At 65.2% G+C, this 57,671-nt stretch carries 52 protein-coding genes and 1 pseudogene (2 of these 53 cut by a window edge); 36 read left to right on the top strand and 17 right to left on the bottom strand.

Features of this window, described 5'->3' with window-relative positions:
* The 3 genes from DIE03_RS06620 to DIE03_RS06610 form a co-directional block, all read right to left on the bottom strand.
* Positions 1-34, bottom strand: partial view of a hypothetical protein gene (locus DIE03_RS06620; RefSeq protein WP_124448642.1) — the start only. The gene continues 320 nt to the left of window position 1, outside the view; only the first 34 of its 354 coding nucleotides appear in the window; its start codon is at positions 32-34; the stop codon falls past the left edge of the window.
* A gap of 219 nt (positions 35-253) precedes the next feature.
* Entirely contained in the window at positions 254-1,153 is a 900-nt protein-coding gene (locus tag DIE03_RS06615) for a DMT family transporter (RefSeq protein ID WP_124448640.1), read from the bottom strand.
* A gap of 156 nt (positions 1,154-1,309) precedes the next feature.
* Entirely contained in the window at positions 1,310-2,041 is a 732-nt protein-coding gene (locus DIE03_RS06610; protein ID WP_124448638.1) for a transporter substrate-binding domain-containing protein, read from the bottom strand.
* A 536-nt stretch (positions 2,042-2,577) separates the two neighbouring features.
* Between DIE03_RS06610 and DIE03_RS38165 the strand changes: the two genes are divergently transcribed.
* From DIE03_RS38165 to DIE03_RS06585, 3 genes and pseudogenes are all read left to right on the top strand, one after another.
* A complete protein-coding gene (locus DIE03_RS38165) occupies positions 2,578-3,021 on the top strand; it encodes a hypothetical protein (protein WP_185658120.1) in 444 nt (147 codons plus the stop codon).
* Positions 2,925-3,182, top strand: a pseudogene (locus DIE03_RS06590) (hypothetical protein); the annotation flags it as partial. The gene DIE03_RS38165 and the pseudogene DIE03_RS06590, both read left to right, overlap by 97 nt.
* Positions 3,183-4,241: 1,059 nt before the next feature.
* The gene (locus tag DIE03_RS06585) at positions 4,242-5,312 is read left to right on the top strand and encodes a helix-turn-helix domain-containing protein (protein WP_124448636.1); all 1,071 of its coding nucleotides are present in this window, start codon (positions 4,242-4,244) and stop codon (positions 5,310-5,312) included.
* Positions 5,313-5,633: 321 nt separating this feature from the next.
* Here the strand turns inward: DIE03_RS06585 and DIE03_RS38160 are convergent, their stop codons facing one another.
* Entirely contained in the window at positions 5,634-5,798 is a 165-nt protein-coding gene (locus DIE03_RS38160) for a hypothetical protein (protein ID WP_185658119.1), read from the bottom strand.
* A 365-nt stretch (positions 5,799-6,163) separates the two neighbouring features.
* Between DIE03_RS38160 and DIE03_RS06580 the strand changes: the two genes are divergently transcribed.
* From DIE03_RS06580 to DIE03_RS06520, 13 genes are all read left to right on the top strand, one after another.
* A complete protein-coding gene (locus DIE03_RS06580) occupies positions 6,164-7,240 on the top strand; it encodes a sugar transferase (protein WP_124448634.1) in 1,077 nt (358 codons plus the stop codon).
* A 187-nt stretch (positions 7,241-7,427) separates the two neighbouring features.
* Complete coding sequence (locus tag DIE03_RS06575) at positions 7,428-8,603, top strand: polysaccharide biosynthesis/export family protein (RefSeq protein ID WP_124448864.1); 1,176 nt, start codon at positions 7,428-7,430, stop codon at positions 8,601-8,603.
* On the top strand, positions 8,600-9,034 hold the full coding sequence (locus DIE03_RS06570) for a low molecular weight protein-tyrosine-phosphatase (RefSeq protein WP_124448632.1): 435 nt from the start codon (positions 8,600-8,602) through the stop codon (positions 9,032-9,034). Before DIE03_RS06575 ends, DIE03_RS06570 begins: the two co-directional genes overlap by 4 nt.
* A gap of 52 nt (positions 9,035-9,086) precedes the next feature.
* Positions 9,087-11,324, top strand: coding sequence for a polysaccharide biosynthesis tyrosine autokinase (locus tag DIE03_RS06565; protein WP_124448630.1), 2,238 nt, complete (start codon positions 9,087-9,089; stop codon positions 11,322-11,324).
* A gap of 63 nt (positions 11,325-11,387) precedes the next feature.
* Entirely contained in the window at positions 11,388-12,620 is a 1,233-nt protein-coding gene (locus DIE03_RS06560) for an oligosaccharide flippase family protein (protein WP_124448628.1), read from the top strand.
* 28 nt (positions 12,621-12,648) lie between these two features.
* Positions 12,649-13,848 (top strand): capsular biosynthesis protein, encoded by a 1,200-nt coding sequence (locus DIE03_RS06555; protein WP_124448626.1) that lies wholly within the window; start codon positions 12,649-12,651, stop codon positions 13,846-13,848.
* A 1-nt stretch (position 13,849) separates the two neighbouring features.
* A complete protein-coding gene (locus DIE03_RS06550; protein ID WP_124448624.1) occupies positions 13,850-14,380 on the top strand; it encodes a serine O-acetyltransferase in 531 nt (176 codons plus the stop codon).
* On the top strand, positions 14,377-15,357 hold the full coding sequence (locus DIE03_RS06545) for a glycosyltransferase (RefSeq protein ID WP_124448622.1): 981 nt from the start codon (positions 14,377-14,379) through the stop codon (positions 15,355-15,357). The genes DIE03_RS06550 and DIE03_RS06545 overlap by 4 nt, the downstream gene beginning before the upstream one ends.
* A 54-nt stretch (positions 15,358-15,411) precedes the next feature.
* Positions 15,412-16,494 (top strand): glycosyltransferase, encoded by a 1,083-nt coding sequence (locus DIE03_RS06540; protein ID WP_124448620.1) that lies wholly within the window; start codon positions 15,412-15,414, stop codon positions 16,492-16,494.
* Positions 16,495-16,587: 93 nt separating this feature from the next.
* Positions 16,588-17,433, top strand: a complete 846-nt coding sequence (gene kdsA, locus DIE03_RS06535; protein WP_124448618.1) for a 3-deoxy-8-phosphooctulonate synthase — start codon at positions 16,588-16,590, stop codon at positions 17,431-17,433.
* An 8-nt stretch (positions 17,434-17,441) separates the two neighbouring features.
* A complete protein-coding gene (locus DIE03_RS06530; RefSeq protein WP_185658118.1) occupies positions 17,442-17,981 on the top strand; it encodes an HAD family hydrolase in 540 nt (179 codons plus the stop codon).
* Complete coding sequence (kdsB, locus tag DIE03_RS06525) at positions 17,965-18,789, top strand: 3-deoxy-manno-octulosonate cytidylyltransferase (protein WP_124448614.1); 825 nt, start codon at positions 17,965-17,967, stop codon at positions 18,787-18,789. Before DIE03_RS06530 ends, kdsB begins: the two co-directional genes overlap by 17 nt.
* Positions 18,767-19,702, top strand: coding sequence for an SIS domain-containing protein (locus tag DIE03_RS06520; protein ID WP_124448612.1), 936 nt, complete (start codon positions 18,767-18,769; stop codon positions 19,700-19,702). The genes kdsB and DIE03_RS06520 overlap by 23 nt, the downstream gene beginning before the upstream one ends.
* Before the next feature lie 52 nt (positions 19,703-19,754).
* Here DIE03_RS06520 and DIE03_RS06515 read toward each other — a convergent pair whose 3' ends face one another.
* The 4 genes from DIE03_RS06515 to galU form a co-directional block, all read right to left on the bottom strand.
* Positions 19,755-20,921, bottom strand: coding sequence for a sialidase family protein (locus DIE03_RS06515; protein WP_185658117.1), 1,167 nt, complete (start codon positions 20,919-20,921; stop codon positions 19,755-19,757).
* 32 nt (positions 20,922-20,953) lie between these two features.
* A complete protein-coding gene (locus DIE03_RS06510; protein ID WP_124448608.1) occupies positions 20,954-22,147 on the bottom strand; it encodes a hypothetical protein in 1,194 nt (397 codons plus the stop codon).
* A gap of 340 nt (positions 22,148-22,487) precedes the next feature.
* A complete protein-coding gene (locus tag DIE03_RS06505) occupies positions 22,488-23,123 on the bottom strand; it encodes a phosphatase PAP2 family protein (RefSeq protein ID WP_124448606.1) in 636 nt (211 codons plus the stop codon).
* 25 nt (positions 23,124-23,148) lie between these two features.
* A complete protein-coding gene (galU, locus tag DIE03_RS06500; RefSeq protein ID WP_124448604.1) occupies positions 23,149-24,033 on the bottom strand; it encodes a UTP--glucose-1-phosphate uridylyltransferase GalU in 885 nt (294 codons plus the stop codon).
* A gap of 364 nt (positions 24,034-24,397) precedes the next feature.
* On the opposite strand from galU, the gene DIE03_RS06495 reads away from it, so the two are divergent.
* The 8 genes from DIE03_RS06495 to DIE03_RS06460 all read left to right on the top strand — a co-directional run bounded on the left by DIE03_RS06495 (position 24,398) and on the right by DIE03_RS06460 (position 36,312).
* Positions 24,398-24,631 carry a flagellar transcriptional regulator FlhD gene (locus DIE03_RS06495; RefSeq protein WP_124448602.1) on the top strand — a complete coding sequence of 78 codons (234 nt, stop codon included), beginning with the start codon at positions 24,398-24,400 and terminating at the stop codon, positions 24,629-24,631.
* Between the two features lie 116 nt (positions 24,632-24,747).
* Positions 24,748-25,056 carry an H-NS family nucleoid-associated regulatory protein gene (locus tag DIE03_RS06490; protein WP_124448600.1) on the top strand — a complete coding sequence of 103 codons (309 nt, stop codon included), beginning with the start codon at positions 24,748-24,750 and terminating at the stop codon, positions 25,054-25,056.
* 435 nt (positions 25,057-25,491) lie between these two features.
* On the top strand, positions 25,492-25,947 hold the full coding sequence (bcsD, locus tag DIE03_RS06485) for a cellulose biosynthesis protein BcsD (RefSeq protein WP_124448862.1): 456 nt from the start codon (positions 25,492-25,494) through the stop codon (positions 25,945-25,947).
* A 45-nt stretch (positions 25,948-25,992) separates the two neighbouring features.
* A complete protein-coding gene (gene bcsP / locus DIE03_RS06480; RefSeq protein ID WP_124448598.1) occupies positions 25,993-26,418 on the top strand; it encodes a cellulose biosynthesis protein BcsP in 426 nt (141 codons plus the stop codon).
* The gene (bcsQ, locus tag DIE03_RS06475; RefSeq protein ID WP_124448860.1) at positions 26,415-27,191 is read left to right on the top strand and encodes a cellulose biosynthesis protein BcsQ; all 777 of its coding nucleotides are present in this window, start codon (positions 26,415-26,417) and stop codon (positions 27,189-27,191) included. Before bcsP ends, bcsQ begins: the two co-directional genes overlap by 4 nt.
* The gene (bcsA, locus tag DIE03_RS06470; RefSeq protein WP_124448596.1) at positions 27,188-29,365 is read left to right on the top strand and encodes a UDP-forming cellulose synthase catalytic subunit; all 2,178 of its coding nucleotides are present in this window, start codon (positions 27,188-27,190) and stop codon (positions 29,363-29,365) included. The genes bcsQ and bcsA overlap by 4 nt, the downstream gene beginning before the upstream one ends.
* A gap of 16 nt (positions 29,366-29,381) precedes the next feature.
* Entirely contained in the window at positions 29,382-31,865 is a 2,484-nt protein-coding gene (gene bcsB / locus DIE03_RS06465) for a cellulose biosynthesis cyclic di-GMP-binding regulatory protein BcsB (RefSeq protein ID WP_124448594.1), read from the top strand.
* A gap of 1 nt (position 31,866) precedes the next feature.
* Positions 31,867-36,312, top strand: coding sequence for a cellulose biosynthesis protein BcsC (locus tag DIE03_RS06460; protein WP_124448593.1), 4,446 nt, complete (start codon positions 31,867-31,869; stop codon positions 36,310-36,312).
* Positions 36,313-36,490: 178 nt separating this feature from the next.
* On the opposite strand, the gene DIE03_RS06455 is transcribed toward DIE03_RS06460, so the two are convergent.
* Complete coding sequence (locus tag DIE03_RS06455; protein WP_124448591.1) at positions 36,491-37,459, bottom strand: GlxA family transcriptional regulator; 969 nt, start codon at positions 37,457-37,459, stop codon at positions 36,491-36,493.
* Positions 37,460-38,188: 729 nt separating this feature from the next.
* Here DIE03_RS06455 and DIE03_RS06450 point away from each other — a divergent pair.
* Positions 38,189-39,379 (top strand): helix-turn-helix domain-containing protein, encoded by a 1,191-nt coding sequence (locus DIE03_RS06450; RefSeq protein WP_260434813.1) that lies wholly within the window; start codon positions 38,189-38,191, stop codon positions 39,377-39,379.
* A gap of 513 nt (positions 39,380-39,892) precedes the next feature.
* On the top strand, positions 39,893-40,222 hold the full coding sequence (locus DIE03_RS06440; RefSeq protein ID WP_124448589.1) for a cupin domain-containing protein: 330 nt from the start codon (positions 39,893-39,895) through the stop codon (positions 40,220-40,222).
* Positions 40,223-40,359: 137 nt separating this feature from the next.
* On the opposite strand, the gene DIE03_RS06435 is transcribed toward DIE03_RS06440, so the two are convergent.
* On the bottom strand, positions 40,360-40,659 hold the full coding sequence (locus tag DIE03_RS06435) for an H-NS family nucleoid-associated regulatory protein (RefSeq protein ID WP_124448856.1): 300 nt from the start codon (positions 40,657-40,659) through the stop codon (positions 40,360-40,362).
* A gap of 226 nt (positions 40,660-40,885) precedes the next feature.
* Between DIE03_RS06435 and DIE03_RS06430 the strand changes: the two genes are divergently transcribed.
* The gene (locus tag DIE03_RS06430) at positions 40,886-41,374 is read left to right on the top strand and encodes a RidA family protein (RefSeq protein WP_124448854.1); all 489 of its coding nucleotides are present in this window, start codon (positions 40,886-40,888) and stop codon (positions 41,372-41,374) included.
* A gap of 36 nt (positions 41,375-41,410) precedes the next feature.
* Here DIE03_RS06430 and DIE03_RS06425 read toward each other — a convergent pair whose 3' ends face one another.
* Both DIE03_RS06425 and DIE03_RS06420 read right to left on the bottom strand, forming a co-directional pair.
* Positions 41,411-42,403 (bottom strand): AraC family transcriptional regulator, encoded by a 993-nt coding sequence (locus DIE03_RS06425; protein ID WP_124448587.1) that lies wholly within the window; start codon positions 42,401-42,403, stop codon positions 41,411-41,413.
* On the bottom strand, positions 42,400-43,458 hold the full coding sequence (locus DIE03_RS06420) for an NAD-dependent epimerase/dehydratase family protein (protein ID WP_124448585.1): 1,059 nt from the start codon (positions 43,456-43,458) through the stop codon (positions 42,400-42,402). Before DIE03_RS06420 ends, DIE03_RS06425 begins: the two co-directional genes overlap by 4 nt.
* Before the next feature lie 203 nt (positions 43,459-43,661).
* Here DIE03_RS06420 and DIE03_RS38155 point away from each other — a divergent pair, with 203 nt between their 5' ends.
* The 3 genes from DIE03_RS38155 to DIE03_RS06405 all read left to right on the top strand — a co-directional run bounded on the left by DIE03_RS38155 (position 43,662) and on the right by DIE03_RS06405 (position 45,779).
* Positions 43,662-44,066 carry a hypothetical protein gene (locus DIE03_RS38155; protein WP_185658116.1) on the top strand — a complete coding sequence of 135 codons (405 nt, stop codon included), beginning with the start codon at positions 43,662-43,664 and terminating at the stop codon, positions 44,064-44,066.
* Positions 44,067-44,168: 102 nt separating this feature from the next.
* A complete protein-coding gene (locus tag DIE03_RS06410; RefSeq protein ID WP_124448583.1) occupies positions 44,169-45,221 on the top strand; it encodes an ankyrin repeat domain-containing protein in 1,053 nt (350 codons plus the stop codon).
* Between the two features lie 306 nt (positions 45,222-45,527).
* Positions 45,528-45,779: a hypothetical protein gene (locus DIE03_RS06405; protein ID WP_124448581.1), complete on the top strand. Its 252-nt coding sequence runs from the start codon at positions 45,528-45,530 to the stop codon at positions 45,777-45,779.
* A 73-nt stretch (positions 45,780-45,852) separates the two neighbouring features.
* On the opposite strand, the gene DIE03_RS06400 is transcribed toward DIE03_RS06405, so the two are convergent.
* On the bottom strand, positions 45,853-46,965 hold the full coding sequence (locus tag DIE03_RS06400; RefSeq protein ID WP_124448579.1) for a histidinol-phosphate transaminase: 1,113 nt from the start codon (positions 46,963-46,965) through the stop codon (positions 45,853-45,855).
* 429 nt (positions 46,966-47,394) lie between these two features.
* Here DIE03_RS06400 and DIE03_RS06395 point away from each other — a divergent pair, with 429 nt between their 5' ends.
* From DIE03_RS06395 to DIE03_RS06370, 6 genes are all read left to right on the top strand, one after another.
* Positions 47,395-48,486, top strand: coding sequence for a helix-turn-helix transcriptional regulator (locus DIE03_RS06395; RefSeq protein ID WP_124448577.1), 1,092 nt, complete (start codon positions 47,395-47,397; stop codon positions 48,484-48,486).
* A gap of 432 nt (positions 48,487-48,918) precedes the next feature.
* Positions 48,919-49,905: a TRAP transporter substrate-binding protein gene (locus DIE03_RS06390; RefSeq protein WP_124448575.1), complete on the top strand. Its 987-nt coding sequence runs from the start codon at positions 48,919-48,921 to the stop codon at positions 49,903-49,905.
* Positions 49,902-50,474: a TRAP transporter small permease gene (locus tag DIE03_RS06385; RefSeq protein ID WP_124448573.1), complete on the top strand. Its 573-nt coding sequence runs from the start codon at positions 49,902-49,904 to the stop codon at positions 50,472-50,474. The genes DIE03_RS06390 and DIE03_RS06385 overlap by 4 nt, the downstream gene beginning before the upstream one ends.
* A gap of 4 nt (positions 50,475-50,478) precedes the next feature.
* Entirely contained in the window at positions 50,479-51,831 is a 1,353-nt protein-coding gene (locus tag DIE03_RS06380) for a TRAP transporter large permease (RefSeq protein ID WP_059241306.1), read from the top strand.
* A gap of 6 nt (positions 51,832-51,837) precedes the next feature.
* Positions 51,838-51,963, top strand: coding sequence for a hypothetical protein (locus DIE03_RS06375; RefSeq protein WP_260434812.1), 126 nt, complete (start codon positions 51,838-51,840; stop codon positions 51,961-51,963).
* A gap of 175 nt (positions 51,964-52,138) precedes the next feature.
* Complete coding sequence (locus DIE03_RS06370) at positions 52,139-52,963, top strand: alpha/beta fold hydrolase (RefSeq protein WP_124448571.1); 825 nt, start codon at positions 52,139-52,141, stop codon at positions 52,961-52,963.
* 60 nt (positions 52,964-53,023) lie between these two features.
* Here DIE03_RS06370 and proP read toward each other — a convergent pair whose 3' ends face one another.
* From proP to DIE03_RS06345, 4 genes are all read right to left on the bottom strand, one after another.
* A complete protein-coding gene (gene proP, locus DIE03_RS06365; protein WP_124448569.1) occupies positions 53,024-54,493 on the bottom strand; it encodes a glycine betaine/L-proline transporter ProP in 1,470 nt (489 codons plus the stop codon).
* Between the two features lie 569 nt (positions 54,494-55,062).
* Positions 55,063-56,298: an acyltransferase gene (locus DIE03_RS06355; protein WP_124448568.1), complete on the bottom strand. Its 1,236-nt coding sequence runs from the start codon at positions 56,296-56,298 to the stop codon at positions 55,063-55,065.
* 66 nt (positions 56,299-56,364) lie between these two features.
* Positions 56,365-57,114 carry an SDR family NAD(P)-dependent oxidoreductase gene (locus DIE03_RS06350; protein ID WP_124448566.1) on the bottom strand — a complete coding sequence of 250 codons (750 nt, stop codon included), beginning with the start codon at positions 57,112-57,114 and terminating at the stop codon, positions 56,365-56,367.
* A gap of 82 nt (positions 57,115-57,196) precedes the next feature.
* Positions 57,197-57,671, bottom strand: the end of a protein-coding gene (locus DIE03_RS06345; RefSeq protein WP_124448564.1) for a GMC family oxidoreductase. 1,232 nt of this gene lie beyond the right edge of the window; only the last 475 of its 1,707 coding nucleotides appear in the window; the start codon falls outside the window, past its right edge — the gene reads right to left on this strand; its stop codon occupies positions 57,197-57,199.

The following is a 57,671-nucleotide window of genomic DNA, read 5'->3' as shown; positions in this document are numbered from 1 at the left end:
CGATCTCGGGCGGCAATATTTCCAGCTGGGACATTTGACACACTCAACAAGTTTCGAGATAGCAAGATTTTCAGCAGTCTTGCCTCGTATGTCGAGCGTCCGTTCCTGGCCGGATGCCGCCCGACGCGGTCGGCTGTAGCCGACCCACAGGGACCTTCCCCCTTCCTCGATTGCGGTCATTCGCGATCGACGCAGTCCTGTCGCCCATTCGTCAATTCATCTCAGCCAACGACTGCCCAGCCTGTTTGCCAGACTAGACCACTGGCCCCTCCGGCGGCTCCTCCCGAATCGCGACAGCGATCGAACTCCCGACGATCCCGACGATTCCGAGAACTGAAACGACGCTTGGCGTTTCGCCCCACAGGAAAAAGCCGAACAGCGTTGCCCAAATGATGCTCGTGTAAGTGTAGGGAGCCAGTTTCGCAGCACTGTCACGCCTTACCGCGACCGTGAAGAAAAGCTGGCCGGCTGTCGCAAACAGCGCCAGTAGCGCCATGACGAGCAGGTCTTTGAGCGTCGGCGTGCGCCAGGCAAAAAATAAGGAAATGCTGGTAACGGCGGTTCCGAAGGCTGTGAAGAAGAGCACCGTGATGCTCGAGTCGTCGCTGGCTTTGAGTTTGCGAATCTGAATCATCGAAAGCGCACCACACAAGGCACTGAGCAGCAGCAGACCTGGGCCCATGAGATTCGACAAGCTACCGTGAGGTCGGACTACTAGAAGGACCCCTATAAAGCCCACGAGCGCGGCTGCGGCATTTCGCGCGAGTAAACGTTCCCCGAGCAAAATGGGCGCGAGGAGAACGACAAAAATCGCCTCCGAATAGACGATCGCCACGGCCTCACTCAGTGGCAGATACGGCAAGCCGGCGAAAAAAAGTCCGGAGGCACCGAGAAGAGTGAGCGCGCGGGTTGTCTGTCCGCGAAGGTCGATCTTTCGGAGCCGAGCGCCGAACGACCCACCACGAAGGCTGACGAGTACGGCCGGCACGACGCCGAACAGCATTCGGAAGAAGGTCACTTCGTTAGCGGGATAGTCGAGAGCTACCGCTTTGCCCAGTGCATCGACGACCGCAAAACAAAGCATCGAGATCAGGACCAGTGCGATTGTTTGATACTGGGCGGCGCGATCGGGGACTGAGACGTTGACGGACATATCATTTCGGCAGCGGGTGGTCCAATTCAAGAAAGAAAGTTTTCAACCATTTTGGTGTCGCTTGTCGAAGGGGCCTTCCCGGAGAGGGCGCCCGAAAATTGACGACAATCCATCAGGCCCTGCCGATTGGCGATTATCGGTTGACATCCGTCATGCTCACCGCGCAAGAGCGGGATCGATCTCGTTGGATGCCAAGCCGAAGGCCGCCATTCTGGCCCGATGGTCCGGCGAGCCCAGATATGAACGTAGTTGCCTGTTTACTGCATTGAGCAACGCGTTGTTTTGCCGGTTAAACGAGAATGCTCCGAGTGGGAGCCTCTGTTGCCTGCCATCCGCCTCCGGCTCGTGCGGCACGGCCTCGAGCGCTGAGTCTCCCATCCGATCCGCAACAATGCGATTGCCCAGCGCCGTGCTCGCATATGCGTCGATCGCGCCGGAGAGAACCGCGTCAATCGCGTCAGCTTGTTGCGCGAAGACGGCTATCTGGCTCTCGCTTACGCCTGCCTCTTTTGCCGCGTCGTGCTGAACCTGTCCGGCAATGATGCCAAGGCGGGCGTCGGAGCGTTTGGCGAGTGACGCGTAGTTGCTGAGACCCTTCGGGTTTCCGGCCCGAACCAGAAAGCCGTCGCCGATCCCCCATACGGGTACGCTGAACGCGACCGATCTGGCGCGTTCAGGCGTAATGAAGAGCGGAACGTTCATATCCCAGCGACCAGTTGCAACGCCGGGCAGCAGTTCACTGAATGTCGTCAGGCGATGCTCGATCTGGGTGACGCCAATCGCCCGAAGAACTACACCGGCCAATTCAATGTCGGCGCCCGATGCAGTTCCTCCGGGTTCCGTCCATCCAAATGGGGGTTCGTCGATGTATGCAATCGTTACCTTCATCGCCATGTCTCGCGGAATGGGGGGCGGCCACCGCATCTGGTGTCGATTGCTCATGATTCTACCCACACGCATGGATGTCCGTTCCTGGTTGACCGCTGCCCGATGTGGTGGGGCGAGTCCGACCCATCCGAAACGCCTGAGCAGGTATTCGCCGAATATGAAGGCGAAGCGCTCGTGGCATCGACGGGGAAAATCTATTGACAGATGTACGCGGGTCGGCTGGTGGCGAGCAACGGCAGGATCCTGCTGCTGCGCGAAGCACTGGATACGATGTCTGCGGCACACGCATTCTCGATGGAGCAGCCCATTTAAAGACGTGACGATCAAAGGCCGCTCCATTTGATCCACTACGGAATCCGAATCGCTCATTTTGGCGTGGCCCGTGCCTGCGAAGAATCGACATTGCTTGCGTTGAGTTGCATGCCCGTCGGTGAAGAATGCGTCTGCTTCTGCAGTCATGGTTGCGTTGCCGCCTCCAGCCGATAAACTCCGCGAACCGCCGTGTCGTGTGGACGTGATTGAGGAGCAGGCCTCGAATGAGCCTGCGCGGCGAGGGTCGCCATTTTGCAGGCGAGCTCGGAATCTGGTGCGACCATGCCACCGATAGTGACGGCGGTTTTCATAGTCCTTCGTCGAATGACTACTTGTTTGACGAATGGCGTGGTTGCCGCAATGCATCCGGTGGCTCAGTCTTGCGACGAACGCATCGACACGTCGCCGATGTGCACCCCTCTCAACCCTTCTCGCAACGCCGTAACATTGTCCGCACCGTTCAGTCGCTCGAACTCCCGTTGCGCTTCCTGCCAGAATGGGGGCGCTCTTTCGTGCAGGCGCCGTCCCTCCTCGGTGAGTTCGACAAGGCGGTTTCGGCCGTCGGTGGTACGGTGGATCGCGCAGCCCATGCGAAGCGGCTGCTGGCGCGCACTCCATCCGCACCTGCGACGAGCGCCATGCGGATCATGGTGGGGTGCCGCTGCTAGGCTACATGCTGGCCGGCGATTCGGCGCAGGCCGATCCGGTCTGCGCGAAGTCCGAGCATTACGGCTGGGTCGAACAGGCCGTACAGTTCGCGCGGCGGGCAGAGCGGCACGACGAGAGTTTGCTGTTCTTTCTCAGTGCCGCCAATTCGATTGCGCGCTGAGCTGCGCATGGTGCCGCACAAACACCAACATTCAAACGCACGTTTGATGCGTGCGCGGTGCATCGATGCGCCGCGCTTGCCCGCCCGCGACCGATCTCCCATTCGACCGAAACCCCACGGTCATGAAAACGATTCGATCCGGATGCGTTTCCGCTCGAGCGCATGCCAGACGAGATTTCATATTACGAATGCGTGCCGATACATAAATGACAAGAGATTCGGTCCGCCTGCAAGGCTCGAATAAATTTCAGGTAATACCATGTATTAATTCATGGATGAATGAGTCTCGATGTCAACGTTTGCGCGGCGCTATGCCGGGCGATTCGACGATGCCACGGGCACTTCATCGTCGATACGAGACGATACATAGTCACAATTTTCATTAATGTTTGATGAAAATTTTCGCGCCGGATGTTTGCGTGAAATCGAAGCGTGTACGATGCAAACGCGGCATCACGATTCGCATTCAGCAATTCCTGGACCAACCTCGCTCAATTTTATCGGCTGCTGCTCGCATGACGTTCGAGGTCGTTGCTTCCGGCTTTGATGTATACATTCATTCCGCGGGTACGCACGATTAATCGGAGTGGTGGCCCGGACCAGGCCCGGCGGGACGCCAGCGCGTGTTGCCGTGCACTCCGTTTACCGACCGGCTTCACGCAAACCTGAGCGGCATCCGATCATGCACGATTAACACATTCCGAACAGTGTCCGTACATTGTCGTCGCGATACTGTCCTTTTGTCCGTTCCGGTAATGCCAGTTGGAACGGATGATGCATTCGAGCCGATTTCGGCTTCTCTCACTCATCTGGGGATAGGTTGTTCGCGTTATCCCGATTTCAATTTCGGGGCGTTGACGCACGTCAATTTATCGAGAAATTGCATGAATGCTTTGTTCGCCAGATGTGACGAATCTCAATAAATAGGGCCACACCACTGGCTTGATCGATTCCGACAACAACACGGCGAAAACAGACATTGACAAATCGGCGGGCGAAGGTCGCCCCTATGATGCGGCGCAGAAAACTAGAAATGTAAGAAATTGTTAAGAGGCCGCAATGATGCAAACAGTGTCGAATCATCCATCGACGGGGATAAGCGTGAATCGTGGTAGAAGCACCCGCGACGGGTATCAACGAGCAAGCGTGATCATACTGTTGCTCGAGGGTTTTTCCATCATGCAGATGGGCAAGCTGGCTGCCGTTTTCGAACTCGCCAATCAGCTCGGACGCGCCGACGGCACATTCGTCGACCGCTACGAATTGCGGCTGTATTCCGTGCATGGGGGCGCGGTCCGTTCGTCGTCGGGCGTCGGCATCTGGACGGAGGCGGCCCGCACGCTCGAAGCCAGCACCGTGCACGCGATGTTCGTGTTGAGCGGTCAGGATGGGATCGACGCGCTCGACGAGCAGCTGATCGCATGGCTCAGGCATGCGCACCAGCGTGCGCGCGTCGTTCGCGGCAGCCATGGCGGTCGCAAATTGCTGACGCAGATTCATCTCGCGCAGAAGGAAGTCGAGAACGCCGCGCCGGCCGCGGACGGCGGCAGCGCGTCGTCCGTCGGACGCGATGACGGCGAGCCCGCCGGCGACGAGGACGACGGGCCGTTCTCCGATGCGTTGTCGATCGTCCGAGTGGACATGGGCTACGAAATCGCGCAGGAAATCGTGATGTGCATGGTGTCTGGCGCTAACCGCAAGTTGACCGACGTGCTGTTCGGCGCACGGGTAGCGCGCGCCAGCACGTTGATCCGGATGGCTGCGCATCATCTGCGCGTCAACAGCGAGAACCGGATTTCCATCGCCGACGCGGCGCAGGCCGCCGCGATGAGCGAGCGCAATTTCCTGCGGCGTTTCAAGAACGAGATCGGCGTCACGCCGACCGAGTTCGTGTTGAGAGTCCGACTCGAGAAGGCGTGCCGCATGCTGATCGAAACCGATCTTCCGGCGGACAAGGTCGCGCGACGCACCGGCCTCGGCAGCGGCGACCGGATGGCGAAACTGTTTCGTCAGCATTTGCAGACGTCGCCGACCGAATATCGGGCGACCGCACGACAAGGCGGCGACGCTTCGACGGACATGCTGTATGCATCGGACCTCGGCGACTGGATGAGCGGCGCACCATCCTAGACCATGCGATCGCAATTCGCCGTGCGCGACCAATCGGCGAAATTACATTGTGCGCTGGCGAATTCAAATCGATATCCGGAAGCTGAAGTTTCGTCAGAGTGACAGTGTCGTTATTCGTTTGTGAAAAATACCGGATATAAGTCAGTCTACCTGCAACGAAGGCGGATTCGGCCACAATCGTGGCACGGTCAGACACGGGCCGTTAAAAATATAGTTTACCTAATTAAATTGTTGACTGGCCTTTCGAGGAGTCAGCACCCCGGCACTCCTCGGAATTTTGCCTGCCGTGTCGCCGTGAGCGCACCGTGCAGGCCTTTTTATTCATTGGGCAAGCATCCGGTCGATGCGATCCGACCGGTGCTCGCTTGCAGGATGCGGCGGCGCCAGGCGATGCAGGCGCTGCCCGATGCGTCGGTAATTGCGGGCGTACGGAATTTCCAATCGACTTGAATTTAAGCGTCGTCCGCGTGATTGAAATTCGAGCATGAATCGTTGCTCGTGAACGTTATTCGTGCATGGAACATGCATCGCTTGTTTCGCGAAACGGGTCGAATAATTTTCTCGCGGAATCGGCCTTGATTTGTTCCGCCATCAACAAGGCGGATTCGGACGCAAGCGATAAAAGCGCGAGTCGCGACGAATATGATGCACTGCGGAAACGTCGAGGCAACGGTTCTGCAACGAGCGCGCCGCGTGACATACGCATCGCATCCGGCTGGAGCGTGATGCGCGTGTCACGCAGCTCGCGGCCGCGGTGAGATCGAGTGAATGCCCCGACGACATGCGTGGCAGGCGTGAAGTACCGCCGCACCGCGGACGGGTGTTGGATGATGAATTAGGAGTTCATATCAATGAATTCGTTGATCAATCGAGCGACCGATATCGGGCTGATCGTGCTGGGCGCGTTCATTCCCGCGTTGATCGGTGCCACCGGCGGTGCGCGCGGGACCTTGTTCGACGGTGCGCTCGTCGCCTTTGCAGCCGCGCTGGCGTTGTCGGCATTTCCCGCCTGCGGGATCTACGAGGCGGCGCGCCCGCGCTCGGCGCTGCATGTGCTCGGCCGAACGGTGCTCGCATGGATCGTCGTGCAGGGAACGAGCACCGCGCTGCTGTACGTGCTGCATCGTGCGCATGTGCTGTCGAGCGAGTGGTTCGTGTACTGGACGCTCGCCAGCGGGATCGGGTTGATTGCATTCCGCGCGCTGACACTCGCGATTTTCGGAATGATCGAGCGTGCGGGCGACAAGGTGCGTGCGGCGGCTATCGCCCACGCGGACCTGCGCGGCCAGCTCGAGATTGGCCACCGGACGGTCGGGCGCATCAAGCGAATGGTCAAGCGCAGCTTCGACCTGGTGGGTGCATCGCTGTTGCTCGTCATGCTGGCGCCGGTATTGCTGGGCATCGCGTGGACCGTGCGACGCGACGGCGGTCCGGCGATCTTCGGGCACGAGCGCGTCGGCCGCAACGGCCGGCGGTTCAAGTGCCTGAAATTCCGCTCGATGGTGACGAATGCCGACGCGGTGCTCAAGGCGCTGCTGGCGCGCGATGCCGACGCCCGTGCGGAATGGGATCGCGAATTCAAGCTGAGGAACGATGTCCGGATCACGCCGATCGGCCGCTTGCTTCGCAAGACGAGTCTCGACGAGCTGCCGCAGTTGCTGAACGTGCTGAAGGGCGACATGAGCCTGGTCGGGCCGCGCCCGATCGTCGAAGCCGAGCTCGAACGCTACGGCGACGACGTGCGCTACTACCTGATGGCCAAACCGGGCATGACCGGCCTCTGGCAGGTCAGTGGCCGCAACGATACCGACTACTCGACGCGCGTGTCGCTCGACGTGTCCTACGTGCGCGAATGGTCGCTGCGCCGCGACATCGGCATCCTGTTCCGGACGATCAACGTGGTGGTGCGCGGTTCAGGTGCGTATTAGCCGCCGCCGCGCGCACCTTCGTCGCAAAGGTTGGGCGGCGTCGGCGCGTGACGACAGCAGGCATGGCAGGGTTTGGCAACAGGCAGTGGCAGCAAGCATGTCCGGTCTCGACAGGGGTGCTGTACTCGCGGTCGACACGACGCGGGGCGACCGGAGCAATTTCAAATTAAAAAAGTGCGAGGTTGTAATGCAGAGGTTGCGTCAAATGGAGGCGGCGCGCGTGCGCGCGCCGCGCCGACCATCGTGTGTCGGGCCGCTCGTGATGATCCTGCCGTTGTGTGCGTTGCTGGGTGCGTGCGGCATCGCGCCGGGCATGCGCATGCAGCAGCCGGCGTCGATTCCGTTGCAGACCGGCGCCACACCGGCAGACAGCGCCGCGTTGCCGGTTCCGGTCACGAACATCGACCTGTCGCTGATCCGGCGCATGCGCGATAGCGAACGCAGTACGCGCGGCGAGCCCCGCGATATCGTTGCGTCGCCGGACGCGTACACCATCGGGCGCGGCGACGTGCTGCAGATCACCGTATGGGACCACCCCGAACTCGCGGCGGCGCTCGGCGCGCCGGCGCAGGCCGCGCCGCGCGCGGCGGATGCGCCGCCGGGTTTCGTCGTCGACCAGGACGGCACGCTGCAGTTTCCTTTCGCGGGTCGCTTGACGGTGGCGGGACTGACGGCCGAGCAAGTGCAGACGCAGCTCACACGCCGTCTCGACAAGACGTTCCGGAATCCGCAGATCACGGTGCGTATCGCGTCGTTCCGAGCGAAGCAGGTGTACCTCGAGGGCGAGGTGCATACGCCGGGCTCGCAGTCCGTGAACGACATCCCGATGACGCTGTACGACGCGATCGGGCGGGCCGGCGGCTTCTCGGCGGCGGCCGACCAGAGCCGCATCGTGCTGGTGCGCGACGGCGTCGAGCGCCGGATCGACCTGACCGAGATGGCCGAGCAGGGGCGCAATCCGTCGAAGATCGTGCTGCGCAACGGCGATCTCGTGCGCGTGCTGCCGCGCGACGAGAGCGGCGTGTTCGTGATGGGCGAAGTCAACAAGCCTGTGACGGCGCTGCCGATGCGTAACGGCCGGTTGACGCTGAGCGAGGCGATCGCGCAGGCCGGCAGCCTGAACGCGAACACGGCCGACGCCGCGCAACTATACGTGGTGCGCGGGATGCAGGACGAGCAGCCGCAGGTCTATCACCTCGACGCGCGCTCGCCGGTCGCGATGGTGCTGGCGAATCAGTTCCAGCTGAAGCCGAAGGACGTCGTGTACGTCGACGGCAACGGGCTCGTCCGCTTCAGCCGCGTGCTGAGCCTGTTGCTACCGGCCATCAACGCCGGCCTGACCGCGGCGATTGCAACCAAATGATGGAATCCATCCTGATCGTCTGCGAGGGCAACATCTGCCGCAGCCCGATGGCCGAAGCGATGCTGCGTCAGGCCATGCCCGGGCGGCGCGTCGCATCCGCCGGCCTGAACGCGCTGGTCGGCTTGCCGGCCGCGCCATACACGCAAGACGTGATGCAGATGCGTGGCTTCGACGTTTCGACGCATCGCGCGCAGCAGATCAGCCGCTCGCTGTGTACCGACGCCGAGCTGATCCTTGTGATGGACCGTCGACAGCGCACGTCGCTCGAGAACCAGTTCCCCTTCGTGCGGGGACGCGTGTTCCGTCTCGGCGAGTACACGGATTTCGACGTGCACGACCCTTACCGCCAGCCCAGATTCGTGTTCGAACGCTGCGCGCGACTGATCGAACTCGGCGTGTCCGAGTGGTCGAAGCGCCTGCGTATCGTCTGAAGCGGCCGTTGGTCGATGCCCCACTGAAACCCATACGCCTCATACCGTTGCCATGACCCAACCCTCCGCCCCGCCGCAGCAACCCGCCGAAGACGGCAGCGAGACCGACTTCATCGCGGTGCTCGACATCCTGCTGGAAAGCCGCTGGCTGATCGCGATCATCACGTGCGCGATACTGGTCGCCGGCCTCGCGTACGCGATTCTCGGCAAGCCCGTGTTCGAAGCCAACATCATGGTTCAAGTCGAGGACAGCCCCGACACGTCGGCCGCCAAGTCATTGCTGGGCGACATATCGTCGCTGTTCGACGTCAAGTCGTCGGCCGCCGCCGAGCAGCAGATCCTCGCGTCGCGACTGGTCGTCGAACGCGCGGTCGACAAGCTCAACTTGTTCATCGACGCGGAGCCGAAGCGCTTTCCGTTGATCGGCGACTGGATCGCGCGCCACAGCGACGGCCTGTCCGATCCCGGCCTGGCCGGCTTCGGCGGCTACGCATGGGGTCGCGAGCGCATCGATGTGCCGCGGTTCGACGTGCCGCGCAAGAATGAAGGCGACGCGTTCACGCTGACGAGCCTCGGCGGCAAGCGCTATCGGCTCGAAGGCGATGATCTCGATGCCGCGGTCGAGGGCACGGTCGGCACGCTCGAGCATTTCCGCTCGTCGCAGGGTCTGATCACGCTGCTGGTCGCGTCGCTCGCCGCGAAGCCCGGCGCGGCGTTCGTGCTGGTCCGCAACTCGCGGCTGAAGACGATCGAGGATATCCGCGACCGCCTCAACGTGCAGGAGCGCGTGAAGCAGTCGGACGTCGTCGTCGCCAGCCTGCAGGACACCGATCCGAAGTGGGTCAGCGACACGATGAACGAGATCGGCCGTCAGTACGTGCGGCAGAACATCGAGCGGAAATCGGCGGAAGCCGCACAGTCGCTCGAGTTTCTCTCCGCGCAGTTGCCGCAGCTCAAGCAGCAACTGACCGATTCCGAGGCGCGCCTGACGAAACTGCGCAACGAGCACGGCACTGTCGATCTCACCGAGGAAGCGAAGCTCGCGCTCGCGCAGACCGCCGACGCGAAGACGCGCCTGCTCGAACTGCAGCAGAAGCGGCAGGAGCTGATGTCACGCTTCACCGAACGGCACCCGAGCGTCGCCGTGATCGACGAGCAGATCGCCGCGCTGAGCGGTTATCGGAATACCGCCGAGCTGCAGATCCGGCGCTTGCCGGACCTGCAGCAGGAAGCTGTGCGGTTGATGCTCGACGTGAAGGTCAACACCGACCTCTACACGGCATTGCTGAACAACATGCAGCAGCTGCAGCTCGTGCAGGCCGGCAAGACCGGCAACGTGCGTCTCGTCGACACGGCGGCGGTGCCGGAAGTGGCGGTGCGGCCAAAGAAGGTGCTCGTCGCGCTGGCGTCGCTGATGCTCGGGCTGCTCGCCGGCTGCGGCACCGCGATCGTCCGCTCGATGCTGTTCCATGGCATTTCCGATCACAACGAGATCGAGCGCCGTCTCGGCCTCGCGGTGTACGCGACGGTGCCGATCAGCGACCATCAGCGCGACCTTGCCGAGGAGGCCGCGCGCAAGAGCGGCCACAGGTCGATCCTGTCGATCGACTTCCCGAACGAGCCGGCCGTCGAGTGCCTGCGCAGCCTGCGCACTGCGCTGCAGTTCGCGATGCTCGAAGCCAAGAACAACATCGTGCTGATCGCCGGTCCGGCACCGGGCGTCGGCAAGACCTTCCTGTCGTCGAACCTCGCGGTCGTGATGGCGAGTGCCGGCAAGCGCGTGCTGCTGATCGACGGCGACATTCGCAAGGGCCGGCTGCACGACTATCTCGGCTTCCCGCGCGGCCGCGGCTTCACGGAGTTGATCGCCGGCAGCGCGCGCGTGGAGGACGTGATTCACCGCGAGGTGGTCGACGGTCTCGACTTCATTTCGACCGGGACGATGCCGAAGAATCCGGCGGAACTGCTGCTGAACCGCAATCTCGCGACGCTGGTCGACGATCTGTCGTCACGCTACGACATCGTCGTGATCGACTCGGCGCCGATGCTCGCCGTGCCCGATACCGGCATTCTCGGCGCGGTCGCGGGCACCGCGCTGCTCGTCACGATGGCGGGCAAGACGAAGCTCGGCGAGATCAGCGAATCCGTGAAGCGCTTCGCGCAGAACGGCGTCCGCCTGAACGGCGTGATCTTCAACGGCGTCAATCCGCGGCTCGGGCAGTACGGGTACGGGTCGAAGTACGGCGGCTATCGCTATGTCGCCTACGAATACGGAGCACAAGATGCGTGACGCGCGCAGCGCCGGCGGCGGCCCGGCCCGCTCGTCCGGTCGAGTGCAGTGCACGGAGGCGAGATGATCAATCCGCGGGATTCGATCGTGTCGCTCGCCGGCGTCGTGGTCGGCCAGATCGCGCTGTTCGTCTGCATCTTCGTGATCGGACGGCGCTTCGGGCCGGAGTCGCTCGGCCACTTCAACTACCTGCTCGCGCTCGCGACCTTCGTCGGCACGCTGCTCGCATTTCGCTACGAGCTCGCGTGCGTCGACGACGTGCCGTGCGAGTCGTTCAACGCGTGCGTCAACGTGACGGCGCTGAGCTTGGTCGTCGTCTCAGTGTTCGGCATCCTGATCATCGTCGCCGGCCGTGCGGACCTGTATCTCGTCGCGGTCTACGCACTGGCCACGTTCGTGCAGCTGGCTGCCGGTTCCTACCTGAACAGCCTCAGGCGCTACGGGTGGATCGCGTTGTCGCGCGTCGTCGTCAACGGGTCGTTCCTCATCGGCCTCGTGCTGTCGCTCGCATGCCCCGCGTGCGGGAACGTCGACGTGTTCGCGCTGTACGCGTGGGTGACGGCGGCGATCTCGGTTGTGATGGCCGCGGCGATCCTGTTCTCCGGCTATCGGGCCGGCTACTCGTTCCGGCTATCTCGCGGGTTTTTTGTCAGGAACCGCCGTTTCGCGCTGTATATCCTGCCGTCGACGCTGTGCGCGTCGGTGCTGACCTACGCGTTGTCGATTGCGATTCCGCACTGGTTCGATGCGCAGAGCGCCGGCTACTTCGCGGCGGCGTACCGGCTCGGCTTCTTTCCAGTATCGCTGATCGCGCAGAGCGTCGGCGGGGTGTTTCGCCGCGACGCGATCGGTGCGATGGCGCGTCCGGATGCGGACACGACGGTGCCGCGTGTGTACCGGACCTACGCCCGTGCGCTCACGGCACTCGCGGCGGTGTACATGGCCGGCGGGCTGCTGCTGTTCGCGCCGCTCGTCAACCTGTTCTTCGGCGAGAGCTGGCACGGTTCGGTCGGGTTCTATCACAGCCTGATGCCGCTGTTCGCACTGCAACTGATCTACGTGCCGCTGTCGCAGATCTTCCTCGCGACCCGTGCGCAGCGCATCGACTTCCTGTTTCAGCTGACCTGTGGCGTGTGTCTTGCCGGTGCGCTGAGCATCGCGCGGCTGATGAACCTGTCGGCGCCGACCAGCGTGCAGATTTTTTCGCTGACCGGCGCGGCGCTGATGGCGGCCGGCATCGCGCTGACGTACCGGGTCCTCGGCACGACCCTTTCCCGGTCCCGGGCGCTGGCCTGAGCGCGCCGATACGACGGACGAACCCACCATGATCCTGATAGTCATCGATTCCCTCGAGCGTTACTACTTCGCGACCCGCCTGGTGAACGCGGTCCGGAACGAATACGAGTTCGCGTTCCTGACGAGCGAACCCGTCGCGCATCTCGGCCTGCTGCTGGGCGGCTTCCGGTCGGTGTACCTGAACCGGTTGATGCCGATCGACGTTCCCGATGGCCGGCCGGCTGACCGCACGCCATATCAGCTGTCGATCGAGGTGCTGAACGGGCAGATGACCGACGCGCGCGCGAAGCGCGAATCGGCGGCGATCTTCCATATCGCGTCGGAAGTCCTGCGCGGCCTGCGGGTCGAGCAGTGCGTGATGTGGAACGGGCAGCAACTGGTGTGCCGCGCAGTGCGGCAGGCCTGTACGGTTCTCGGCGTGGCGACCCGATTCATCGAGATCTCGAACCTGCCGGGCAAGCTGTTCGTCGATTCGCTGGGCGTCAATGCGCTGTCGACGATCAGCCGCCACCCCGAGGTCATCGATCGCCTGCCGCTGCCCGACGAGGACACGCACGCGCGCTGGCTGTCGGCCTATGAGCGCTACAAGCAGATGCCGCTGCCGCAGGCCACGACGTCGTTCGCGCGCAAGGCTATGTCCGCGACCAACTACCTGCTGAAGGCGATCAGCGGCGGCGTCGGCCGCCGGCGCCTGGCGAGCGTGCGGGCGCGCAACGGGATGCCGGCGCCGCGACAGGCCACCTGCATGTCGGCCGATACGCTCTCGACCTGCCGTTATGTGTTCCTGCCGCTGCAGGTGTCGGGCGACACGCAGATCAAGCTGCATTCGGACGTCGGCAATCTCGATGCGATCCGCCATGCGTTCGAGTTCGCGGCGAACGAGAGCGCCGACCTGTTCGTGAAGCTGCATCCGGCCGAGACCGATGCGGCCGCGATCGACGCGATCGTGCGCCTGCAGGAGACCTATCACTTCGAGATCGTCACGTCGCCGACCACGGACTTGCTCCGGCACGCGTACGCGGTCGTCACGATCAATTCGACGGTCGGGCTCGAGGCGATGCTGTACGGCAAGCGTGTGGTATCGCTGGGCCGCTGCTTTTACAAGGAATTCGACCGCGAGCGGCTGCTGAAATACATCCATTCGTTCCTGGTCGACGGCATCGACTATTTCGGCGCCGCGCGCATTCCCGCCGACGCGGCCCGGCGCGTGTTCGCGAGGCGGCACTGATATGGCCGTCTCGTTGCGACAGACCGCCGAGGCGATCGCTGAAGACTGCCGCCGCAATGCGTTCGTGAAGACGCGCAGCGTGGTGGTTTTCTACCGCGTCGTGCATTACCTCGCATGCCGGAGCCGGCTCACGCTGCTGGCCGGCGCGCCGCTCATCCTGCTCTACATCGTGCTGTGCGACTGGCTGATGGGCATCGAGATTCCGGTGAAGACGAAGATCGGCAAGGGGCTCGCGATTTATCACGGCACGGGCCTCGTGATCAACGGCTACGCGGTGATCGGCGAGTACTGCACGCTGCGGCACGGCGTGACCATCGGCAACACGATCCAGAAGGACGGCACGATCGGCGGCGTGCCGACGATCGGCGACCACGTCGAGTTCGGCGTGCACAGCGTCGTGCTCGGCGCGGTGCGCGTCGGCGATTGCGCGCGGATCGGCGCCGGCGCGGTGGTGCTGCGCGATGTGCCCGACGGCCACGTGGCCGTCGGCGTCCCGGCGCGCATTCTCGACAACGGACTGGAGTCGAATTGAAAGTATTCATTCTGCATCCCGGCAAAGCGAACTATCCCGAGATCGCCGCCTACGGGAGTCGGCTGAGAACGCACGGGTTCGAGGTGTTCGACGGCGATCTCGATGCGTACGCGCGATTTCCGGACCGGGACCTCTGCATCCTGTGGTGCATCATGGGTTTCTATCGCACGCTGCCGCCCGCGCGGTTCGTGATTCACGACTATCGGTCGCTGTCGGTCGGCCGGCTCGCGGCTGCCAAGGACAGCGTGAAGCGGTTGCTGAACGTGCGGCCCGACTTGCGGATCTTCCAGAACGAGCAGATGCGCGACGCGATGGCGTTTCGCGACGGCGTGCGTTCGTTGCTGTTGCCGATGGGCGTGCCGGACTGGATCTTCGATCCGGCCGACGCGGATACCGATGTCGAGGTCGCGACCGGAGGCAAGGCCGGTGCCGAGCCGACCCCGTCGGGACGGTTCTGTTATATCGGCGAAATGAGCCGCGAACGTGGCTTTCACAAGGTGCTGGCCGCCTATCGCGACGCGCGGCGCGACGCGTCCGACACGCTCGTGCTGGTCGGCAACCCGGAGCCGGAAATCCGTGCGGCGTTCGCCGACACGCCGGGCCTCCGCTTCGTCGGCCGCGTGCCGCAGCCCGACGCGCTGCGGATCGTTCGCGACAGCGAATACGCGATTTGCTTCTTCCCGTATCACCGGCCGCATTGCTTCCAGACGCCGACGAAGCTGCTCGAGTACGCGTCGCTTGGCAAGAAGATCGTGTGCAACGACGCGCCGTCGAACGTGCGCACCGCGCACGAGCTCGGCATCCAGTGCCACGTCACCGGCGCGACGATCTTCGACGAACTGTTTCCGCTGTCGCGGATCCGTGCGACCCGTCCCGACCCGGCGGCGATGAAGTCGCTCGAATGGGGGCGCGTGATCGAGCGCTCGGGTGTGCTGGCGTATATCGATGTGGCCGCGGGCCGAGGGCCGGGTGCCTGACGACGTCATTCGCCGTCGCTGCGCGACGGCTCATCCCTCATGGAACGGATCGCGATGAAGATCGTCCACATAGTCGAATCCAGCGCCACCGGCACATTGTCGATGGTGTGCCTGATCGCGAATCGCCTGGCTCGCGAAGGCCATGACGTGCATGTCATCTACTCGGTTCGGCCGGATACGCCGCCCGGTCTGACCGCGATGTTCGACAAGCGCGTATCGCTGCACCATGTGCAGATGAAAGGCGCTGGCCTGTTGCGGACCATTGGCCGGCTGCGCGCGACGCTCAACGAGATCGGCCCGGACGTCGTGCACCTGCATTCGTCGTTCGCCGGCTTTCTCGGAAGGCTGTCGACGCTGTTCGCGTTGCCGAGAGCGGCGTTCTTCTACAGCCCGCACTGCATCTCGTTCATGCGCCGCGATATCTCGGGCGTGAAGCGTCTCGCGTTCGTCGGCCTCGAATGGATCGCGTGCGTCCGGAAATGCCTGTATGTCGCATGCTCCGAAAGCGAAGGCCGCGCGATCCGCGTATGGCTGCGTCAGCCGGTGGTGGTGATCGAGAATGCGGTGAGCACGACGCGCTCGTCCGCGCCGTCGGACACCGCCGGGCGTCAGGCGGACAGGCGTGCGTGCGTGGTGACCGTCGGCGGCATCCGCGCGCAAAAGAATCCGGCGCTGTTCGCGCGGATCGCCCACGGCCTGCGCGCGGGCGGCACGCGCTTCGTCTGGATCGGCGACGGCGACGACGCCGACAAGGCACGGCTGGCCGAGGCGGGCGTCGAGGTGACCGGATGGTTGCCGCACGACGAGGTCGCGCGGCGGCTCGAACGCGCGGACGTGTACCTGTCGACGTCGTCGTGGGAGGGCATGCCGGTGTCGGTCATCGAGGCGATGCTGGCCGGCCGGCCTGTCGTCGTGTCCGACTGCGCCGGCAACGTGGACGTCGTGCGCCATCTGCAGACCGGCGTGATCTACGCGACGGCGGCCGACGCGGTCGCGTGGCTGGAGCGCCTCGCCGGCGACGATACGCTGCGCCGGGAACTGGCCTGGCAGGCGAGCCGCGAGGCGCGACAACGCTTCGGCGAGGAGCGCCTGTTCGGCGAGCTCGCGCCGCTCTATGCTGCACGGGTGGCCCGCTGACGGCACCATCCGGCTGCGACCGACCGGCGCGACCGCGCGGCATCCGCCGCGGCGCAACGCGCACAACGCCGCCCCAATTTCACGGAGAACCGTATGAATGTAACCATTACCCCGGACGTCACCGTCGGCAACGACCTGCCGTTCGTCCTCTTCGGCGGACTCAACGTGCTCGAGAGTCTCGACTTCACGCTCGATGTCTGCAGTGCGTTTGTCGAGGTCACGCGCCGTCTCGACATTCCGCTGGTGTTCAAGGCGTCCTTCGACAAGGCCAACCGTTCGTCGATCCGCTCGTATCGCGGCGTCGGATTCGACGAGGGGCTCCGCATTTTCGACGAAGTCAAACGCCGGTTCGGCGTGCCGGTCATCACCGACGTGCATGAAGTGTGGCAGGCCGAGCCGGCCTCGCAGGTCGTCGACGTGCTGCAGGTGCCGGCATTCCTCGCGCGCCAGACCGACCTCGTGGTCGCGATCGCGCAGACCGGCAACGCGGTCAATATCAAGAAGCCGCAGTTCATGAGCCCGACACAGATCGAGCACGTGGTGTCGAAGTGCCGCGAAGCCGGCAACGACCGCGTGATCCTGTGCGAGCGCGGTTCTTCGTTCGGGTATGACAACCTGGTCGTCGACATGCTGGGCTTCCGCCAGATGCGCGACGCGACGGGCGACTGCCCGGTGATCTTCGACGTGACGCACAGCCTGCAGATGCGCGATCCGCACGGCGCCGCATCGGGCGGCCGGCGGCGGCAGGTGCTCGATCTCGCGCGCGCCGGGATGGCGGTCGGGCTGGGCGGGCTGTTCCTCGAAGCGCATCCTGATCCCGACCGCGCACGCTGCGACGGCCCGAGCGCGCTGCCGCTCGCGCTGCTCGACGCGTTCCTGCAGCAGGTAAAGGCGGTGGACGATCTCGTGAAGCGGCTGCCGCCGCTCGATATCCGGTGAGCGGCGCAATGTATCGCGGGTCCGTGCGCCTGGTGCTGTTCGACGTCGACGGCGTGCTGACCGACGGCTTGCTGCACGTGACGGCGGACGGCGAGTTCATGAAAAGTTTTCACGCGCACGATGGCGTCGCCATCGCACTGCTGCGCGCGCACGGGATCCGCACCGGCATCCTGTCGGGCAAGCACAGCGGCGCGCTGGCGTGGCGGGCGTCGCAGCTTGGCGTCGACGTGCTCGTGACCGGCTGCGACGACAAGGCCGCGGGCTACGCGGACATCAAGGCGCGACAACAACTCGACGATCACGAGATCGCGTATGTCGGCGACGACGTGAACGATCTCGCGGTCATCGAACGTGTCGGCGTGTCGTATGCGCCGGCTGATGCGCATCGGCTGGTCCGCGCACGCGTCGATCATGTCGCGCACACGGCCGGCGGTCGCGGCGTCGCACGCGAGGTTGCCGAGCACCTGCTGACCGAAGCCGGGTTGCCGCTCGACGATGCATATCGACCGTTGCTCGAACAATGGAGCAGTCATGACGTCGTTCAGTAACGGGCGGACGGTGCGCGTCGTGATTCCGGCACGATACGGATCGACGCGGCTGCCGGGCAAGCCGCTCGTCGATCTGGACGGCGAACCGATGATCGTTCGCGTGCATGCACGCGTGCGCCGCGCACTGCCCGGTGCCGACATCGTCGTCGCGATCGACGACGCGCGGATCGCGGAGGTGCTCGACGCGCACGGCGTCCGTTTCGCGATGACCGATACCGGTCACGCGTCCGGCACCGATCGCGCGGCGGAGGTCGCGCGTGTGTTCGGCTGGCCCGACACCGATGCAGTTCTCAACGTGCAGGGCGACGAACCGCTCGTGCCGACGGCGCTGTTGCAGGCATTCGCCGGTTTCTGCGCCGCGGCGCCGGACCTCGGCGTCGCGACGGTGGCCTGCCCGATCGGGGAAATCGGGCTGCTCGACGAGCCGGCAATCGTCAAGCTCGTGGTCGACCGCCGTGGTCGCGCGCTGTATTTCTCACGCGCGGCGATCCCGTTCTGCCGCGACGGCCGCCCGGCGAGCTCGGACGATTCGAATGGTACGAATGGTTTGACCAAACGCATGTTCCTGCGTCACATCGGCCTCTACGGTTACGCGAACGCGACCTTGCAGGCGCTGGCGAGTGCGGCGCCGTGCGAGCTCGAACAGCTGGAAAAACTCGAGCAATTGCGCGCGCTCTGGCTTGGCATACCGATCGACGTGATGCGCTGGCCCGATGCACCGCCAGCCGGCATCGATACGCCCGACGACGTCGCCCGTGTCGTCTCCCTTCTCAAACGGCAAACCCATGATGCGACAGAACCATATTGAATCCGCCCGGCAGGTCTTCGAGATTGAGTCGCGGGCGTTGGCCGCCGTGGCCGCGCGACTCGACGCGAATTTTGAGGAAGCGGTCGAGATCGTTCTCGCATCGAGCGGCCGCGTCGTCGTGTGCGGCATGGGCAAGTCCGGCATCGTCGGCAGGAAGATCGCCGCGACGCTGTCGAGCACAGGCACGCCCGCGTTCTTCATGCATCCGGGCGAGGCCTATCACGGCGATCTCGGCATGGTGACGCCGGACGACACGTTTCTCGCGATGTCGAATTCCGGCGAGACGGACGAGGTGATCAAGCTGATTCCGTTCCTGCGCAGCAACGGCAACGACCTGATCGCGCTGACCGGCAATCCTGCGTCGACGCTCGCGAGCGCCGCGCGGGTCCATCTCGACATCGGTGTCGAACGCGAGGCGTGTCCGTTGCAGCTCGCGCCGACTGCGTCGACGACGGCGACGCTCGCGATGGGCGATGCGCTGGCGGTCACGCTGATGCGCGCGCGCGGTTTCCAGCCGGAACACTTCGCGCGCTTCCATCCGGGTGGCTCACTCGGCCGCCGGCTGCTGTCCACGGTCGACGACGAAATGGCGCGCGGGAACCTGCCGTTCGTGACGGAGACCACGTCGACGCTCGACGTGCTGGATGCAATGACGCGCGGACGGCTCGGGCTCGCGATCGTGAGGCGCAACGCCGGCTGGGGCATCGTGACCGACGGCGATGTCCGCCGCGCGATCGAGCGGCACGGCGACAGCGTATTGCGGCGCACGGCGGGCGACATGATGTCGATCGAGCCGTCGACGGTGCGGCCCGGCACGCGCGTCGAGGATGCATTGCTGCTGATGCAGCAGCAGCGGATCGGCGCGTTGCTGGTGGTCGATGGCGGTGACGTCGTCGGCGTGTTCAAGAAGTAAGGGATTGGCGTCTCCCGCAGCGCGCGGGAGACGCGGATGGCGCCGGCGCAGGCTATTGCAGGCTTTGCGTCAGTGCGCTGGACGCAGCATCCTGGCGGAACCGACGCACGCGCAGGAACGTGATGAAATTCGAGTCGTGCTGGCTTGCTGCGCCGCCTTCCGGGTCGTCGAACGACACGCGGAGCACTGCGACGAGGTCGCTGCCGTCGAATTGCCAGTCGACGTACTGGAAGCCGTGCCGTTTCGTGTCGGCGTGTTGCAACAGGATGCGCCGCGCGGTCCACTGCCGAAGATCGGGCGACGACAGCAGCACAAGCGTGTTGCGGACGCGTTCGAGGTTTATTCGCCCGACGCTTTTCGGCACCGCGTTCGTGATCGTCCAGTATTGCTTCGACTGCGGGTCGAAGCGAATCGTGAACTTCTTGCCGGCGCCCGGCAGGTCGACGAAATCGCGCGCCGGATCGAACGACAGCGTGCGGCCGTCGCCAATCGTCGTCACCAGCGCGGCCTTCTCCGGACCGTTCGCGGTGTTCACGCGCAGCATGACGACGGGCGCGGCGCCTTGCTGGCCGACCACGTTGCCTTCTTCCCACGACTGGAATTTGCCGTCGAGCCAGCGCTTGTCTGACGGCAGGTGCGTGGATACACGCCAGTTGCGGGCGTCCAGCAGGTCGCGATCGACCGGCGCGGACATCACCAGCGCGCGCAGGTCGCCGTCCTCGACACGCTCATACGCGCGCCAGACTCGTCCGCGATCGATGAGGACCGGTACCGGCCCGGTGATGAAGCGCCCCTGATACGGCAGCAGCCCGGTGGATGCGTCGACCGGCGTGGTCCACGATGCGCCGCCGTCGTCGGACCGGCGAATCGACGGCGTGCCCATCGCGCGGTTGGTACCCATCAGGTACAGCGTGCCGTTCAGCACGAACAGCGACGACCAGTACTGGTCCGGCACGTCGCCGAGCCTGGACCAGGTCGCGCCCTTGTCGTGCGACGTAAACACGGATACCCGATTCTGCGCCGAGGCGGCGCCGAACGTGTCGAGGCTCGCGATGTAGTCGCCGTTCGGCAACACCGCGAGCGACGGCGAACCGAGATACACGTGCGTGGCGGCATCGCTGTGCGCAATCACCTCGCCGGGCGGCGCGGGGACGGCTTGCGCGTGTGCTGCCGTCGCCGCGCAGCCAATGCACAGCGCAGCGATGAGCGACCGTCTCATCGCGCCCAGCGTCGGCGCACGTTGGTGTGATGTCATGTCAGGTGCGCGAGCGGCTTGCCGCCGGACGCGTTTGGGAGGGGACGGGCAACCGCGCGCCGGTGCGGCGCGTCCTGGTCGGCCAGCACGACGAACAGCAGGATGGTGAGCCAGAGCATGCCATAGAGCACGTGATACTTGAACAGCAGGATCGGCAGCAGGTAGAGCAGATACTTGCGCCGGACCTTGTGACGGAACAGCATGACGAGCGTACCGAAGAACACGACGAAGCCGGCGACGCCCGCGGCGAACACGAGGTAAATGTAGAACGAGCTGTCCCGCACCTGATAGCCGCGCAGGTGCGTTTTCCCGACGTTGTTGCGTTCATCCCAGAACAGGCCGCCGCCGAACACGCCCGCGACCACGTCGCGCTCGGACAGCTCGGTCAGCACGAGCGTACGGCTGCCGACCGCATCGTAGTCGACCGACTGGTTCACGCGCTGGTCGTACACGCTGTAGAGCCAGGGCACGCAGGCGAGCGCGACGACGACGACGGCGATCCGGGTCCGCAACCGGCCGCGCCCGGTGAGCACGTGCAGCCCGCACAGCGCGGCGCAGACGGCCATCGACGCGACCGAGAAGCTGAGCAGCGCGGTGGCGAACCCGACGACAGGCGCGAGCGTGATGCGTCGCTGCGACAGCAGCAGGACCACCGCGCTCGGGATGACCGTCATCGCATAGAACGACGGTTCGGAAAACAGGCCCAGCGCGCGGATCGAAATCAGGCTGTCGGTCAGTGCCTTGGTCGCGTAGAGCGCTTCGGAGTCGGCTTCGCGCACATAGCTGTCGAAGTCGATGAATGTGCCGGTGCCGAGGTAATAGACGAGCTGAAACGTGAAGAACGCGGCGTGGACGTAGATGAGCGTCTTGCACGCGGTATCGAGCGATTCCCGCGTGAGCACGCCGCCGGCGAACATCCAGTAGCTCAGCGCGACGTACGTCTGGATCAGCACGAACTTGATGAAGAAGTTCACGTAGAAATCGCCGAACGCGGACAGGATGAACGCGAGGCACGTGCTGATCAGCCAGTACGTGCAAACCGGAAACAGGTGCCGCTGCCGGTTCATTAGTGTCGGCGCGCGCAGAAAGGCAAGCGCGCAGAGCAGGAAATACGCGGCGAAGGTCGCCCGCACGCTGAACGCGTTGAGCGAGAAGAACAGTACGCTGGCTGAGAAGAGCAAGGTCGACATTCGTGCGCCCGATCGGAAACTCCGGATTCGCTGCGTGCCGGCCGTTCCGGCGCCGCGCGAAGAGATGCCGTGCGATGCGGGGCAAGATGCCTGTCGGGCAGGGCTGTCTTGCGCGCCGGTTCGCACGCGGAACACGCGCCCGTCGTTTGGGACGAAAGCGATTCCGGCGATCAATCATAGAGGGTTGGACGGCCGGGCGAGTCGCGTTGTCCGATTCGTGCGGCATCCTGTCTTTTTTAGACGGGGTCAGCGGAGCGAGGTGTGCGTCGGGTGGCCGGTCGGGCTCGGTCGCGCGGCATCGCGACGTGTTGTGAGGTCCGGCCGTGCGCGACCGCATCCGTTAAGGCTGCAGCGCGTACCGCCCGCACAGAAACGGCGAATACATCTCGATCGCCGCCTGAATCGGCGCATGACGGCCATACGCGACGGCCGACACGGCCAGCAGCGAGCCTGCGACGAGCGCGCGATACCGCGCGTCGACGCGCGGCGCGCCATGCCGCCACACGAACGCCAGCGCGACCGCCGAGCCGAGGAGCCAGCCGGCGACGACTTCCGACGGCGTGTGTGCGTCGTCGAACACGCGTGAGACACCGATCAGCGCGCCGAGCCCGAGCCCGAGCCCGAGCCCGAGCCCGAGCCCGAGCCCGAGCCCGAGCCCGAGCCCGAGCGATTGCGACGTGCTCGCCCGTAGTTGCGCGCCGCCGCTCAGTGCCAGCATGCACGTCATCGGCCAGACCGCCGACGCAAGCATCGTATGCCCGCTGATCACACGGAAATCGATCGCGCGGATCTGGATCCCGCAGCCCGCGTACAGCATTTTGGTGGCGCCGACCAGCGCCATGCCGGCCGCGAGCATCAGTGCCCATGATGCCGCGTGATGCCGTCCAGCCGTCGAGCGCGTGAGCCAGGCGATGCACACGACGGCAAGCGGCAACGTCATCGCGGCGTCACCGAGATCGCTGATGGCCGTCCACATGACTGGGTTCGTGACGGCCGCTCGGTCAGGCGGCCTGCAGCGCCGACATGCGCGTGGCCAGATAGCTTTCGAAATCCGCGGCCACTTCCGGATGCCGCAGCGCGAACTCGACCGTCGCCTTCAGATACCCGAGCTTGCTGCCGCAATCGAAGCGCGTACCGTCGTAGCGATGGGCGAGCACCTGCTCGTCCGACAGCAGCGACTCGATCGCGTCCGTCAGCTGCAGTTCGCCGCCGGCACCGGGCCGCAGCGCGCGCAGATGCTCGAACACCTTCGGCTTCAGCACGTAGCGGCCGACCACGCCGAAATTCGACGGCGCCTTCTCGGGCTCCGGTTTCTCGACGATCCCGGACAGCTTGAACAGGTTGTCCTCCCAGCGCTTGCCGTCGATCACGCCGTACGACTTCGATGCCTCGGGCGCGATTTCCTCCACGCCGATCACCGACGCGTGATAGTGATCGAACACGTTGATCATCTGGCGCAGCACGGGCGTCGGGCCGTCGAGCAGGTCGTCGGCGAGGATCACCGCGAACGGCTGGTTGCCGACCAGCTTCTCCGCACACAGCACCGCATGGCCGAGCCCCAGTGCTTCGGCCTGGCGCACGTAGAAGCAGTCGACGTGGCTCGGCTTGATGCTGCGCACCAGCGACAGCAGCTTCTCCTTGCCGCGTGCCTCGAGTTCGGCCTCGATCTCGTAGGACTTGTCGAAGTGGTCTTCGATCGCGCGCTTGCTGCGGCCGGTCACGAAAATCATTTCGGTGATGCCCGCAGCGATCGCTTCCTCGACCGCATATTGAATCAGGGGCTTGTCCACGACCGGCAGCATTTCTTTCGGGCTGGCCTTGGTCGCAGGCAGAAATCGCGTGCCGAGACCGGCGACCGGGAATACGGCTTTCGTCACTTTCAACATGATTGTCGGATTCCATGCGTTCAGGATCAGGCATCAACGATGCCGAGAAAAGAGCGGTGATGCGTACATGCCATCATCGTTCGCCGGTACCGTATCGTTCGCGCAATGGGAATCGCGCGCCGTTCGGAAATCGTATGGGTGTTCCGGTTTCAGGTGGTGACCGAATATAGGCAGAATCCGACAGCAACGAATCGTGACGAATTGCGCTTTGCAAGCGCCGATTTCATGAATGTCGGATGCCGTCTAGGAATTGTCGGCATGACATCGATTGCATGACGTAGATTCAGGCATTCACTACCGGGCGGCCGGTCACGGTGCCGCGCGCGCGGCGCGCACGGACCTCGCTGTCGGCTCAGGAGCAGTCATGACCGGACAGGGCGATATCTTCGATGCAATCGCGGAATTCAACCGTGCATATCTTGTGCTCGCGCAGCGCATGTTGCGTATCGACTATGAGCAGGCCAAGCGGAAATTGGGCATTTCGGATGAAATTGCCGCATCGATCGGCGCGTTGACGCTGGATCAGATCGATGAACTCGCGGTCCGCGGTGAATTGGTGTGTGAATTTCGCGCCGAAGACGCGCCGGGCCGCGCGTGATCAGCTTTCCGGTTTTCCCGAATGGGCGTTCGACTCACGGCTTTCAAGTGGATTGCCTCGTGGCAATCCCGCGTCCATTCGGTCTTTTATCACGCATGAAAATGTGGAGGAACCGCATGTCCGGTTATCTCGAATTGAAGGCGCAAGCCGATGAATTGATGAAGCGCGTCGAGGAAGCCCGACTTGCCGAACTCGAAGCTGTCATTCAGGAGATTCGCACCCGGGTCGCCGATTACGGCCTGACCGCCAGCCAGATCTTCGGCCGCCACGGCGGCACCGCAAGAACGTCTCGACGAAAGAGTACATCGGCGCCCCGATATCGCGATCCGAAGACTGGTGCGACGTGGAGCGGGCGCGGTCGCGAACCGCGCTGGATAAAAGGCGGCCGTCGCGAGCGGTTTCTGATCGAGCGCAATCCCGCTTGAGGAGCGTGTGTAAAGCGGTGCAGCGGGGCGTTGCATGACGCTCGCCTCGCGCGACCGAGGCCACTGCGGCCCCCCCAGCGTTCTACCGCGGTCCATGCGACCACCAACTCGAGACATCAACGGAAAACGATTGTCACGCGTAGCACGCGCGTGGACTGCATGTCAGCCAAAGCTCCCTCTATGTCCCAATGACACCATGGAGGTGTTCGAATGCTTCGTATTCGACGCCAAGCCGAGGTAGGTCGGCGGACGGGTGCCTGAACAAGCGATTGGCGGATATGTCCGATAGTTTGGCGTTTTTTGGCTAGACATCGAACCCCATTAGTACTCCCGGATTCAATACGATGTGCGCAAATGCTGTTGCAACGCTGTCCGCGCGCGAAGCACATGATGCGGTCACGCCAATCGATATTTTTCACCGGGGATCCGTCGTCCATGCAGGGAATTCTGGAGCATCTTCTTGAGCGTCAGGTGTCGCATCAATGGCGCGGATTCATGGAGGCACTGGCCGGCGAATTCACCGAACAACTCGACCGGGACGAACTGAGGCAATTGATGGCGCGCGTCGGCATGCGCTTCGCGGCCGCGCATCCGCTCGGCCCGTGTGAGTCGACGGACGATCTCGCGGACGCATTGAATGCCCGCTGGCGCGACATGCAGTGGGGTTACGCCGAACTGTCCGACGAACACGAATTCCTGCGCATCGTCCATTACGCCGCGCCGTTGCGCGCGCTCGGCGATGACCATCTCGCCTGGTCCTCGGCTTTTCTGCAGGGTGCTTACCAGGGCTGGTTCGACAGCGTCGGCGCGACGGGCCTGCGCGTCGCGCAGGACATCGCGCCCACGGACGATTCGCGAATCGAACTGCGCGTGGCGCGGGCACGGAACTGAGCGGCCCGGTCGACCGGAATTTCCGCAATAACAAATTGGCACGCTATGTCGACCTCACGGGATATCGAATCGTTGTTCAAGCGTTTTGGCGGTGATGCCGACCGCTATCAGGAAGTCCGTGCCGAGGTCGACGCCGAAATGGCGCGCGTGCGTTGGCCGTTGCTCGGCGGTGTCGAGTTGCGTGACAGCGATCTGCAAGGGCAATCGGACTCGGGGACACTGGAGAACGGGTCGAGCCCGAGCAATGCCGTGATCACCGACACACGCGCGCCGCTTGCGCCGGATGCCGGCAGGCGGGATCACCCCCCGGGCTCGCTGAAGAAACTGATCGGCAAGCCGGCGGCGTCGGACAGTACGAGTACGGGCGCGCAAGACTCACCGCAGCCGCTGGTTCGGCTGTTCGAGCGGTTGCGAGCCGAGACGCAGGGCGAGGAGCCGAAGAAGCCGTCGGTGTGGACGGGCCGTTCGTGAAGATCGTCGCGATTGCTTCGGCAAAGGGCGGTGTCGGCAAGACGACGCTGGCGGCGAACCTCGCGGCCGTGATGGCGGCGTCGCGGCGGCGCGTGAGCATCGTGGATCTCGATCCGCAGAATGCGCTGAAGCTGCATTTCGGCGTGCCACTCGAGATGACCGAAGGGCTTGCCGGCGCCGCGCTGAACGGGCTGAGCTGGCCGGCAGCGGTCGTCGACGGGATCACGATCATGCCGTTCGGGGTGGTCAGCGAAGCGGATCAGCGTCGCTTCGAGCGACTGCTGGACCACGATCCTTCGTGGCTCGCGCGCGGGCTTGCGGCGCTTGAGCTCGGCGATGACGACATCGTGATCCTCGATACGCCGCCGGGCACCTCGGTCTACATGCGCGCTGCGCTGACGGCCGCGCATTTCGTGCTCAATGTCGTGCTTGCCGATGCGGCGTCGTACGCGACGATCCCGCAGATGCGGCGGATGCTGGACGTCTACGCAGCGACCCGCGCGGACTTCCTGGGCGACGGCTATGTGGTCAATCAGGTCGATCAGTCGCGGGTACTGGGCCGCGATGTGCTGCGCGTGCTGTGCGACAGTCTCGGCGCGGCGCGGTTCGGCGGTGTGATTCATGCGGATCAAGGGGTCGCGGAATCGCTCGCGTGCCGGACGACCGTGAATCGCTACGATCCGCGTTCGCAGGCGGCCGCCGATCTGAACGCGTGCGGCGCTTGGCTCGAGCGCGTGCTCGAGCGGCGTGACACCGCGCGGAGTGTCGCTTGAGCGCCCGCGGGGACGCTGCGCAACCCTCGGCGGTCGATCGGTTCGTCGACACGCTGCCCGGGAACCGCTGGTTCGTCGCGCTGCCGGCGGCCGCATGCGCATTGCTGGCGTTGTACTTCGTGTGTACCGTGCCGCTCGACAATATCGGGCAGCTCGTGCTTGCCACCTGCTGCATCGTATGTTCATTGCTGCTACGGCGCCTGGATGGCCGCTACGCGACGCTCGTCATGATCGTGCTGTCGGTGGCGGCCACCGGCCGGTACATGTACTGGCGGCTGTCCGACACGCTGCTGTGGCTGCATCCACTCGACGCGGTGTGGGGCATGCTGCTCATGGCTGCCGAAGTCTATGCGGCGGCGGTGCTGCTTCTCGGCTACTTTCAGACCGCGTGGCCGCTCGGGCGCAAGCCGCTGCCATTGCCCGCGTCGCGCGCGCATTGGCCGAGCGTCGACGTGTTCATTCCGACGTACAACGAACCGTTGAGCGTCGTCAAACCGACCATCTACGCGGCACTCGCGTTGGATTACCCGGCCGACAAGCTGTCGATTCACGTGCTGGACGATGGACGCCGCACGGAATTCCGCACGTTTTGCGAGTCCGTCGGCGTGCACTGGACGACCCGCGATCACAATCGCCATGCCAAGGCCGGCAACCTCAACGAAGCGCTGAAGATCACCGACGGGGAATACGTCGCGATCTTCGATTGCGATCACGTGCCGACGCGTTCGTTCCTGCAGGTCGGTCTCGGCTGGTTCCTTCGAGATCCGAAGCTGTCCTTGCTCCAGACGCCGCATCATTTCTTTTCGCCGGATCCGTTCGAGCGCAATCTCGGCATTTTCAGGGAGGTGCCGAATGAAGGCGAATTGTTCTACGGGCTGGTGCAGGACGGCAACGATCTCTGGAATGCCACGTTTTTCTGCGGATCGTGCGCGCTGCTGCGCCGCGCGATGGTGGAGGAGATCGGCGGCATCGCGACGGAGACCGTGACCGAGGACGCGCACACCGCGCTCAAGCTGCATCGCCGCGGCTATACGACCGCTTATCTGGCGATCCCGCAGGCGGCGGGGCTTGCTACCGAGAGCCTGACCGGCCACATCGGCCAGCGAATCCGCTGGGCGCGCGGCATGACGCAGATATTCCGCATCGACAACCCGTTGTTCGGGCCCGGGCTGACGCTGGGCCAGCGACTGTGCTACCTGAACGCGATGATGCATTTCTTCTACGGCATCCCGCGGCTCGTGTTCCTGACCGCACCGTTGTCGTTCCTGTTCTTCAACGCGCACGTGATCCATGCGTCCGCGACGATGCTTGCGCTCTATGCGCTGCCTCACGTCGTCCACGCGAACGTGACGAATTCGCGGATGCAGAGCCGGTTCCGGCATTCTTTCTGGGCCGAAGTGTACGAGGCTGTGCTGGCGTCGTATATCGCGTTGCCGACGTTGCTCGCGCTGATCAACCCGCGGCTGGGCAAGTTCAACGTGACGGCCAAGGGCGGGAAAATCGACCACGGCTACTTCGATTGGGCTGTGTCGAAACGGTATCTGAGCCTGGTGATCCTGAACGTGATCGGCCTTGCGATCGGCATCCTGAACCTGTCGCTGAACCGTCATGTCGGCAGCGAAGTCCAGACGACGGCGTTCAACCTGGCGTGGACGACCTACAACATCCTGATTCTGGGCCTCGCCGTCGCGGCGTCGAACGAACGCCGGCAGGTACGCGTTTCTCATCGCGTCGCGGCGCGCATTCCGGTGATGCTGCGGTTCGGGAACGGCCGGACACTGGCATGCGAAACGCGTGACTACTCGGAGGGCGGCATTGGCGTCGTCGTCCCCGACGATGCGCGCATTCCGGGCGGCGAAGCGGTGACGGTGTCGCTGTTTCGCGGTGTCGACGAGTACGCATTTCCCGCGACGATCGAGCATGTCGGAACGGGGCGTGTCGGCATCCGGTTCAAGAGCCTGTCGCAACAGCAGGAGTTCGATCTCGTCAGTTCGACTTTTTCCCGCGCGGACGCATGGGTCGGCTGGACGGACGGCCGCCGGCCCGATTCGCCGCCGCGTGCGTTCCTGCATCTCGCGAAAGTCGGCGTGCACGGCTTCCTTCGCGTGACCGCACGCCTGTATGCGGACCTGCGCATGCTCGGGCGCGGCGGTCGCCACAACGATAAAAAATAACGTGAGGTCGGAAAGCATGACGTGGACGTCGCGACAGCGCGGCAGCACGCGCCGCAAGGCGTGCATTTCGCAGGGCGTGGTTGCCGCGGTTTCTGCCCGTATCGGGCGGCACGCGCGCGTGTCGCGCGGGATGCTGTCGTTCATGCTCTGGGCCGTGGCGAGCGGCATCGCATCGGGCGGCGGAGTATCGGCCGCCGAGATGCAGGCGCCGCGCGCGGTGCGGGCGGCGGATGGCGCGATGTCGTCGGGCGACGAGGCGCCGCCGTCGCGGGTCGTACCCGTCGGGCCCGCCACGGCGCGCCCGACGCTGCTCGCCGAGCCGGTTCCGGCGGCCGACATCGAGCGCCGCCGCTTCGGCGTGCTGCCGACCACCGCCGAGCCCGGCACGCTCGTGCCCGGCGGCCGGCGTCAGGCACTGACGTTCGCGGATCTCGGCGCGCGCGATCCGCTGCAGCTGCGGGGCACCGACGGCCAGAACGGCATCGCGTTCTCGGTCCGTCGCGACGAGGTCGTCACGGCTGCGACGCTGCATCTGATTTACAGCTACTCGCCCGCGCTGCTGCCGACTCTGTCGCAGCTCAAGGTGCTGGTCAACGGCGAAGTGGCGGCGACGCTGCCGTTGCCTGCCGCTCAAGGCGGGATGACGGTTGCACGCGACGTGCTGATCGATCCGCGCTTCGTCACCGAATACAACCATCTCAACGTTCAGCTGATCGGTCATTACACGAACGATTGCGAGAATCCGGCGAGCTCCTCGCTGTGGGCAACGGTGAGCAATGCGAGCCGGCTCGACCTGACCTATGCGGCGCTGCCCGAACGGCCGGAGCTTGGTGTCCTGCCCGCGCCGTTCTTCGATTCGCGGGACGTCCGCCGGCTCGAGCTGCCGTTCGCATTCGCCGCGCGACCGCCGCGGGAGACGCTGGAAGCGGCGGGTATCGTCGCTTCGTGGTTCGGCGCGCTGGTCTCGTATCGCGGTGCGCGGTTTCCGGTCCGGCCCGGCGGCCTGCCCGAATCGGGCAATGCCGTGGTGTTCGCGACGCCCGGCGATCGTCTGGACGGCGTGACGCTGCCTGCAATCGACGGACCGACGCTGGCCGTCGCCGAGCGGCAGGCGCCAGCCCAGGGCCGACTCTTGCTGGTGCTCGGTCGAACGCCGGCCGAAGTGAAGGTTGCCGCGCTTGCGCTCGCGCTCGGCAGCAAGACGCTTGCAGGCACGCAGGCCACGGTGAGCCGGGCGGCGAACGTCGCGCCGCGCGTGCCGTACGACGCGCCGAACTGGCTGTCGTCGACCCACCCGGTGCGGATCGGCGACCTGCTCGACGGGCGCGCGCTCAGCGTGTCCGGATACGACGCGGGCGCGATTCGGCTCGACCTGCGCGTGGCGCCCGATCTGTTCACATGGGATACGCGCGGCGCGCCGATCGACCTGCGTTATCGATACACGCCGACGTTGCGCGCCGATCGCTCGTCGCTCAACCAGAGCGTCGGCGACACGTTCGTGAAGGCGCTGCCGATTCCGACGCGGGAAACGTCCCGCTGGAGCCTGAGTCGCTACCTGCCGTTCATCGCCAACGGCATCGACCGCGCGACGCTGCACGTGCCGCCGCTGCTGCTGACGCCGCGCACGCAACTGCAGCTGCACTTCTTCTACGAGATCCCGGATATGGGCAGATGCACGGGGCGGCTGCTGCAGAACGTCGCGGGGTCGATCGACCCGGACTCGACGATCGACGTGTCGTCGTTTTCGCACTACAAGGCGCTGCCCGACCTCGCCGCGTTCGCAAACAGCGGCTTTCCGTTCACGCGGATGGCCGACTTGTCGGACACGGCCGTCGTGCTGCCTGCCGAGCCGACCCCGGACGTCTACGGTCTGTACCTGCTCGTGATGGGCCGCATGGGCGTGTCGACGGGGTATCCGGTCACCGGCGTGACGGTAACGGACGCCAGCGGTGTCGGCGCGTTCGCGTCCAAGGACCTGCTGATTCTCGGCGCGCCGGATACCCAGCCGCTGCTGACTCGCTGGGCGGCGCACATGCCGTTCGGCACGGATCGCGACGACGGCATCTTCGGACGCGCCGAGGCGGCGCAGTCGCCTCGCGCCGAGCGCGAACGCGTGCGTGCCGGCCTCTCGATCGTCTCGGACGGCACGAGCGCGCTGATTGCCGGCTTCGAATCGCCGTTGGGCAAGACGCGCAGCGCCGTCGCGTTGATCAGCGCGACCGGGCATGCGGATGACGTGCTCGGCCGCGCGCTGCTCGACGACGACATGCTTACGTTGATCCAGGGCGCGATGGTTGTGATTCGCGATCGCACCGTCTCGGTGACGTCGAACGAAACGTCGTATCACGTCGGTGCGCTGCCGCCGTTCACGTACCTGCGCAGGATGCTGTCGGAACGCCCGCTGCTGCTTGTGCTGTTCAACGTGCTGGCCGCGTTCGTCGCGGCGGCGCTCTTCTATCGTCTGCTCCGTGCGCGCGCGGCGCGCCGGCTGAAGGAATGACATGCGAAACCGATGGTTACGCGGGCTCGGCGTCGCCCGCGCGGGCGGTGTCGCGAGTCTCCTGCTCGCGTTGGTCCTGCCGCATGCGGAGGCTGCCGGCAGCGACGCGCTGAAGGTGCTCCTCGATCAGGGTCGATACTGGCAGGCCCACGGTCGAGGCGATCTTGCGGCTCAAGCGTGGAAGAAGGTGCTGGGCGTCGACCCGAATCAACCGGACGCGCTGTTCGGCATGGGCATGGTGCTCGCCGATCGCAAGGACGTCGACGGCGCGCGCCGCTACCTCGAACAGTTGCGCCGTATCGCTCCCGGCTTTGCGCAGATCGACGAGCTTGGCCGGCGCCTGGGCGACGCGAGTGCGTGGGACGGCGCGATCAGCGACGCCCGCAGCCTCGCGCAAGCGGGGCAGAGCGCACTGGCCGCGCGCGAGTATCAGCGTGCGCTGCAAGGTGCGCCGTCGTCGCCGGCACTGCAGCTCGAGTACTTCCAGGCGCTCGCGGCCACGCCGAGCGGATGGAGCGAAGCGCGGCACGGCCTGGAACGTCTCGCGCGCGACAACCCTGACGATCCGCGCTACGCGCTCGCGTATGCCCAACACTTGACCTATCGCGACGCGACGCGCCGCGACGGCATCGCGCGGCTCGAACAGCTGTCCGCCGACGGGAAAGTCGGGAAGGCGGCGCGCCAGAGTTGGCGGCAGGCGCTGCTCTGGCTCGCGGCAAGGCCGTCGGATCAGGCGCGCTATCTCGCCTACCTGAAGGTGGTGCCCGACGATCCTCCCGTCAAGGCGCGCTACGACAGCATGGTACGACAGGATCAAACCGGGCGCGAGGACGACCAGCGCGACGCGTCGAACGAAGCGCGCGGCCGCGCGATCGAGGACGGCTTCGCGTCACTCCAGCGCGGCGATCTCGACGCGGCGCGGGCCCGTTTCAACGCCGTGCTCGACAAGTTGCCGAACGACAGCGACGCACTGGGCGGTCGCGGCATCGTCGAACTGAAGCAGGAGCGCTTTGCGCAGGCGCGAAGCGATCTGGAGCGCGCGTCGCGAGGCGGGAATGCGGCGCGCTGGCGATCGGCGCTGGGTAGCGCGACATACTGGTCCTACACGAGCGAGGCGCTGGGCGCGCAAAGCAACGGCGACTTCGCCAAGGCGAAAGCGCTGTTCGAGCGCGCGATTCTGGCCGATCCGTCGAACGTCACCGCGCAGGTGATGCTCGGCGACGCGCTGCTGGAGAATCGCGATGCGCGTGGCGCCGAGCAGGCGTACCGGATGGCGTTGCGGCGTCAGTCCGACAATCCGGACGCGATACGCGGCCTGGTCGGCGCGTTGGCCGCGGAGGGACGCGGCGACGAGGCGTTGCAGTTCGCGACGCAACTGAGCGCCGAGCAGCAATCGAAGGCCGGCGGCCTCGACCGGCTGCGTCGTACGGCCGAGGCGGCGCAGGCGCGGCAGGCCGAAGCGAGCGGCGACCTGGGCACGGCGCGCAGTCTGTTCGAGGATGCGCTTGCGGGCAGCCCGGACGATCCATGGCTGCGGCTGGATCTGGCACGCGTGTATGTCCGGCAGGGCGCGATCGCGTCGGCGCGCAGCATGATGGACGGGTTGCTGGCCGAGCGGCCCGACATGACCGACGCGCTCTACGCCGGCGCGCTGCTGGCGGAGCAGACGCAGGACTGGAGCGTCGGGCTGCAGCGGCTCGAGCGCATCCCGCCCGCGCAGCGCACGGCGGCGATGACGACGTTGCAGAACCGTCTCTGGGTCGGCCAGCAGGTTGCACTCGCGACGCGGATGGTGCGCGAGGGCCACCGTGCGCAGGCGCTCGGCGTGTTGCACGACGCCGAGGGAATCGGTCAGTCGGTGCCGCGGCTCGCGGCGCAGCTGTCGGCGGGCTATGCGCAAGCCGGCGACGTGTCGCGCGCGCTCTGGATCGTGCAGCGTGCGCTGGCCCGGGAGCCGGACAACGCACACTTGCTGCTGCAATATTCGCGGATTCTGCTGACCGTGCGCAACGATGTGCTTCTTGGCGACGCGATGCGCCGGCTTGCCGCGATGACGTTGTCGCCCGCGCAGCGGAGCGACTTCGAACGCCTGAACCTCGAGATCGTCGTGCGTCGCGCCGACGCGGTACGTCAGGAGGGCGACCTTGCCGGTGGCTATGCCGTCATCGCCCCCTGGCTGGCCGCGATGCCCGACAGTCCGGAGCTCCAGGGCGCGCTCGCGAGGCTGTATACATCGGCGGGCGACGCGCCGAACGCGCTGAAATGCTACCGGGTCGCACTGGCCCGCCGGCCCGACGATACGGGCTTGCTGGTCGCGGCGATCTATGCGGCGAGTGCCGCGAAGGCATGGCGCGATGGCGAAGCGTTTGCGGCCACCGCACTGCGTATTGCGCCCGACGACGCGGGGCTGCTTGCCGCGACTGGACGTCTGTATCGCGCGGAGGGGAATCTCTCGCTCGCCGCACAGTATCTGCAGCGTGCGCTGCTGGTCGCCAATACGCCGCCCCCGAGCAGCAAGCCGGCGCGGTCGAACGTTCCGCGCGGTTGGGAAGATGCGATGCGGCGCATCGGCGCGAACCCGCTGCCCGGTACCAATCCGTTCGAAGGCAAGACCGCCGTAGATGTCGAGCGTTCGTCGAACGGCGCCGGCTTCGGCACCGCGGTATCGCCGCTGCCGGCCATGCCTTCCTGGTCCACCCCGTCTTCTTCCGCTCCGACCGTGCCCTATACGATACCGCCCGCGACCTACGCCACACCGTCCGCCATGCCGGAAGCGCGCATGGCGCCGTCCGCCATCCCGCTGCAGCCGATCGCGCGCGATCCCGGCGGTTACGGCCAGGAGAGCGTTGGCGCGGGTGAATCGGGTGGGCCTGCGATCGCGCGGCCCTATCGGGAGCCTGCCGCCGACGTGCCGCCGGCGGGGGCGTTCGCCGGATGCGTGTCGCAGGTCGATTCGAACGACGACTGTGCCGGTTACGTCGCCACGCCGTGGCCGATGTCGCCGGCGTCGCGCGCCGCGGCGACGAGCGCATCGCCGATGGCATCCGCACCTTCCGCCCGGGCGAGCAGGCAGACGCGCGGCGCCACGAAGCCCGCCTCCGCGCGGTCGTCGGTTCCATTGCAGGCATACGGGCAGCCCGATGCGTCGCCTCGCTATATCCCGCAGCCGCCGGCCGGCTATGCGAGAAGCGCGATCGCGGCCCGCTCGCCGCAGCCGGATGCGGGCACGGACGCCGGTGGACAGATGCTCGATGTCGCGTCCGAGCTCGCGCAGGTGAACCGCGAGCAGGCTAGTACGGCGACCGGCGGCCTCGTGTTCCGAAACCGTACGGGCGAAGCGGGGCTATCGGGCCTCACCGATATCGAGGCGCCGCTGAAAGGGCGGATCGAGGCGGGCGACGGTCACATCGTCGTGACCGCCACCCCCGTCATGCTCGACGGCGCCAGCTCGGCCACCGATGTGCCGACCCTCGCCCGGTTCGGCGCGGGGCTCGCAATGGCGCCCGGCGGCGGCTCGCCGGGTTCCCAGACGGCGAGCGGCGTCGGTCTCTCCGCGGGCTATGAAGGCAAGCAATTGAAGGTCGATGTCGGCGCGACGCCGGTCGGGTTCCCGTACCAGGATATGGTCGGCGGCGCGAGCTACAACGGTGCCGTAACCGATCGGGCCGCCTACTCGCTGGCCGTCACGCGCCGCGCGGTGACCGACAGCGTGCTTTCGTTCGCGGGCGCGCGCGATGCGAGTGCCGGCCTCAAGTGGGGCGGCGTGATGCGCAGCGGCGCGCGTGGCGCGCTGAGCTGGGACGACGGCACCAGCGGCTTGTATGTCGAGGGTGCGTTCGACTACTACGACGGCCATCACGTGGAACGGAACTTCTCGGGAAAGGGGAGCGGCGGCGCCTATACGCGCCTGTTTCGCGACGCGGACCGGACGCTCACCGTGGGCGTCAATGCGACGTGGATGCGCTTCAGCAAGAACCAGTCGTATTTCACGTACGGCCAGGGCGGCTATTTCAGTCCGCAGCAGTATGTGATCCTGAACATACCGATCGAGTTTGCAGGGCGAACGGGTTCGTTTGCCTACGATCTGAACGGCTCATTCGGTGTCCAACATTACCGGCAGAACGCGGTGCCGTATTTCCCGCTCGATCCCGGCATGCAGGCGCAGGCGGCGGCGAACGCCGCCACCAGTCAAGCGGTGGGGCTCGACCCGGGGGCCGTGTATCCGGCACGCAGCAAGACGGGCGTTGCCTACTCGCTCGCCGCGCGCGGCGAATACCAGGTCGCTCCGCAGCTCGCCGTCGGCGGGACGGCATCGTTCGGCAACGCGTATCAGTATCGCGAGTGGACGGCGGCCGTCTACCTTCGCTACAGCTTCACGCCACAAAGCGGCGTGCCGCTGTTCCCGCCGCGCGCGTTCACGTCGCCGTATCTCGCGGAAGCCGATTGAACGGATTCGCTCGACTGCGCTGGGTGAGCACGTTAGTACGAATAGGGTGGGTGGAGCCATTCAGAAAGTTTCTATTGACTATCCGTCAATCGAGACGTTGATGCCGTGGCCGTAACATTCTTCCGGCTACTCCGCTCGGTGCCGACGTCGAGCGCACCGAGGGTGATGCGCACTGCACTCACGCGATGCTGGTGGTCGCTTCGTTACGCATCCGGTATTCGGTCGGCGTTGTCGACAAGTATTTGCGGAACAGCCTCGCCAATTGCGCACCGCTGTTGATGCCACAGCGACGCGCGACCTTGTCGACAGGCAGACTCGATTCCACCAGCATCTTGCAACTCATGTTCAGGCGCGCACGCACCAGATAGTCGGATGGCGTCATGCCGATCTCGCTCTTGAACCTTCTCAGGAAATTGCGTTCGCTCATGGCCGCAACTTGTGCCGCGTCGTCGATCAAGACAGGCCGGTCGACGTTCGCTTCCAACCAGCGCGCGGATGCCGTGATCTGCGCGCTCACGCGTGGCGCCATGTGCGCCGCAACGGGAAAACCGACCGGTGTGGGTGTCGGTGCCGTCAGAGACCCGGACACATGTTTCGCGAGGTCCTCGCCCAAGTCTTCTTCGACAATGCGCAACGCCATGCGAACGGCGTCATGCTCGTCGCTGGGCGACCCGATCGCGCATACATCTGAAGACTCGTTGGCGGCACGAAATCCGCTCGAAAGACCTGCCGCATCCAGAATATCCTTTCCTTCGGAGATCGGATAAACGCCATCGCAAAATGAATGCTTGCGGCGAAGCCAATCGATCAGCCGCTTGTCCTGACTAGCCAGATGCGCGACTGCTCCGCCGGCGACGAACAGGATGTGCTTGCCGTCGACTCGCCGCCGCGAATCGATCCTTTCCGTCCAGACGAAGACCAATGAAGAGGTGGCGATGCGGCCGCCAGCGGCAGAGACCAACGCTACGTCGTAGCGCACCTCGCCGGAAGGGCGAGATGCACTCAGCACACTTGCCTTATGAAAAATCTCAATGATTGCCGCGACATCGTGCAGCGCAAATCCATTGGATAGCGCAATGTCGACTCGCGTCGGTGCCCGTGCAGCGAGCTTGTGCGAGCAAGGCAGTATGGCGTGATCCAATTCCATGGTTATTTTCCGGGATGTCGTCGACTGACAGAGGTCCGCTCAGGGTTCTGAAACTCGAACCCGTTGGTACAAGCTATCCGGGCGACCCTCGGCAACTATCAAGTGGCAGAATCGAACAGCCCGTGGCCGCCTGAAACGCCCGGACACCGAGGTCCAGACAGCCTCGAGAATTCTACGAGGGGCCGTCGGCGTGGCTTGACACTCTGTCTCAAAAACGCGGAACTTCACGAGGGTTCGAAAGTTTTTGTATGAAGGCATTCTGATCGATGCATGAATTAATTCGGCACAAGTGCATGGATCGTCGGCACGGATACGCGCTGGATCGAACGCTTGGAAGTCATGCCATTCCAGGTGCAATTGGCTGTCAGACAGACACAGGGAGGTCTGCACTTTCAGCCGAATAGTGACCAGCCGAATTGTCTGAGAAAAGCGAGCGATTCGTCCGAGTATTGCGCATGACGTGAGACTGCAATTCGCAAACGATTGCCGTCACGACGGGGTTGTTTTCGGCTGGCATCAGGCACGTCACTTCGAAAGTTGCCAGCCAGTGACCTGAACGCAGATGATTGTAGGCAACGGCGGCCCGACAAGGAGCGGCCACGGTTGGCTTGCGGTCATGCCAATAAACCGCAATTGAAGTGTGATGTGGCCACCCGATAGTCGACCTGTTCAGGGGCGCGTGGCGTTTCCGGGTACTGAAGCGATCGAGTTGGCGGAAAGTCGTCCTCGGTGCGCTACGGCAAAGTACGTCCTGCATGCTTGTTCCGACCGGGTCATTGGCTCAATATGGAGTTCAGCCGTGCGGGATGGATCAAAACCGGATACAAATCAGGACTGAGCGCTGCATTGAACGACGACTCTCTACACACTGCGATACCGTTGGGCCGCTGGCTGTTGACGCCGGAGCCGCCACCGCTCGATCCGGGCATCGTGCACAGCAATTTCAGCGTTCAAGGCGACGCGCGTCGAAGCTTCCTGGCCTGGCAGGAACGCATGAGTCCTGTCTACGACATTCGGCCTTCGTCAAAACAAGCCGAAGATACGTTTGATGCATCGCTGTCCCGTTACACAATCGACAATCTGAGCCTCTTCGACTTTCGCACGGGGCCGAACCTGGCCGTGCGATCGCTGGGTCGGGTTTCGACCGAGAGCGTTCGCGACATCACGTTCAGCGTATTCCTCGAGGGGCCGCCGGCCCAGTTCCTCGGTGGCAAACCACGGTCCGACGTGCTGCACACGCCGCAACTGCCAAGTATCCTCGCGCTGGACATGGATCAGCCGTGCACGATCCGGAGTTTCCATGGTCGGATACTTCTCCTTTTTGTGCCGCGCGCTTTGGTGGAAAGATCACTCCCTGATGCAGCATCCCTGCATGGCCGTTGGATTCACGCCACCACCCCCCTGACGCGGATACTGATTGAGCATGTGGCGGCTCTTAGGCGACGAATCGTCGGCCTGAGCAGGAAGGAAGCGCATCAGTCTTTTCTCACCGCTGTCGAACTGATCGTTGCAGCTTTCAGCCGTCAAGCGGGTCTTGCCGGTGACGCTCGGGCGGCGGTACGCGCTGCTGTTTACGGGCAAGTGCGGCGGTATGTCGAGGCAAATCTGCATGATCCGAATTTGTCGCCTGACAGCGTGTTGGCATCGCTACATCTCTCACGCGCCAGCGTGTATCGCATATTCGAGCATGAAGGTGGCCTGGCTGCCTATATCCGCAACCGCAGGCTGAGAATGGCGGCCGATGAACTGGTGCGCTTTCCGCATATGGAGATACAAGACGTAGCCTCCGGGTTAGGTTTCAATGATGCGTCGAGCTTTACGCGCGCATTTCGTCGCGCCTTCGACATCGCGCCACGAGAATTGCACGAGTACGCATCATTGCTCCAGAGTGGAAGCGCAAAACAGGAGCGCTTCACATAGGGGCGGTGTTGAGCCGGTTGGACCGAGGGGCCGCGATCGGGGCTTCGAAACCATGGGGATGTGTCAATCACTGAGATCGGCGTTCGGGAACGCCGAACCGGCGATTCGCTCGAGGACAGTTGCCGACCGAGGCTGTATGGAAACACGAAACTCAGCGTCGATGGGCAGAGAGTCCGCGCCGCATTTTCGCAGCCTTCAGGTGAGCGAGGAATGGTTCTGGAACTCCGGTGCCGAGGAGCCTGTCCGGACCTTTGTGTGTGAGGCATAAACTGATGGGCAAGTAGCCACTTCATGCCGTGCAAACGCAAGGAAGAAGTGGGCGGCGTGCGTGCGGTCGTGTCGCGATCGACATTGCAGGCGACGAATATGGTCGGCACGAAGATAGAAATCGAAGCCATCGCGTGCAGGCCTTGAATGCCGGCGGCGGCGTGGCAAAGGGTGGACGACAATGAGCATTCCCCGGCGTCTTTAAGCGCGTTTACTTCACCAGAAGGTCAATGAAAAGGTCGAGCAATGCAACTTCAAACCGGTAACCTGTTCAGCGTCGAAGGGCAACGTGGCGGCGACGAGCGAATCGATCTCCTCGTCACGGGGCAGCGCCTGAATGTCGAACGGATCGTATCGATGGGACACGCGAGCGCGGATGGATTCTGGTATGACGACTCGCGCGCGGAATGGGTCGTATTGCTGTCGGGCGCGGCCGTGCTCGAATTCGAAGAGGGTCCGGCGCGGCACGAGATGCGCCCGGGCGACTACGTGCTGATCGAGCCGCATTGCCGCCATCGCGTTGCGTGGACGCATGAAGAAACGCAAACCGTGTGGCTTGCGATTTATTACGAATGATGAGGAAAGAATGGGCGTGCGACGCGTCGAATGAGACAAATCGGCATTAACCCGGAGCGGTCTTTGAATCCCGCCGGTGTCAATGCCCGACTTGCCGGACAGCGCGCTGAACCGCGCGCCGGTACGCGTCGAAAATCTTATTCCTGAATCAGGAATCGATTGCGGTTCTTCGCATCCTTGATCCATGCCGGCGCACGACCGCGGCCCGACCAGGTTGCACCGGTCTTCGGATCGCGATACTTCGCCTGCACGGGTGCCGCTGCCTGCTTGGCTGGCCGACCACGACGCGTGCCGAAAATGTCCTTTTCGGTAATGCCGTATTCCGCGACCTTGGCGCGGATGTCGTCGACGATCGCCTGGAATTCCGCGACGCGTGCAGCTTCGGCTTTCTCGGCCAAAGCGTCCATTTGGGCTTTCAGTTCCTTGTAAGTTGCCATATATCGCTCATCAGGTTGTGTTCTCACATGATAGCGGTTTCAACCGGAAATGATGAAGAAAATCTCGCCGACTACGAATTACGGTGTCGATATGGCGTGCTGGACTGCTTCGAACACCTGACAAGCGAGTCAATTTTGTCATTTTTTGCAAATCGGCTCCATCGGGACAAGATTCGGCGACTCAATTATTCTTTGTCTTTTTTATGAAGGATTGGGGAATTCACTGATGAACAGAGACGATAAGCTGAAACAGATCGCGGCCGATTTCGGATTCGATCCGGACGAGGAAATCAGGATCGGCGGAAAGTACACGCCCGTTCTGGTCGATGGAAGGACGGCCTATCTGTCCGGCCAGATTCCGCGAATCGGGGAAACCGTGCACTTCGTCGGCGTCGTCGGCGAATCCGTTTCGCTGGAGGACGGCCGCCGTGCGGCCGGCATATCGACGCTGCGTGCGCTGTCGCTGATTCGCAAGCATTGCGGCACGCTCGATGCGATCGCGACGGTGCCGCGCATGACGGTCTATGTGCGGAGCGCGCCCGGCTTCACGATGCAAAGCGAAGTGGCCGACGGTGCCTCCGACGTTTTGTACGCAGTGCTCGGCGATGCCGGCGTCCATACGCGTTCGTCGGTCGGCGTGCTGCAGTTGCCCAAAGGCGCGGCAGTGGAAGCCGATTTCATTTTCGGGCTGAACCGCAACGACGCCGCGCGCTGATGCCGCATCGGCTCGGCGATGGGGCGACCGTGCGCGTCAGCGTGGCGTCGTCCGCGAGCGAGCGGCGTCGGGTGTCATGCCGGTCCATTCATTGAACGCGCGGAAGAACGAGTTCGGATCCTGGTAGCCGAGCAGGAACGCGATCTGGCTGTAGGGAAGGTCCGAGCGGTCGAGGTAGTGCCACGCGAGCTTTTCGCGGACCTCGGCCAGGATGGTCTTGAAGTTCGCGCCGTCGTCACCGAGGCGGCGCTGCAGCGTGCGCTTGCTGATGGCGAGCGTTCGTGCAACGTCGTCCGTGGTGGCGAGGCCGCCCGGGATCAATTCCAGCAGCGCCGCGCGCACGCGCTCGACGATGCCCGCGCCGGCCGACAACGCGTCGAGGCGGCGGCGCAGATCGGGCTCGAAGATCTGCCACATTGCATGGTTGGCCGTCACGAACGGACGTCGCGCATCCTGCAGCGCCACGCTGACGCAGGGCGTATCGCCGTACTGCGGCGTCACGCCGAAGAACCGCGCATAGCCGGGATGCGGCTCGACCTCGCGCGGCAGCGTGACGGCGCGGGCAGGCACGCCGGTGCGGGTCGCGAGCCGTGCCAACTTCACGAAGAAGCCGAGTTCGGCCGTGAGCAGCATGCCGGGCGGCGGCTCCTCGCGTTCCAGGAAGTCGACGGCGAGGGTCAGCACGTCGGCCTCATGCGCCACGCGCAAGCGTACCGGGCCGATCAGCGGCTTGAACTGGCTGATGCGCCGAATCGCAATTTCCAGGTTCGGGCTGCACAGCGCGGCAAACAGCGGCGGATCGAACGCCTCGACCGAGACGAGATCGAGGATGCGCAGCGCGACGGCCGGCACGTTTGCCATCTCTTCCGTCGCGCGCCACAAGCGGAAGTATTCGCGGGTCGTGAGCCCGCCTTCCGGCCGCGTGAACAGGTCGGCGGGCAGTTGTGCGCGCCGCAGCAGTTCGTCGACACGCAGGCCCAGGTCGACCATCACGACCTGCCAGCCAGGTGAGATCGCGAAGCGGTTCATCGCCGCAATTGCCCGGTTTCGACGAGCTGCTGAAAGAAATCGTTCATCGACTCGGCGAGCGGGCGATAGCGGATGCCGAGTTCGTTGCGGCTGCGGCTGTTGTCGCCGCGCCAGGGAAGCCCGATGTTGCGCGCGATCATGCGGCGCGTCACGGCTTTGTTCGCGAGCGGGCCGACCAGCCACACGAGCCATTTCGGCAGGATGCGCCGCGGAATCGGGTAGTCGGCGCCGTATCGTTCGAGCAGCGTGGCGGCCATCGCCGGCAGGTTGGTATCGTGACCCGACACGATGTAGCGGCCGTTGGCGCTGGGCAGAAACGCGGCACGGAGGTGGGCGTCGGCCACGTCGCGCACGTCGACCGCGCCCAGGCCGAGATTCGGCACGCCCATTTTCATCGTGCCGTTGCCCATCTGCCGTACGATCTCGAAGCTTTCCGACGTGGCATGCGGATTGATGCCGGGGCCGATCACGAGCGTCGGGTTGATCGTCACGAGATCCCAGCGCTGCTGCGCGCGGGCGATTTTCCACGCTTCGCGTTCCGCGACGGTCTTCGAATACGAATACGGCTGGTGGGCGAGCGACGAGCTGGTGTTCCAGATCGCTTCGGTGAACACGCCGTTCGGCGTCGCGGCGAGATCGGCATTGTCGCCGTAGATCGCCGCGCAGCTGCTGGTCAGCACGACGCGCCGCACCGACGGTGTGCGGTTGGCTGTCTCGAGCACGTTGCGCGTGCCGAGCAGCGCCGGATCGACGAGTTCCTTCTGCGGGTCGCGAACGGTGACCGTGAACGGCGACGCGGTGTGGAACACGATGCCGCAACCGGCCATCGCGTCCGCGTACGAGCCGGGGTCGAGCAGGTCGGCGCGGAAAAAGCGGATCGTGCCGGGCTTGCCGGCCGCGATGCGCTGGAGGTGCTTCAGCTTGTCCGGGCTGTCGGGGTCGCGGACGGCCGCGTGGACCGTCAGGCCGGCCTCGAGAAGCCGTTGCACGAGCCAGCCCGCGACGTATCCGGTCGCGCCGGTCACCATGACAGGGAGGTCGGTATCGATATTCATGGGCGTGGGTTCCGTTGCAGAGGTGATGCGCCATGATGCCGCCTTTTACGCGCCAGTTCACTCGCAAAGCGCGCCAATCGACATGCAAGAGGCGACAGGCGGCGCGACACCAGGCGCGCGTGCCGATGCTCGCGACGGCGGCCATTGACGCGTCGCCCAGCGCCGGATTACGCTCGTCCGCGATTCCATTCCGAGGAAGAGCGATGAACGATGCCGCAACAGAACGGTTGGTCGAGCTGGCCCGACATGTGATCGGCTACATGCAGGCCGCGTTTCCCGGCTGGAGCGAAGTCTACGTTCGCTTCAACGCGCCGGGCGAGGCCCAGTACGGCGTCCGCGCGTCCTGCGCGACGGCGGCCGGCGTCGAGTTGATCTCTGCGATGGAGCATCGCGACTTCATCGACGGCATCATGCGCATCGGGCCGCCACTGCGCGACGCGCTGGCGAACGACGGCAGGAAATTCCGCGCCGCGCTGTTTCGCGCCAATGCCCGGTTTTCCTATCGAATGGATTACGACTGGGAAGACGCTGCGCGCTGGAACATCACGAAGCTGGATGGCAAGTCCGGCCGACCGGACGGTCTGGAACTGCTGGAGCCGCTGGACTGACGTGCGCGCCAGGATGCGCTGCGCCCGCAGCGGGTGCCAGGCAGGTTTATCACACTGACGAAATGCCGACGATGCGCGCGCGTCCGAAGGCAGGAGGCCGACATGCCGAAAGCAAAAAAGAAACTGCTGCCGAAGGACTTCGACGCATTGCTCGACGAGGGCGACCTCGCGAAGCTGCAGGCGGTGTTCGACACCTGCGACGTGAACGCGCGCGGCGGGCCGAGCAAGCGGACCGCGCTGTCGTTCGACCGGTGTCCTGACGATCTCGCGCGCTGGCTCGTCGCGCAGGGTGCGGACATCGGTGCGGCCGACGCGTACGGCAATACGGCGCTGCATGTGCGCGCCCGCAGCAGGCGCAGTCGCTTCGACGTGCTGTTCGAGCTGGGTGCGGACGTTCACGACGACGGTGCGTCGATCGGCACCGCGCTGCATGCGGCGGCCGATTCACGCAATGCGCTGTCCGCGCGGCTGCTGCTGGAACATGGCGCGCGCGTCGACGCGCTGAACCGCGACGGGCACACGCCGCTCGAGCGTGCGCTGCGCACCTGCGGCAACGCGGACCTGGAGCACATGGTGGCGCTCGCCGACGTGCTGCTCGGCGCCGGCGCGGCGAAGACGCCATCCATGCAGGCCAGCGTCACGGCGATCGGCGAGCGCTTCGAGTTCATGCGCGAGCGCTTCAATCCCGATACCGTCGACGCGGCCAGCGCCGCGCTGGACCGGCTCTATGCGCTGTTCGACGTACCGGCGGTGCCGCGCCGCCAACTGCACGACGGCCGGTCGCCGATCGTCGTCGCGGACGGCACGTGGCAGGCGCAGCATCAGGCCTTGTGGACGCAACTGGTGCCGGGAAGCGGGCACGCCGCGACGGTTCAGGGCGAACTCGTCCGGATCGCGGGCCGCATCGCGCACGAGCTCGATCACAACGGCGGCGGTAACTGGGATGCGGACTTCCGGAAGATGGCCGATGCGTTCGCGGCAATCGTGCGGACCGGCACGTCGTTGCCGGCAGCCGATTTGTCTGACGTGGACGCGCTCGTGCAGGATGTCAAGCGCCAGGCCGGCGATCCGGCGCAACTGTGCCGGCTTGCGGTTGCGTGGGTGCGCCTGAACCCCGATCCGCTCGAACTCGCGCCGCCGCCGTATCGGCGGTAGGCCGTCCAGCCCCCGTCGTTTCCGGAACCCCCCTTTCGCGATATCCGCCGATATCCCCACTTTTGGGGATGCCGGCGCGGGCCGGTGCGCCTACGATGGGCAGCAGGGTACGGGGGAGCGCGTGTCACGAACACGAACGAACGGGCCTGCCATTCAATGTCGATTGCCGCGACCGTCCGCGCAGTTGACCGACACAGTCGCCGCGTACGATGAGCACGGCGTGGACGGTGCGTCGTTGGCATCGCGACACGATGGCGCGTTGATGATGGAAGGCCTGATGTCGTATTTCGGGGAATCTCAATCAATATGCTGGCAAGAGACTATGTGGAACGAGAGCTCTCTCACATCCAGAGAATGGTGGCTCTCCTGGACAGCGACACGGTCGCTGACGACGTATCGATGTCGGGCGCCGGGCGCGTCAGGCATCCGAGTTACTGGCGAAGGCGCATCGAGGAACTGATGTCGGCGCCCGATGTGCCGCATCATGTCAGGAAGCTCAGCAATGCCGTGCTCGCGAAGATCGACGAACTGGAATCGCGTCTCGCGACGATGAAGTAAGTACACCGTCCGATCGCGCGTCGGCACGCATTCCGTTGCGTCGTCGACCGTTCCCGTCCTGCCCGCCGCTCACTCACCCGAGCGCCATCACGTCAAGCAGCGCCGCGCGAAACGCGGCCATCTCCGCCGCCGTGCCGATCGACACGCGAAGGTACTCGGGCGGCCCGGATTCGCGAATCAGGACACCGTGGCGCAGGAGTCCGCTCCAGATCCGGTGGCGATCCTCGAACTTGCCGAACATCACGAAGTTGGCGTCGGAATCGGCCACTGCGAGGCCCACGCCGCGCAGCCAGCAAACGGTTGCGTCGCGCTCGACCTTGATCGCGTCGACCTGCGACAGCATCTCGTCACGTGCGACCAGCGCCGCGCAGGCCGCCGCCTGCGTAAAGGCGGACAGGTGATACGGCAGGCGAACCAGCTTCAGTGCGTCCACGATCGCGGGCGCGCATGCGCAATACCCGACGCGGCCGCCCGCGAACTTGAACGCCTTGCTCAACGTGCGCGTCACGATCAGCCGCGGATGGTCGGGCAGCAGCGTCGCCGCGCTGCGGACGCCGTGACGCCGGAACTCCGCATAGGCTTCGTCGACGACGACCACGCCCGGCGCGAGGTCGAGGATCGCGCGGATGTCGTCGAGCGGCAGCGCGGTTCCCGTCGGGTTATTCGGTGACGTCAGCAGGATCACGCTCGGCCGGTGCGCGCGGATGCTGTCGAGCGCCTGGTCCACGTCCAGCGCGAAATCGCCGGTGCGCGGCAACGTATGCAGGCGCGTGAAGGTCGTCCGGCAGTATTCGTCATACATCGGATACGCGGGCGTGAAGGCCAGCGCCGAGCGCCCCGGGCCGCCGAACGCCTGCAGGATCTGCTGGATCACTTCGTTCGAACCGTTGGCTGCCCAGACGCTCGTCGCGTCGACCGGCACGCCGGTGTCGTGCGTCAGGTAGGCGGCCAGATGCGATCGCAGTTCGGCGAAGTCGCGGTCGGGATATCGGTTCGCGTCGCGCGCGGCATCGGCCACCGCGGTCGCGATGCGCTCGACGAGCGCCGGCGACGGCGAATACGGATTCTCGTTGACGTTCAGGCAGACCGGCACGTCGAGCTGCGGCGCTCCGTACGCGTGCTGCAACTTCAAGTCTTCCCGGAGCGGCAAGTCCGACAGGGCAATCTCTTTCCACGGTTGTTGCATTGGAAACACTCCGTACGTGATCGATGGGGCGGCGCGGCAGGATTCTTCAGGCGGCGGAAAACAAAAAAGGCGCCGGAGGCGCCTTGGTCGTCGTCTTGATCGGGGCCAGCCCGATGCAATGACTAGATGCGAAACGAACCACGGCGCAATGGAGGGCGGCCGTGGTGATGGTGCAGCGAGGGCGTGGCGTTTCGGATCGTCATGCGCCGCATCATGGCATACCCTGATCGGGATGAAAAGCGGGCCGCGCGCCGGTGCATGCCGACGGCGACTGCGCTTTCGTGTCGGAAATGGCCCATACGTCAGACGAGAAACGGTAATAAACGTAGTATTTCGAACCAAACGCACACGCGTTATTTGAACGATCTCGTTCATTGAGTAAGATGGGCTGAGGACGTTCGACAGAAACGCACGGCGCGGGGTAGCCAGATGCCACTGAACGGATTGATTCCATCGGCGTGGGTCGACGACATCTACGCTGCGGCACTGGGCGATCAACGATGGGAAGCGGTGCTGGACGGGCTGCGATCGTCGGTCGGCGTGCGCATGGTCACGCTGCTGTCATTCGACGAAGCGGCGCGGGTGCCGGCGATCGAGCGGGCGGCGGGCGACGACGAATCATGGGTCGCCAAGTGCTACGGCACCTACAACACCGAGTTCTACCGGTACGATCCGGTCGTGCCGGTCGCCGGCGACTGGCCGGCGGGCCGCTGGTTCGAGGACGTCAAGCACCTGTCCGCACACCAGCGCGCGCACGGCGTGTTCTACCAGGAATTCCTGCGCCCGTTCGGGCTCGGCAGCATCTCGGGCCTGTACATCCATCGCGGCGAGGGCACCGGCGCGTTCCTCAGCGTGCAGGGCGGCCCCGACTCGCAAGGCCTTTCCGGCGATCAGCGCCACGCCATCGAAATCATGGGCACGCATATCAGCCGCGCGCTGCGGATCCAGGCGCGCATCGGCGAGCTCGAGGCGCGCGTGGCCGCGGCGGAATCGGCGCTCGATGCGATTCCGGTGCCGGTATTCCTGCTCGGCGCGAAACGCGAGCTGCGCTACACCAATCGCGCGGCCGATCAACTGATCGCGGCGGAGCCGGCGCTGCGCGTCGTGAACGGGCGTTTCGCGCCGGAAGGCTGCGTCGACGATGCGCAATGGCGGCACGCGTTCGCGCGCGGCGGGCTGTTGTTGCGGCGTGCGACGGGCGAACCGCTGTCGCTCGCGCTGATGCCGGTGCCCGAACAGTCGCGCCTCGTGCGCGAACGGCCCGGCGTCACGGCCTTGATGACGGCTGCCGACCTGCGCTCGCCGGCGGCGCGCGCGCAGCGGCTGCGCGTGTTCTACGGCCTGTCGTCGGCCGAAGCCGATCTCGCCGTGCTGCTGTGCTGCGACGGGCACTCGCCGCAGGAATGCGCGGCACTGCGCGGCGTGTCGATCGGCACGATCCGCACGCAGATCAAGGCGATCTACGCGAAGACCGACGTCACGCGCGCGACGCAGCTGACGTCGCTGGTCATGCAGACGTGACGGCGCGGCAAGCGCTCGCGCCCGGACGAACTCCCTCTCGACCGTTGCCGGTATCGACGCATGTGCGTTGCGTTGACGCTTTCGGATTGTGGTCAGTCATCCGACAACAAAATCAAACGATGTGAAAGCTGGCCGTTCGGCATGGCCGACGATGGCTATGCGATCGGCCAAATCGGATAGAGCCGCGTGGACGGAAAACGTTTCGCTGAAAATCGCCTAAATAGAGAATGTGATTCCCTGAGATTCGCCGAAAACCAGCTATGGAGGCGGTTGTAGGGGTATGCACCAAGTGAGTTAAACGATTAACCGACGTACATTCGCTCAACACGTCGTACGACGTATGACTCAGCGATTCAGGACTGCGCCTCTCCGAAGGTCGCGCCTGCCGACGGATCGCCGCACAACAACGATCGACCATCTAGGAGACTCACCATGACGCATCGATTCACCGGCTCCCGTACCGCCCTGGCCGTCGCGCTGATGGCCGGCCTTGCGACGTCCGCGCAGGCGCGCGTGTTCCGCTCGGCGGACGTGCACGGCGACAACTTCCCGACCAACATGGCCGTGAAGTTCATGGGCGACGAACTGTCGAAGCAAACGGGCGGCAAGGATTCGATCAAGGTGTTCGGCAACAGCGCGCTGGGCTCCGAGAAGGACACGGTCGACCAGGTGCGGATCGGCGCGATCGACATGGCGCGCGTGAACGGTGCGTCGTTCAACGAGATCGTGCCGGAGTCGCTGATCCCGTCGTTCCCGTTCCTGTTCCGCGACGTCGACCATTTCCGCAAGGCGATGTACGGCCCGGCCGGGCAGAAGATCCTCGATGCGTTTACCGCGAAGGGGATGATCGCGCTGACGTTCTACGAGAGCGGCGCGCGCTCGATCTACGCGAAGCGCCCGGTGCGCTCGCCCGCCGACATGAAGGGGCTGAAGGTGCGCGTGCAGCCGTCCGACCTGATGGTCGACGAGATCAAGGCGATGGGCGGCACGCCGACGCCGATGCCGTTCGCGGAGGTGTACACGGGCCTGAAGACGGGCCTCGTCGACGCGGCGGAAAACAACCTGCCGTCGTACGAGGAAACCAAGCACTACGAAGTGGCGCCCGATTACTCGGAGACGCAGCACGCGATGACGCCGGAGGTGCTCGTGTTCTCGAAGAAGATCTGGGACACGCTGTCGCCGCAGGAGCAGGCCGCCATCAGGAAGGCGGCGGCCGATTCGGTGCCGTACTACCAGAAGCTGTGGACCGCACGCGAGGCATCCGCGCAGCAGCTGGTGACGAAGGGCGGCGCGAAGATCCTGCCGGCCGCGCAGATCGACCGCGCGGCGTTCGTGAAGGCGATGCAGCCGCTGTGGACGAAGTATGAAAAGACGCCGCAGATGAAGCAAATCGTCGACGAGATCGAGGCCACCAAGTGACGCGTCGCACTTCCCTGAACAGCGCGGCGGCCGCGGGTTCGTCGGCCGCCGCCCCGGACGGCGCGGTGCCGGCGCAGCCGCATGCCGCGCCGTTCCTGCGCTGCGTGAACGACGTGCTGTTCCGCGTGCTGGCCGTGACCGCGTCGGCGTGTCTCGCGGTGCTCACGGTGCTGGTGTTCTATGCGGTCGTGATGCGCTACGTGTTCGAGAACGCGCCGGATTTCGTCGAGCCGATCGCGCTGCTGCTCGTGATCGTGATCGCGATGTTCGGCGCGGCGATGAAGGTGCGCGACGGCGGTCATATCGGCCTCGACTCGCTCGTGCGCCGGCTGCCGCCGAAATCGCGCACCGTGGTCATCGCAATCCAGCACCTGAGCCTGATCGCATTCGCGGTCATGATCATGGCCGGCTGCGGCAGCATGGCCGCCGAGACGATGGGCGACCGCATCCCGATCATCGGGCTGCCCGAAGGCGTGCGCTACCTGATCACGATGCCCGCGGCGGTCGCGATCATCCTCTTTTCGCTCGAGCACCTGCTCGCGCTTCGTCGTTCTTCGTCGGGACAATAACGCCATGGAACTCGCGATCCTGTCCGTCAGTTTTCTGATTTTTCTCGTACTGGGCGTACCCGTGTCGTTCGCGCTCGGGATAGCCTGCGTGCTGACCTACATGGTCGAAGGCCTGCCGATCGCGACCGCGATGCAGGCGATGATCTCGGGGATGAACGCGTTCTCGTTCCTCGCGGTGCCGTTCTTCATCTTCTCCGGCGAACTGATGCTGCACGGCGGCATCGCGGACCGGATCCTGCGCTTCGCGCAGGCGACCGTCGGCCACTTTCGCGGCGGCCTCGGGATGGCGAACGTCGTCGCCTGTACGCTGTTCGGCGGCGTGTCGGGTTCGCCGACGGCCGATACGTCGGCGATGGGCGGCGTGGTGATTCCGCTGATGAAGCGCGAAGGCTACAGCGCGGCGTACGCGGTCAACGTGACGACGCATGCGTCGCTCGCCGGCGCACTGATGCCGACGTCGACCAACATGATCATCTACGCGTTCGCCGCGCAGGGCATCACCGGGATGCTGCACGGCCAGCCGGTGAGCGGCGTGTCGATCGGCGACCTGCTGTTCTCGGGCCTCTTGCCGGTGTTGTGGGTGATGGGCTTCGTGCTCGCCGCCGCGTACTGGCAGGCCGTCCGTCACGGCTATCCGCGCCGCGAAGACGGTTCGTCCGCGCTGCCTGCGTTCCCCGGCTGGTATGCGGTGCTGCGCAGCTTCGTCGGCGCGGTGCCCGGGCTGATGGTGATCGCGATCATCCTCGTGTGCGTCGCGAAGGGGATCGCCACCGCGACCGAAGCCGCCGCGATTGCCGTCGTGTACTCGCTCGTGCTCACCGCGGTCGTCTACCGGACGCTGACGGCCGAGAAGCTGCGCCGCGCGCTGTCGCATGCGGCGCGCACGACGGGCGTCGTGCTGCTGCTGATCGCCGTGTCGAACATGCTGCGCTTCCAGATGTCGTACCTGGAAATTCCGGATGCGATCGAAGGGCTGCTGAAGCAGTCGACCGCCGCGCCGTGGCTGATGCTGCTGTACATCAACATCATCCAGGTGTTCCTCGGCACGTTCGTCGACATGGCCGCGCACATCCTGATCACGACGCCGCTGTTCCTGCCGATCGCGATGGCGTGCGGTGTCGGGCCGGTGCAGTTCGGGATCATGCTGCTGCTGAACTGCTCGCTCGGCCTCGTGCATCCGCCGATCGGATCGGTGCAGTTCGTCGGCTGCGCGATCGGCAACGTGTCGATCGGCGAGACCACGAAGATGGCGTGGCCGTACTACCTCGCGATCTTCAGCGCGATCAACATCGTCACGTACCTGCCGTTCTTCTCGACCTGGCTGCCGAGCCTGATCAGCGGGCACGCGGTGTTCTGATCGCGCGTGTCGCCGACGCTTGCCGTGCACCGGATCGAGCGCAACACGGGACATCTCGCCGAGATCGGGAAGTATCCGGTCGGCAACGGCGCGAACTGGGTCGAGATCGTGTCGTACGACGGGACGAACTGACGGCCGGCACGCAGATCGGAATCCGTTGCGCGTGGCGGCATGCTGCGCACGCGGTTCGTCACACCGATCACACGCGACCTGTGCGATGATGCGCCGCTTCGCGTTCGTTGCAGAACGCCGCCGACCGCGGCGCCCGGTTCCGGGTTACCGCCGCGTCCTGACACCCGGAGACGACATGCCCGCCCACCTCATTCGACACAGCACGCTGCATTACCAGGATCAAGGCACCGGGTTTCCGGTGCTGCTCGGACACAGCTATCTGTGGGACGCGGCGATGTGGGCGCCGCAGATCGATGCGCTGTCGCGCCGGTATCGCGTGATTGTGCCGGACCTGTGGGGGCATGGCGCATCGGGTGCGCTGCCCGACGGCACGCAGACGCTCGACGATCTCGCCGCGCACGCGAGCGCGCTGCTCGATGCGCTGGAGATCGAGCAGTGCGCGGTCGTCGGGCTCAGCGTCGGCGGCATGTGGGGCGCACGGCTCGCGTTGCGCGAACCGCAGCGCGTGCGCTCGCTCGTGCTGATGGATGCCTCGCTGGAAGCCGAGCCCGAGGCGACGCGGCTGCGCTACTTCGGGATGCTCGATGCGATTGCGGCGGCCGGCAGCATCGTGCCGCCGCTGCTCGACGCGATCGTGCCGCTGTTCTTCCGCCCCGACGTCAATCTGGCGGACCCGGTGCCGACCGCGTTTCGCATTGCGCTCGCGAGCCTGCCCGCCGACCGGCTGCGGGAATCGATCGTCCCGCTCGGCCGGCTGATCTTCGGCCGACCCGACACGCTGTCGGCACTGGCCGCGCTCGATGCCGAACGTACGCTGCTGATGTGCGGCGCGGGCGACATGGCGCGCCCGCCGTCGGAAACCGTGAAGATGGCGAGCGTGATCGGTTGCGCACATGCGCTGGTGCCGGACGCAGGCCACATCTCGAATCTGGAAAATCCTGCGTTCGTCACGCGCGCGCTGCTCGACTGGTTCGATGCGCAGCAACTGTCGTCGAACTGACGAATGCGTGGGCGGCGACGCCGGCGCAGGTCGCGCGGCGTCGCGTCATGCCGGGTCGCGTCACGCGCGCTCGCCGACCGGCGTGAATTTCCTGCCCGGCACACGGGCATCGTCCGCACCGCCGCGAACGAGGCTCAGCGCTTCCGCGCGGCTTGCGACGCACGGCCCCGAACCGGGCAGCGGCTGGCGCGCCGTCTCGCGCAGCGCGAGCACCGACACGATGCCGATGAACGACGCGCCCATCAGGTAGTACGCGGGCATCATCAGGTCGCCGGTGCGATCGACCAGCCACGCGGTGACGAGCGGCGTCGTGCCGCCGAACAGCGATACCGACACGTTGAAGCCGATCGCGAGCGCGCCGTAGCGGATCCGCGTCGGGAACAGCGCGGGCAGCGCCGACGGCATCACGCCGGTGAACGTCGACAGCAGGGTACCGTAGATCAGCATCCCGCCGAACACCGGCAGCATGCCGCCGGTGCGGATCAGCATCAGCGCCGGCACCGACAGCACGAGCAGGCCCACGCAGCCGGCCATCATCACCGGCTTGCGGCCGACCTTGTCCGACAGACGCCCGGCGTACAGCGTCATCGGCATCATCAGCACCATCACGAGCAACACCATGAACAACCCGTGCGATTCGCGGACGTGCAGCGTCGCGGACAGGTAGTTCGGCAGGTACGACAGCGCCATGTAGTCGGTCACGTTGAAGATCAGCACGAGGCCGACACACTGCAGCAGCGGCTTCCACTGTTCGACGAGCAGCGCCGCGAAGCGTTGTTTCGGCCGCGCGCGTTCGTCCGCTTCGCGCGCTTCGGCCTCCTTCTTGAACGCCGGCGTTTCCTCGAGTTTCAGGCGCACGTAGAGGCCGACGAGGCCGAGCGGGCCGGCGATGAAGAACGGTACGCGCCAGCCCCACGACAGCAGGGCTTCCTGCGACAGCGTTGCGGTGAGCAGTGCGACGGTGGCCGCGCCGAGCGTATAGCCGATCAGCGTGCCGAACTCGAGGAAGCTGCCCATGAAGCCGCGGCGCTTGTCGGTCGAGAATTCGGCGATGAAGGTGGCCGCGCCGCCGTATTCGCCGCCGGTCGAGAAGCCCTGCACGAGGCGGGCGACGAGCAGCAGTACGGGCGCCATGATGCCGATCGACGCATAGCTGGGGATCAGGCCAATCGCGAACGTGCCGACGGCCATCATGATCATCGTCGCGGCGAGCACGCGCTGGCGGCCGATGCGGTCGCCGAGCGGGCCGAACACCATGCCGCCGAGCGGGCGCACGAGGAACGCGGCCGCGAACGTGCCGAAGGTGGCGAGCAACTGCGCGGACGGGCTGCTGGACGGGAAGAACACCTTGCCGAGCGTGACGGCGATGTAGCTGTAGACGCCGAAGTCGAACCATTCCATCGCATTGCCGAACGCCATCGCACCGACCGCGCGCTTGAGGACGGCCGGGTCGACGATCGTGATGTCATCCAGCTTGACGGACTGGCGCGAAGATCGTGCTTTCGCAGGGTGCGCTTGCGACGGGCTCAATGAACTCTCCTGGAATTGCCTTGGCAGCCGGCCGGGCTGGAATGCAGTGGAGTCGTGCGGGCCGAGGAGCAGCGAAGGCGGATGTCTCGGGGGTGCCGCGATGCCGGTGGCGCGACGCGCGCAGCGGATGGCACCGGGCAGGTGTGTTGTGTGAACCAGTTTAGAGAAACGGGCGCAACCGGCTATCGGTCATGCGCCCGGAACCCGGTTGTAAACGACACGGGTTTGAAAGGCGGTTGTTGCGCTGAATCGGAGGCGCGTGTGCCGCGCAGCGCTGATGCTGCCGGCACACGCCACTCGGCTGCAGTCAGCTTCGCGATGAGGAAATCGGCCAGCGCGCCGACCTTGGCCGGCCGCGCACGGGTGGACGGCGCGACGAAGTACAGGCCGCCTCCGGGCAGGGCGCCCGGCTCGGACAGGCGAGGATTCCGGCGTCGACGGCGTCGTTTTTCACGTGGCGCGACAGGCATCCGCGCGAGGACGCGATCGGCCGGTTCTTTCGCCGGGGGAGGGCCGAGCTGGCGAGACGACGCCAGGCGGGCTGCGCCCGGCCTGTCGTCAATTCCCCCTCAACCCGCCTTCGGCAATGCCGCCGGCGCCGCGCTGGCCATGCTCTCCGCGACCCGCCGGCCGGTCGCGATCATCGGCCGCTCGACGCAGCGATACAGCAGCTCCGTCGCACCGGCGACGAGCAGCGCCATCAGCAGCGTGTACTGCGGCCACAGTCGTGCCGTGATCGCGATGTCGTGGGCGCGCGTGTACCGGAACATCAGCTCGTTCGTCAGGAAGAACATCGGCAGATGGACGAGATACAGCGAGTAGGAGCGCCGGCCGATGCAGTCGAAGGCCCATTGCAGCGGCTGCGGGAACGACACGACGCCGCCTTCGCACGCGGCCAGGAACACGAGCGCGGCCGACAGCATGCAGACTACCGGCACCGCGACGACGTTGTCGAATCCGATCGCGGTGATCGAGCCCAGCACCAGCGCGAGCAGGAGCACCACTGCGCCGCCGAGGTAACCGCTTCCCCGGGCGTTCATGCGGATCGCGGCGAACCACGGCCGGGTGGTCGCGAGATACAGCAGGCAGCCATAGAGCATGCCGTCGCAGCGGGTCTGCGTATAGAAGAACACCTTGAGCGGATCGGCCAGCAGGTACGGACGAATCGCGACCGAAATGACCACGAGCGTGAGCGTGAGCCACAGTACGCGCTGCCGGGTCGTGCGCGTCAGCATCAGGAACACCGGAAACACGAGATAGAACTGTTCCTCGACCGACAGGCTCCAGTACTGCGCGAGCGGCACGCCCGGCGCGATCTTGTGATCGGGCAGCCAGAAGTTGAACGTGTACGTGAAGATGGAGAGCGCCGCCTGCAGGTTGTAGACGGTGTCGGCGAAATAGCCGCCGGCGTTCAGGAACGCGCCGCAGACGATGACGATCAGGATCACGCACCATGCGACCGGCAGGATCCGGAACGCACGGCGGACGTAGAACGCCTTCACGTGCGCCGCGAGCGCGCCCGGGTCACCGCGCAGCGCATCGAATTCGCTCACGATCGTGCGCGAAATGATGTAGCCGGAGATCACGAAGAACAGATCGACGCCGGCCCACGCGTTGCCCAGCAGGTCCAGCGGCGTCGCGGGCCCGGCGAAGTGCATCGTGAAGGTCCACGGATAGAACACCTGGCGCCAATGCACGTAGCAGGTCAGCAGCACGGCGATCGCCCTCAGGCGATCCAGCTCCAGGTTGCGCGGCGCCCGCTGCACGATGTGCGCGAGCGCCGGATTGTCCGGCAATGCCTTCATGGTTTCCTCCGTCCGGAAGGGCGGCGTCGGGACACGGAATACGGCCCGGCACGCCGGGCCGCGCGTTCACAGCTTGGTGCCACCGTCCACCTGCACGATGTCGCCGGTGATCCAGCGCGCGCCGTCCGAGGCCAGGAATGCGATCACGTCGGCGATGTCCTCGGGCCGCGCGACCCGCTGCAGCGCCTGGAGCGCGAGGACCTGTTCGCGGCCCGCATCGCTGCGAACGAACGCCGACATGTCGGTGTCGACGACGCCGGGCGCCACGCCGTTCACACGGATGCCGCGGCTGCCGAGCGCCTGGGCGAAGTGCTTGACGAGCGTGTCGATCGCGCCCTTGGTCGCCGCGTAGGCGGAGATCTCGCCCACCGGCGAACGCGCGCCGAGCGATGACAGCAGGACGATGCTCGCGCCGTCGCCCATCACCGGCAGCAGCTGCTGGGTGAGGAAGTACGGCGCGCGCACGTTGATGGCGAACAGCCGGTCGAAATCGTCGACCGGCATCGCGTCGATCGGTGCGCTCATCGCGATGCCCGCGTTCGCGACCAGGATATCGAGTCGGCCGTCGAGGGCCTCGCGCGTCGCGGCGGCCAGCGCGTGCGGGCCGTGTACCGTCCCGAGATCGGCTGCGAGCGAATCGGCGGTCCCGCCGGCGGCGCGGATTTCGGCCACCACGGCTTCCGCCTCCGCCGCCGCGGTCGAGTAATGCACGAGCACGTACGCACCCTGGCGCGCGAGCGCGAGCGCCGTCGCGCGCCCGATGCCGCGCGATGCGCCGGTGACCAGCGCGGTCTTGTTGCCCAGATGGGATTTCATCGGCGATTCCTTCATCAATGAACGGGAAAAGAGGGAGGCGTACCGCGCAACAGCCACGCGGTACACCACGTCCGGCGCAGGCTCAGCAGGCTGCGGCAGATACCGCCATGCCGCTGGCCCGTGCTTCGGCGAGAAGCTGGTTCGCGGCGAGTTGCGCGACGGTCAATACGGATGGCTGAATGTTGACCGTGGGCACTTCGGGGATCACCGACGCGTCCACGACGCGCAGGTTCTGGATGCCCCACACGCGGAAACGCGCATCGACCACGCTCGTCGCCGGGTCGCGGCCGGCGGCGCAACTGCCGACGAAATGCAGGCCGGGCGCGGCGTTCTGGCGGATGAACGCGAGCTTGTCCGCGCGCGTCGCGAGCGGCGCGCCCGACTGCAGTCCGCCGTTGTACGGCGCGAGCGCGCGCGCCGCGCCGAGCTCCAGCGCACGATCGAGCGCCGCGACCATCGTGTCGCGGTCGACCGCGTCGGCCAGGTAATTCGGATCGAGCGAGAGCGGCTGGCGCGGATCGGCGCTGACGAGCCGGGCGGTGCCCCGGCTGCGCGGT

Source organism: Burkholderia sp. Bp8992, from assembly GCF_003853705.1.
GTDB lineage: Bacteria > Pseudomonadota > Gammaproteobacteria > Burkholderiales > Burkholderiaceae > Burkholderia.
This window is presented reverse-complemented; position numbering and strand designations above follow the sequence as displayed.

Coding starts and splice junctions, on each gene's coding strand:
- DIE03_RS06410 (WP_124448583.1), top strand. CDS start 44,169: ATGCCGAAAGCAAAAAAGAAACTGCTGCCGAAGGACTTCGACGCATTG.
- DIE03_RS06560 (WP_124448628.1), top strand. CDS start 11,388: ATGATCAATCCGCGGGATTCGATCGTGTCGCTCGCCGGCGTCGTGGTC.
- DIE03_RS06490 (WP_124448600.1), top strand. CDS start 24,748: ATGTCCGGTTATCTCGAATTGAAGGCGCAAGCCGATGAATTGATGAAG.
- DIE03_RS06550 (WP_124448624.1), top strand. CDS start 13,850: ATGGCCGTCTCGTTGCGACAGACCGCCGAGGCGATCGCTGAAGACTGC.
- DIE03_RS06505 (WP_124448606.1), bottom strand. CDS start 23,123: ATGTGGACGGCCATCAGCGATCTCGGTGACGCCGCGATGACGTTGCCG.
- DIE03_RS06355 (WP_124448568.1), bottom strand. CDS start 56,298: ATGAAGGCATTGCCGGACAATCCGGCGCTCGCGCACATCGTGCAGCGG.
- DIE03_RS06610 (WP_124448638.1), bottom strand. CDS start 2,041: ATGAAGGTAACGATTGCATACATCGACGAACCCCCATTTGGATGGACG.
- DIE03_RS06510 (WP_124448608.1), bottom strand. CDS start 22,147: ATGTCGACCTTGCTCTTCTCAGCCAGCGTACTGTTCTTCTCGCTCAAC.
- bcsP (WP_124448598.1), top strand. CDS start 25,993: ATGTCGACCTCACGGGATATCGAATCGTTGTTCAAGCGTTTTGGCGGT.
- DIE03_RS38165 (WP_185658120.1), top strand. CDS start 2,578: ATGAGCCTGCGCGGCGAGGGTCGCCATTTTGCAGGCGAGCTCGGAATC.
- DIE03_RS38160 (WP_185658119.1), bottom strand. CDS start 5,798: ATGCTCGAATTTCAATCACGCGGACGACGCTTAAATTCAAGTCGATTG.
- DIE03_RS06390 (WP_124448575.1), top strand. CDS start 48,919: ATGACGCATCGATTCACCGGCTCCCGTACCGCCCTGGCCGTCGCGCTG.
- DIE03_RS06350 (WP_124448566.1), bottom strand. CDS start 57,114: ATGAAATCCCATCTGGGCAACAAGACCGCGCTGGTCACCGGCGCATCG.
- DIE03_RS06530 (WP_185658118.1), top strand. CDS start 17,442: ATGTATCGCGGGTCCGTGCGCCTGGTGCTGTTCGACGTCGACGGCGTG.
- kdsB (WP_124448614.1), top strand. CDS start 17,965: ATGACGTCGTTCAGTAACGGGCGGACGGTGCGCGTCGTGATTCCGGCA.
- DIE03_RS06430 (WP_124448854.1), top strand. CDS start 40,886: ATGAACAGAGACGATAAGCTGAAACAGATCGCGGCCGATTTCGGATTC.
- DIE03_RS06405 (WP_124448581.1), top strand. CDS start 45,528: ATGCTGGCAAGAGACTATGTGGAACGAGAGCTCTCTCACATCCAGAGA.
- DIE03_RS06420 (WP_124448585.1), bottom strand. CDS start 43,458: ATGAATATCGATACCGACCTCCCTGTCATGGTGACCGGCGCGACCGGA.
- DIE03_RS06495 (WP_124448602.1), top strand. CDS start 24,398: ATGACCGGACAGGGCGATATCTTCGATGCAATCGCGGAATTCAACCGT.
- DIE03_RS06615 (WP_124448640.1), bottom strand. CDS start 1,153: ATGTCCGTCAACGTCTCAGTCCCCGATCGCGCCGCCCAGTATCAAACA.
- DIE03_RS06460 (WP_124448593.1), top strand. CDS start 31,867: ATGCGAAACCGATGGTTACGCGGGCTCGGCGTCGCCCGCGCGGGCGGT.
- DIE03_RS06425 (WP_124448587.1), bottom strand. CDS start 42,403: ATGAACCGCTTCGCGATCTCACCTGGCTGGCAGGTCGTGATGGTCGAC.
- DIE03_RS06370 (WP_124448571.1), top strand. CDS start 52,139: ATGCCCGCCCACCTCATTCGACACAGCACGCTGCATTACCAGGATCAA.
- DIE03_RS06380 (WP_059241306.1), top strand. CDS start 50,479: ATGGAACTCGCGATCCTGTCCGTCAGTTTTCTGATTTTTCTCGTACTG.
- DIE03_RS06395 (WP_124448577.1), top strand. CDS start 47,395: ATGCCACTGAACGGATTGATTCCATCGGCGTGGGTCGACGACATCTAC.
- DIE03_RS06455 (WP_124448591.1), bottom strand. CDS start 37,459: ATGGAATTGGATCACGCCATACTGCCTTGCTCGCACAAGCTCGCTGCA.
- DIE03_RS06555 (WP_124448626.1), top strand. CDS start 12,649: ATGATCCTGATAGTCATCGATTCCCTCGAGCGTTACTACTTCGCGACC.
- galU (WP_124448604.1), bottom strand. CDS start 24,033: ATGTTGAAAGTGACGAAAGCCGTATTCCCGGTCGCCGGTCTCGGCACG.
- DIE03_RS06565 (WP_124448630.1), top strand. CDS start 9,087: ATGACCCAACCCTCCGCCCCGCCGCAGCAACCCGCCGAAGACGGCAGC.
- DIE03_RS06575 (WP_124448864.1), top strand. CDS start 7,428: ATGCAGAGGTTGCGTCAAATGGAGGCGGCGCGCGTGCGCGCGCCGCGC.
- bcsD (WP_124448862.1), top strand. CDS start 25,492: ATGCAGGGAATTCTGGAGCATCTTCTTGAGCGTCAGGTGTCGCATCAA.
- DIE03_RS06520 (WP_124448612.1), top strand. CDS start 18,767: ATGATGCGACAGAACCATATTGAATCCGCCCGGCAGGTCTTCGAGATT.
- bcsB (WP_124448594.1), top strand. CDS start 29,382: ATGACGTGGACGTCGCGACAGCGCGGCAGCACGCGCCGCAAGGCGTGC.
- DIE03_RS06435 (WP_124448856.1), bottom strand. CDS start 40,659: ATGGCAACTTACAAGGAACTGAAAGCCCAAATGGACGCTTTGGCCGAG.
- DIE03_RS06540 (WP_124448620.1), top strand. CDS start 15,412: ATGAAGATCGTCCACATAGTCGAATCCAGCGCCACCGGCACATTGTCG.
- DIE03_RS06585 (WP_124448636.1), top strand. CDS start 4,242: ATGATGCAAACAGTGTCGAATCATCCATCGACGGGGATAAGCGTGAAT.
- DIE03_RS38155 (WP_185658116.1), top strand. CDS start 43,662: ATGAACGATGCCGCAACAGAACGGTTGGTCGAGCTGGCCCGACATGTG.
- kdsA (WP_124448618.1), top strand. CDS start 16,588: ATGAATGTAACCATTACCCCGGACGTCACCGTCGGCAACGACCTGCCG.
- DIE03_RS06440 (WP_124448589.1), top strand. CDS start 39,893: ATGCAACTTCAAACCGGTAACCTGTTCAGCGTCGAAGGGCAACGTGGC.
- DIE03_RS06570 (WP_124448632.1), top strand. CDS start 8,600: ATGATGGAATCCATCCTGATCGTCTGCGAGGGCAACATCTGCCGCAGC.
- DIE03_RS06400 (WP_124448579.1), bottom strand. CDS start 46,965: ATGCAACAACCGTGGAAAGAGATTGCCCTGTCGGACTTGCCGCTCCGG.
- DIE03_RS06580 (WP_124448634.1), top strand. CDS start 6,164: ATGAATTCGTTGATCAATCGAGCGACCGATATCGGGCTGATCGTGCTG.
- DIE03_RS06515 (WP_185658117.1), bottom strand. CDS start 20,921: ATGAGACGGTCGCTCATCGCTGCGCTGTGCATTGGCTGCGCGGCGACG.